The 56,672-nt window shown below is 72.8% G+C and carries 53 protein-coding genes (2 of these 53 cut by a window edge); 27 read left to right on the top strand and 26 right to left on the bottom strand.

Annotated features, from left to right (window positions below):
- The 4 genes in view from KBY47_RS14930 to KBY47_RS14915 are tightly spaced (at most 47 nt apart) and all read left to right on the top strand, a layout consistent with a single transcriptional unit that may run on beyond the window.
- Positions 1–506: the end of an ATP-binding protein gene (locus tag KBY47_RS14930; RefSeq protein WP_308405160.1), read on the top strand. Its footprint begins 2,383 nt before the window's first position; 506 of the gene's 2,889 nt are visible here — the last part of the coding sequence; the start codon falls outside the window, past its left edge; the stop codon is at positions 504–506.
- Positions 503–982, top strand: coding sequence for a roadblock/LC7 domain-containing protein (locus KBY47_RS14925; protein WP_210921578.1), 480 nt, complete (start codon positions 503–505; stop codon positions 980–982). The genes KBY47_RS14930 and KBY47_RS14925 overlap by 4 nt, the downstream gene beginning before the upstream one ends.
- Before the next feature lie 47 nt (positions 983–1,029).
- Entirely contained in the window at positions 1,030–1,479 is a 450-nt protein-coding gene (locus KBY47_RS14920; protein WP_210921577.1) for a DUF742 domain-containing protein, read from the top strand.
- A complete protein-coding gene (locus KBY47_RS14915) occupies positions 1,466–2,065 on the top strand; it encodes an ATP/GTP-binding protein (RefSeq protein WP_210921576.1) in 600 nt (199 codons plus the stop codon). The genes KBY47_RS14920 and KBY47_RS14915 overlap by 14 nt, the downstream gene beginning before the upstream one ends.
- Before the next feature lie 6 nt (positions 2,066–2,071).
- Here the strand turns inward: KBY47_RS14915 and KBY47_RS14910 are convergent, their stop codons facing one another.
- From KBY47_RS14910 to KBY47_RS14885, 6 genes are all read right to left on the bottom strand, one after another.
- Positions 2,072–2,740 (bottom strand): ABC transporter permease, encoded by a 669-nt coding sequence (locus KBY47_RS14910; protein WP_210921575.1) that lies wholly within the window; start codon positions 2,738–2,740, stop codon positions 2,072–2,074.
- Positions 2,737–3,414, bottom strand: coding sequence for an ABC transporter permease (locus KBY47_RS14905; protein WP_210921574.1), 678 nt, complete (start codon positions 3,412–3,414; stop codon positions 2,737–2,739). Before KBY47_RS14905 ends, KBY47_RS14910 begins: the two co-directional genes overlap by 4 nt.
- Positions 3,411–4,547 carry an ABC transporter ATP-binding protein gene (locus tag KBY47_RS14900; protein WP_210921573.1) on the bottom strand — a complete coding sequence of 379 codons (1,137 nt, stop codon included), beginning with the start codon at positions 4,545–4,547 and terminating at the stop codon, positions 3,411–3,413. The genes KBY47_RS14905 and KBY47_RS14900 overlap by 4 nt, the downstream gene beginning before the upstream one ends.
- A gap of 74 nt (positions 4,548–4,621) precedes the next feature.
- Complete coding sequence (locus tag KBY47_RS14895; RefSeq protein ID WP_210921612.1) at positions 4,622–5,323, bottom strand: FAD:protein FMN transferase; 702 nt, start codon at positions 5,321–5,323, stop codon at positions 4,622–4,624.
- A gap of 25 nt (positions 5,324–5,348) precedes the next feature.
- Positions 5,349–5,750, bottom strand: coding sequence for an FMN-binding protein (locus tag KBY47_RS14890; RefSeq protein WP_210921572.1), 402 nt, complete (start codon positions 5,748–5,750; stop codon positions 5,349–5,351).
- A gap of 18 nt (positions 5,751–5,768) precedes the next feature.
- On the bottom strand, positions 5,769–7,109 hold the full coding sequence (locus KBY47_RS14885; RefSeq protein ID WP_210921571.1) for a ferric reductase-like transmembrane domain-containing protein: 1,341 nt from the start codon (positions 7,107–7,109) through the stop codon (positions 5,769–5,771).
- Positions 7,110–7,260: 151 nt separating this feature from the next.
- On the opposite strand from KBY47_RS14885, the gene KBY47_RS14880 reads away from it, so the two are divergent.
- On the top strand, positions 7,261–7,950 hold the full coding sequence (locus KBY47_RS14880) for a response regulator transcription factor (protein ID WP_210921570.1): 690 nt from the start codon (positions 7,261–7,263) through the stop codon (positions 7,948–7,950).
- Positions 7,947–9,374: a cell wall metabolism sensor histidine kinase WalK gene (locus KBY47_RS14875; RefSeq protein ID WP_210921569.1), complete on the top strand. Its 1,428-nt coding sequence runs from the start codon at positions 7,947–7,949 to the stop codon at positions 9,372–9,374. Before KBY47_RS14880 ends, KBY47_RS14875 begins: the two co-directional genes overlap by 4 nt.
- A gap of 2 nt (positions 9,375–9,376) precedes the next feature.
- Here the strand turns inward: KBY47_RS14875 and KBY47_RS14870 are convergent, their stop codons facing one another.
- The 3 genes from KBY47_RS14870 to KBY47_RS14860 form a co-directional block, all read right to left on the bottom strand.
- Positions 9,377–10,489 (bottom strand): sensor histidine kinase KdpD, encoded by a 1,113-nt coding sequence (locus tag KBY47_RS14870; protein ID WP_210921568.1) that lies wholly within the window; start codon positions 10,487–10,489, stop codon positions 9,377–9,379.
- Positions 10,486–11,223, bottom strand: a complete 738-nt coding sequence (locus KBY47_RS14865; protein WP_210921567.1) for a response regulator transcription factor — start codon at positions 11,221–11,223, stop codon at positions 10,486–10,488. Before KBY47_RS14865 ends, KBY47_RS14870 begins: the two co-directional genes overlap by 4 nt.
- A gap of 124 nt (positions 11,224–11,347) precedes the next feature.
- Positions 11,348–13,291 (bottom strand): BTAD domain-containing putative transcriptional regulator, encoded by a 1,944-nt coding sequence (locus tag KBY47_RS14860; protein WP_210921566.1) that lies wholly within the window; start codon positions 13,289–13,291, stop codon positions 11,348–11,350.
- 117 nt (positions 13,292–13,408) lie between these two features.
- Here KBY47_RS14860 and KBY47_RS14855 point away from each other — a divergent pair, with 117 nt between their 5' ends.
- The gene (locus KBY47_RS14855; RefSeq protein WP_210921565.1) at positions 13,409–14,311 is read left to right on the top strand and encodes an alpha/beta fold hydrolase; all 903 of its coding nucleotides are present in this window, start codon (positions 13,409–13,411) and stop codon (positions 14,309–14,311) included.
- A 204-nt stretch (positions 14,312–14,515) separates the two neighbouring features.
- Positions 14,516–15,514: a lysylphosphatidylglycerol synthase transmembrane domain-containing protein gene (locus tag KBY47_RS14850; protein WP_308405159.1), complete on the top strand. Its 999-nt coding sequence runs from the start codon at positions 14,516–14,518 to the stop codon at positions 15,512–15,514.
- A gap of 30 nt (positions 15,515–15,544) precedes the next feature.
- Here the strand turns inward: KBY47_RS14850 and msrB are convergent, their stop codons facing one another.
- The 4 genes from msrB to KBY47_RS14830 form a co-directional block, all read right to left on the bottom strand.
- On the bottom strand, positions 15,545–15,949 hold the full coding sequence (gene msrB, locus KBY47_RS14845; RefSeq protein WP_210921564.1) for a peptide-methionine (R)-S-oxide reductase MsrB: 405 nt from the start codon (positions 15,947–15,949) through the stop codon (positions 15,545–15,547).
- 13 nt (positions 15,950–15,962) lie between these two features.
- Positions 15,963–17,351, bottom strand: coding sequence for a UDP-N-acetylmuramate--L-alanine ligase (gene murC, locus KBY47_RS14840; RefSeq protein ID WP_210921563.1), 1,389 nt, complete (start codon positions 17,349–17,351; stop codon positions 15,963–15,965).
- 133 nt (positions 17,352–17,484) lie between these two features.
- Positions 17,485–17,958 (bottom strand): indole-3-glycerol phosphate synthase, encoded by a 474-nt coding sequence (locus KBY47_RS14835; RefSeq protein ID WP_210921562.1) that lies wholly within the window; start codon positions 17,956–17,958, stop codon positions 17,485–17,487.
- A gap of 167 nt (positions 17,959–18,125) precedes the next feature.
- On the bottom strand, positions 18,126–18,944 hold the full coding sequence (locus tag KBY47_RS14830; protein ID WP_210921561.1) for a pyrimidine reductase family protein: 819 nt from the start codon (positions 18,942–18,944) through the stop codon (positions 18,126–18,128).
- 37 nt (positions 18,945–18,981) lie between these two features.
- Between KBY47_RS14830 and zapE the strand changes: the two genes are divergently transcribed.
- The 8 genes from zapE to KBY47_RS14790 all read left to right on the top strand — a co-directional run bounded on the left by zapE (position 18,982) and on the right by KBY47_RS14790 (position 28,322).
- Entirely contained in the window at positions 18,982–20,094 is a 1,113-nt protein-coding gene (zapE, locus tag KBY47_RS14825) for a cell division protein ZapE (protein WP_210921560.1), read from the top strand.
- Between the two features lie 169 nt (positions 20,095–20,263).
- Positions 20,264–21,061: a slipin family protein gene (locus KBY47_RS14820; protein ID WP_210921559.1), complete on the top strand. Its 798-nt coding sequence runs from the start codon at positions 20,264–20,266 to the stop codon at positions 21,059–21,061.
- A gap of 88 nt (positions 21,062–21,149) precedes the next feature.
- On the top strand, positions 21,150–22,544 hold the full coding sequence (locus KBY47_RS14815; protein WP_210921558.1) for an alkaline phosphatase PhoX: 1,395 nt from the start codon (positions 21,150–21,152) through the stop codon (positions 22,542–22,544).
- Positions 22,545–22,597: 53 nt separating this feature from the next.
- On the top strand, positions 22,598–23,434 hold the full coding sequence (locus KBY47_RS14810) for a polysaccharide deacetylase family protein (protein WP_210921557.1): 837 nt from the start codon (positions 22,598–22,600) through the stop codon (positions 23,432–23,434).
- A 79-nt stretch (positions 23,435–23,513) separates the two neighbouring features.
- Complete coding sequence (locus KBY47_RS14805) at positions 23,514–24,263, top strand: peptidyl-tRNA hydrolase (RefSeq protein ID WP_210921556.1); 750 nt, start codon at positions 23,514–23,516, stop codon at positions 24,261–24,263.
- Positions 24,264–24,389: 126 nt separating this feature from the next.
- A complete protein-coding gene (locus KBY47_RS14800; RefSeq protein WP_210921555.1) occupies positions 24,390–25,682 on the top strand; it encodes a DUF692 domain-containing protein in 1,293 nt (430 codons plus the stop codon).
- 57 nt (positions 25,683–25,739) lie between these two features.
- A complete protein-coding gene (locus KBY47_RS14795) occupies positions 25,740–26,540 on the top strand; it encodes a TIGR04222 domain-containing membrane protein (RefSeq protein WP_210921554.1) in 801 nt (266 codons plus the stop codon).
- 123 nt (positions 26,541–26,663) lie between these two features.
- A complete protein-coding gene (locus tag KBY47_RS14790) occupies positions 26,664–28,322 on the top strand; it encodes an alpha/beta hydrolase (protein WP_210921553.1) in 1,659 nt (552 codons plus the stop codon).
- 24 nt (positions 28,323–28,346) lie between these two features.
- Here the strand turns inward: KBY47_RS14790 and hemQ are convergent, their stop codons facing one another.
- Together hemQ and hemG are read right to left on the bottom strand one after the other, a co-directional pair.
- Positions 28,347–29,078: a hydrogen peroxide-dependent heme synthase gene (gene hemQ, locus KBY47_RS14785; protein ID WP_210921552.1), complete on the bottom strand. Its 732-nt coding sequence runs from the start codon at positions 29,076–29,078 to the stop codon at positions 28,347–28,349.
- 5 nt (positions 29,079–29,083) lie between these two features.
- Positions 29,084–30,544 (bottom strand): protoporphyrinogen oxidase, encoded by a 1,461-nt coding sequence (gene hemG, locus KBY47_RS14780; protein ID WP_210921551.1) that lies wholly within the window; start codon positions 30,542–30,544, stop codon positions 29,084–29,086.
- 158 nt (positions 30,545–30,702) lie between these two features.
- Here hemG and KBY47_RS14775 point away from each other — a divergent pair, with 158 nt between their 5' ends.
- Together KBY47_RS14775 and KBY47_RS14770 are read left to right on the top strand one after the other, a co-directional pair.
- Entirely contained in the window at positions 30,703–31,698 is a 996-nt protein-coding gene (locus tag KBY47_RS14775; RefSeq protein ID WP_210921550.1) for a DUF4349 domain-containing protein, read from the top strand.
- A 27-nt stretch (positions 31,699–31,725) separates the two neighbouring features.
- Positions 31,726–33,123 (top strand): FAD-dependent oxidoreductase, encoded by a 1,398-nt coding sequence (locus tag KBY47_RS14770; RefSeq protein WP_210921549.1) that lies wholly within the window; start codon positions 31,726–31,728, stop codon positions 33,121–33,123.
- Between the two features lie 77 nt (positions 33,124–33,200).
- On the opposite strand, the gene KBY47_RS14765 is transcribed toward KBY47_RS14770, so the two are convergent.
- Entirely contained in the window at positions 33,201–33,494 is a 294-nt protein-coding gene (locus KBY47_RS14765) for a hypothetical protein (RefSeq protein WP_210921548.1), read from the bottom strand.
- Positions 33,495–33,602: 108 nt separating this feature from the next.
- On the opposite strand from KBY47_RS14765, the gene KBY47_RS14760 reads away from it, so the two are divergent.
- A complete protein-coding gene (locus KBY47_RS14760; RefSeq protein WP_210921547.1) occupies positions 33,603–34,427 on the top strand; it encodes a rhomboid family intramembrane serine protease in 825 nt (274 codons plus the stop codon).
- A 3-nt stretch (positions 34,428–34,430) separates the two neighbouring features.
- Here the strand turns inward: KBY47_RS14760 and hemE are convergent, their stop codons facing one another.
- Positions 34,431–35,498, bottom strand: coding sequence for a uroporphyrinogen decarboxylase (hemE, locus tag KBY47_RS14755; RefSeq protein WP_210921546.1), 1,068 nt, complete (start codon positions 35,496–35,498; stop codon positions 34,431–34,433).
- 117 nt (positions 35,499–35,615) lie between these two features.
- Here hemE and KBY47_RS14750 point away from each other — a divergent pair, with 117 nt between their 5' ends.
- The 3 genes from KBY47_RS14750 (at position 35,616) to KBY47_RS14740 (ending at position 38,761) form a co-directional block, all read left to right on the top strand.
- Positions 35,616–36,293 carry a DUF3000 domain-containing protein gene (locus KBY47_RS14750; RefSeq protein WP_210921545.1) on the top strand — a complete coding sequence of 226 codons (678 nt, stop codon included), beginning with the start codon at positions 35,616–35,618 and terminating at the stop codon, positions 36,291–36,293.
- Positions 36,294–36,563: 270 nt separating this feature from the next.
- A complete protein-coding gene (locus KBY47_RS14745) occupies positions 36,564–37,226 on the top strand; it encodes a response regulator transcription factor (protein ID WP_030249151.1) in 663 nt (220 codons plus the stop codon).
- A gap of 245 nt (positions 37,227–37,471) precedes the next feature.
- Complete coding sequence (locus KBY47_RS14740; RefSeq protein ID WP_210921544.1) at positions 37,472–38,761, top strand: ribonuclease D; 1,290 nt, start codon at positions 37,472–37,474, stop codon at positions 38,759–38,761.
- Positions 38,762–38,764: 3 nt separating this feature from the next.
- Here the strand turns inward: KBY47_RS14740 and KBY47_RS14735 are convergent, their stop codons facing one another.
- From KBY47_RS14735 to KBY47_RS14725, 3 genes are read right to left on the bottom strand one after another with little or no spacing between them, the layout of a single operon-like run.
- Positions 38,765–39,595, bottom strand: coding sequence for a carbohydrate ABC transporter permease (locus tag KBY47_RS14735; protein WP_210921543.1), 831 nt, complete (start codon positions 39,593–39,595; stop codon positions 38,765–38,767).
- Positions 39,592–40,548, bottom strand: coding sequence for a carbohydrate ABC transporter permease (locus tag KBY47_RS14730; RefSeq protein ID WP_210921542.1), 957 nt, complete (start codon positions 40,546–40,548; stop codon positions 39,592–39,594). The genes KBY47_RS14735 and KBY47_RS14730 overlap by 4 nt, the downstream gene beginning before the upstream one ends.
- Complete coding sequence (locus KBY47_RS14725; protein WP_210921541.1) at positions 40,548–41,870, bottom strand: ABC transporter substrate-binding protein; 1,323 nt, start codon at positions 41,868–41,870, stop codon at positions 40,548–40,550. Before KBY47_RS14725 ends, KBY47_RS14730 begins: the two co-directional genes overlap by 1 nt.
- Before the next feature lie 146 nt (positions 41,871–42,016).
- Here KBY47_RS14725 and KBY47_RS14720 point away from each other — a divergent pair, with 146 nt between their 5' ends.
- From KBY47_RS14720 to KBY47_RS14705, 4 genes are all read left to right on the top strand, one after another.
- On the top strand, positions 42,017–44,395 hold the full coding sequence (locus KBY47_RS14720; RefSeq protein ID WP_210921540.1) for a glycoside hydrolase family 2 protein: 2,379 nt from the start codon (positions 42,017–42,019) through the stop codon (positions 44,393–44,395).
- Positions 44,392–45,429: a LacI family DNA-binding transcriptional regulator gene (locus KBY47_RS14715; RefSeq protein ID WP_210921539.1), complete on the top strand. Its 1,038-nt coding sequence runs from the start codon at positions 44,392–44,394 to the stop codon at positions 45,427–45,429. The genes KBY47_RS14720 and KBY47_RS14715 overlap by 4 nt, the downstream gene beginning before the upstream one ends.
- Positions 45,430–45,547: 118 nt before the next feature.
- Positions 45,548–46,765 carry an acetyl-CoA C-acyltransferase gene (locus KBY47_RS14710; RefSeq protein ID WP_210921538.1) on the top strand — a complete coding sequence of 406 codons (1,218 nt, stop codon included), beginning with the start codon at positions 45,548–45,550 and terminating at the stop codon, positions 46,763–46,765.
- Positions 46,762–48,891 carry a 3-hydroxyacyl-CoA dehydrogenase NAD-binding domain-containing protein gene (locus tag KBY47_RS14705; RefSeq protein WP_210921537.1) on the top strand — a complete coding sequence of 710 codons (2,130 nt, stop codon included), beginning with the start codon at positions 46,762–46,764 and terminating at the stop codon, positions 48,889–48,891. Before KBY47_RS14710 ends, KBY47_RS14705 begins: the two co-directional genes overlap by 4 nt.
- A 79-nt stretch (positions 48,892–48,970) precedes the next feature.
- On the opposite strand, the gene KBY47_RS14700 is transcribed toward KBY47_RS14705, so the two are convergent.
- On the bottom strand, positions 48,971–49,984 hold the full coding sequence (locus tag KBY47_RS14700) for a hypothetical protein (RefSeq protein WP_210921610.1): 1,014 nt from the start codon (positions 49,982–49,984) through the stop codon (positions 48,971–48,973).
- 82 nt (positions 49,985–50,066) lie between these two features.
- On the opposite strand from KBY47_RS14700, the gene KBY47_RS14695 reads away from it, so the two are divergent.
- Entirely contained in the window at positions 50,067–50,432 is a 366-nt protein-coding gene (locus tag KBY47_RS14695) for an NTP pyrophosphohydrolase (protein WP_210921536.1), read from the top strand.
- 103 nt (positions 50,433–50,535) lie between these two features.
- Here the strand turns inward: KBY47_RS14695 and dxs are convergent, their stop codons facing one another.
- From dxs to KBY47_RS14670, 5 genes are all read right to left on the bottom strand, one after another.
- Positions 50,536–52,494, bottom strand: a complete 1,959-nt coding sequence (gene dxs / locus KBY47_RS14690; RefSeq protein ID WP_210921535.1) for a 1-deoxy-D-xylulose-5-phosphate synthase — start codon at positions 52,492–52,494, stop codon at positions 50,536–50,538.
- Positions 52,495–52,698: 204 nt separating this feature from the next.
- Complete coding sequence (locus KBY47_RS14685) at positions 52,699–53,997, bottom strand: sugar ABC transporter permease (protein ID WP_210921534.1); 1,299 nt, start codon at positions 53,995–53,997, stop codon at positions 52,699–52,701.
- Positions 53,994–54,785: an ATP-binding cassette domain-containing protein gene (locus tag KBY47_RS14680; protein ID WP_210921533.1), complete on the bottom strand. Its 792-nt coding sequence runs from the start codon at positions 54,783–54,785 to the stop codon at positions 53,994–53,996. The genes KBY47_RS14685 and KBY47_RS14680 overlap by 4 nt, the downstream gene beginning before the upstream one ends.
- Positions 54,786–54,995: 210 nt before the next feature.
- On the bottom strand, positions 54,996–56,099 hold the full coding sequence (locus KBY47_RS14675; RefSeq protein ID WP_210921609.1) for a sugar ABC transporter substrate-binding protein: 1,104 nt from the start codon (positions 56,097–56,099) through the stop codon (positions 54,996–54,998).
- A 133-nt stretch (positions 56,100–56,232) separates the two neighbouring features.
- A protein-coding gene (locus KBY47_RS14670) for an ROK family transcriptional regulator (protein ID WP_210921532.1) crosses the window boundary here: on the bottom strand, positions 56,233–56,672 show its final stretch. The gene runs 772 nt beyond the window's last position; only the last 440 of its 1,212 coding nucleotides appear in the window; its start codon lies beyond the right edge, outside the window; it ends in the stop codon at positions 56,233–56,235.

Here is a 56,672-nt window from a genome sequence, read left to right as displayed (position 1 = left end):
GCGGGTACGCCGCGGAGAGCGGGTCGGCCCCGGGCGGCGGGTCCGCGTCGGCGAGGGGGTCGGCGCCGGGAGCCGGGGCAGGGTCCGACGACGCCCCCGGTCCGCTCCCCCGGCGGGTTCCGCGGCACGACCCGGCACCGGCGGACGACGCGGCGTTCATCCCGAAGGCGAGGAACGGCGAGGCCGACGCCGACCCCGGTGCCGGTGGCGCGCGTCCGTTGCGCCGTCGGGTGCGGGGGGCCACGCTGCGTACGACGTCGGTCTCCGAGGCCGAGCGGCAGGCGCTGCTCAAGTCCGCCCCGCCCGCCGACGCCGCGGCCGTCCGCGACGCGCTGGAGGAGTTCGAGGCGGCGGTGGCGCGGGCGCATCTCGACAGCGACACCGGAAGCCACGCCGCGCCCCAGCGGCCCGACACCCCCGACGTCCGTGCGGCGGCGGAGCGCGCGCAGGAACCGCGCACGCCGGACCACGGCAGGAACAACCTCCCGGAAGGAGCGGAGCAGTGAGCACGTCGACAGGTGACACTTCCACGGGAGGCGGCACCACACCGGAGGAGCTGCGGGCCGCCGCGGCCGACTTCACCTGGCTGCTGAACCGTTTCGCGACGGAGACCGCCGGTGTCGTGGACGCCATCGCCGTGTCCTCCGACGGTCTGCTCATCGCGGTGGCGCAGCTGCGTGAGCGGGCGCACTCCGAGCGGCTGGCCGCGATCGTCTCGGGTCTGACCAGCCTGGCCGCCGGTGCCTCCGGCAACTACGGCCTGGGCGCCCTCAACAAGGTCATCATCGATCTGGAGGGCGGCCACGTCCTGGTCTCCGCGATCGGCAGCGGCGCCGTGCTCGGCGTGGTCGCCGACAAGGAGGCCAAGCTGGGCAACATCGCCTACGAGATGACCCTGTTCGCCAACCGCGCCGGTGCCGCGCTCAGCCCGCAGCTGGTACTGGAGCTGAAGAACACCGTCGGCGTCCCGTCGACGGGCTGACGCGAGGCACTGGGCCGAGCGCCGAGAGAGAAAGAGAAGAACGAGTCATGGCGGACGACCGTATCCCGGGCGGCGCCGGAAGGGACGGTCTGCCGTCGTCCCCCGGCGCCGAGCCGGTCGCTCCGGTCCCCGCCGTACGGCCGTTCCTGCTCACCGCCGGGCGGGTGGCGGGCACCGCGACCGGTCCACCGATCCCCGTCGAGACCCAGGTGGTCGCCACCGCCGCGGGTCTGGTCGCGCTGGACCGGCTCGCCTTCGAACGGCACGACATCGTTGCCGCTTGCAGGCAGCCGCAGTCCATCGCGGAACTGGCCGCCCGGCTGCGGCTGCACCTGAACGTGGTGCGGGTCCTCGCCGAGGACCTGCGTGCCGCGGGGCAGTTGGCGGTCCATGTGCCCGACACCGCCGACACCCATGACGCGTCCGTCCTGCGAAGGGTTATCGATGGCCTCCGCGCCATCCCCGACTCCCGGGGGGTACTCCGTGACACCGACTGAACCACTGGCCCGCGGCACGGCCGCCGGAACGGCCGTACGACCGCCGCTGCCGGTGAAGCTGGTGATCGCGGGCGGCTTCGGGGTCGGCAAGACCACGGCCGTCGGGGCGATCTCCGAGATCGAGCCGCTGACCACCGAGGCCGCCATCACCGAGGTCGCGGCGGGCGTGGACGACCTGTCGCTCACCCCGCGCAAGTCCACCACCACGGTGGCGATGGACTTCGGCTGCATCACCATCGACCCGACGCTGAAGCTGTACCTGTTCGGCACGCCCGGCCAGGAGCGGTTCGGGTTCATGTGGGACGACATCGTCGAGGGCGCGGTGGGCGCGCTGGTCATCGTCGACACCCGGCGCCTGGACGACTGTTACGCCGCCGTGGACTACTTCGAGCACAAGGGCGTCCCGTTCGCCGTGGCGATCAACGCCTTCGACGGGAAGGTCGAGCACCAGCTGGAGGAGGTCCGCTGGGCGCTCGACGTGTCCGAGGGCGTCCCGGTGCTGGTCTTCGACGCCCGGGAACGCGGCTCGGTGCGGGACGCGCTGCTCGTCGTACTCGAACAGGCGCTGGCCCGCACCGAAGGCTGAGAACCGTCAGCCGCCGCGGCGCACCCCGGGGGAGACCGTCAGCCGAGCCACCGCCCAGAAGACGCCGAGGGTGGCCAGGGCCATCACGGCGACCAGGGTGGCGCCGCCGACGGTCTTCTCGTAGTCGCGCTGGTAGAGGCCGTCGATGATGTAGCGGCCGAGGCCGCCGAAGCTGACGTACGCGGCGATGGTGGCCGTGGAGACGATCTGGATGGCCGCCGTGCGCAGTCCGCTCAGGATGAGCGGCAGCGCCATCGGCACCTCGACCCGGAACAGCACCTCGGCCTCGGCCATGCCCATGCCGCGGGCGGCGTCCACCGGGGCGGGGTCGACGGAGCGCATCGCCTCGTAGGTGGTGACCAGGATGGGCGGGACGGCGAGCACCACCAGGGGGATCATCACCGGTGCCATGCCGAGCCCGATCAGGATGAACATCAGCACCATCAGGCCGAAGCTGGGCAGCGCGCGGGCGGCGGTGGCGACGAGGGCGAGGGTGTTGCCGCCGCGTCCGGTGTGCCCCGTGACCAGGCCGATGGGCAGTCCCACGGCGGCGGCCATGCCGAGCGCCATCAGCGTGTACTGGATGTGTTCCAGGACGCGGGTGGGGATGCCGTCGTAGCCCTCCCAGTGGGCGCTGTCGCTGAAGAAGGCGTCGATGTGGTTGAGGAGGTTCACCGGGAGGCCGCCTTCACCAGGGTGTTCTTGCGGCCACCGCGCGGCATCCACGGGGTGAGAAGCACCCGCAGGCCGATGAGCAGGGCGTCCACGAGGATGGCGAGGACGGCGGTGCCGATGACGGAGAGCCAGATCAGGCGGGGCTGGTTGTAGATCAGGCCGCTGTTGAGCATGTTGCCGAGGGCGCCCGCGTTGCCGATCAGCATGCCGACGCTGACCAGGGAGATGCTGGAGACGGACGCGACCCGCAGCCCGGCGATGATGGCGGGCGCCGCGATCGGCAGCTGGACCTGGAGGTAGCGCCGTACGGGTCCGAAGCCCATGGCGGTGGCGGCGGCCAGGGTCTCCTGCGGCACCGACCGCACGCCGTCCACGATCGCCGGGATCAGTACGACGAGGCTGTACACGGCGAGCGGGATCATCACCGTCAGTTCGCTCAGGCCGGTGTAGTCGATGAGGACGACGAAGAAGGCGAGCGACGGGATGGCGTAGAGCACGGTCGTCACCCACAGCACGGGCGGGTAGAGCCAGCGCAGCCGTACGCACAGCTGGGCGAGCGGCAGCGACAGCAGCAGCCCGGCCAGCACCGGGAGCAGGGCTTCCCGCAGGTGCACCGCGACCAGTCCCCAGTAACTGTTCTGGAGATCGCTGGGCATGTCGAACAGGCCGTTCACCGGACGGCCTGCTCGCGCTGGACGGCGGAGGTGTCGGCGTGGGCGCCGCGGATGGCCTCGCCGATGGCCTGCTGGGAGACGACTCCGGCGGCGCGGCCCTCGGTGTCGACGGCGACGGCCCAGCCGGTCGGGGAGAGTACGGCGCAGTCGAGGGCGGAGCGCAGCGAGTCGGTGCCCGCCGTGAAGGGCCGTCCGCACGGCAGCAGCCGCTTCGGGTCGATGTTCCCGGCGGTCAGCCGGCCGGGTTCACTCCAGCCGAGGGGGCGGCCGTCGAGGCCGGTCACCAGCAGGTAGGGCACGTCCGGCGCGGTACGGGCGGCGATCTGCTCGGCGGTGGCGTCGACGGCGACGATCGGCCCGGTCAGCAGGTCGAGTCCGGCGGCGGGGAAGAAGGACAGCCGCCGGATGCCGCGGTCGGCGCCGAGGAAGTCCTCGACGAAGGCGTCGGCGGGGTCGGACAGCAGCTCGGCGGGGGGCGCGAACTGGGCGAGGTGGCCGCCGGTGCGCATCACGGCGACCATGGTGCCGAGCTTGACGGCCTCGTCGATGTCGTGGGTGACGAAGACGATGGTCTTGCCCAGCTCGTCCTGGATGCGCAGGAGTTCGTCCTGGAGGCCCTTGCGGACGACGGGGTCGACGGCGGAGAAGGGTTCGTCCATCAGCAGCACCGGCGGGTCGGCGGCGAGCGCCCGGGCCACGCCGACGCGTTGCTGCTGGCCGCCGGAGAGCTGGTAGGGGTAGCGCCGGGCCAGGGAGGCGTCGAGGCCGACGCGTTCCATGAGTTCGCGGGCCCGGCCGCGGGCCTTCTGCTTGCTCCAGCCGAGCAGGCGGGGCACGGTGGCGATGTTGTCGAGGATGGTGCGGTGCTGGAAGAGACCGGCGTTCTGGATGACGTAACCCATGGACCGGCGCAGGGTGTTGACCGGTTGCTGCTGGATGTCGGTGCCGTCCAGGAGGATCGTGCCCTCGCTGGGCTCGACCATCCGGTTGATCATGCGCAGGGTGGTCGTCTTGCCGCAGCCGGACGGGCCGACGAGGACCGTGATGGCACGGTCCGGTATCTCCAGGGAGAGCCGGTCGACCGCCACCGTGCCGTCCGGGTACCGCTTGGTGACTGAATCTATCCGTATCAAAACGCCGAATACCCTTCGGGTTTGGCCGTCGCTGCCCACTTTCACCGCACTCCGTGGGCCGTTGCGGGGAGAGTCTAGACCGGTACCGGCAGCCCGGGTGTACGCAGCACCCGCCGCCCCGCGTCGACTGCGTACACCTCGCAGCCGGGCCGAGCGGCCGCCCAGGCCACGCCCTCCTCCCCCATCGCGTACGCCGCGGTGGCGGTGGTGTCGGCCTCGGTGAGGGTCGGGGCGAGGACGGTGACGCTGAGCAGCCCGGTCGCCGGGCGTCCGGTGCGGCCGTCGACGATGTGGTCGCCGCGCTCGTAGCGGGCGGAGGTCGCCACCGCCCCGTCGGTGACCTGGAGGACCTGGCACAGCCGGCCGGCGTGTTCGGGGTGCCGTACCCCCACCCGCCAGGGCCCGCCCGCGACGACCACGTCTCCCCCGGCGTTGAGGCAGAAACGCGCCACCCCGGCGCCGGTGAGCAGTTCGGCGGCCCGCTGCACCGCCCAGCCCTTGACGACCGCGCAGGGGTCGAAGGCGCGGCCGGGCAGCCAGGCGTCGAAGGCGCCGCCGGTCGCCGCCCGGTACTCCTCGCACAGCCCGAGCACCTCGGCGAGGTCACCGCTCACCTCCGCGCGGCCGATCTCACCGCGGCCCAGGCGGGACACCTCGCTGTCCGGCTTGAAGGGGCTGAACCGCTCGTCCGCCTCGCGCAGCCAGGCGAACACGGCGTCACCGAGCGAGGCGGGGGCGCCGGGGCCGTCGACGCGCAGGGAGACCGGGAGGCCCATGACGTGTTCGACGCGGTGGGGCACGTCAGGAGCCCTTGGCGTCGAGGGCGGCCTGGAGGGACTCCCGGTAGCCGTCGCTGGTGACGGTGGCGCCGGAGACGGTGTCGACGTCGGCGCTCTGTGCCGCCAGCGTCTCTTCGATCAGGACGGGCACGGCGTCGGTGGTCTGCGGGTGGTTGGGCTGCTGGAGCATCCGGACGGCGCTGATGGTGTCGCCGTCGAAGGTCACCTCGACCTGGACGGGGCCCTTCTCGGTGTTCACGGTGGAGCCCGCGACGACCTCGGTGCCGGGCTCCGCGGGGGCGCTGGGGCTGGGCGCGGGCGCGGACGCGGTGGGCTGGGCGCCGACGTCGGTCGACGGGACGTACCGCCACACGGGGACCAGCCCCGCGACGGTCAGGACCAGGACGGGCAGTGCTCGCTTCATGTTCCTCTGTCCCCCTGTTCAACCGGCCAGGCTGAAGCGCTCGAAGTGGATCTGCGCCTTGGGCACGCCCAGTTCGCGCAGGCCGCGCCGGACGGCGCTGGTCATGCCGGGCGGGCCGCAGACGTAGACGTCGCGGTCGGTCACGTCGGGTACCAGGCGGGCCAGTTCGGCGGGGGTGAGCCGGTCGGGGGTCGCGGGTCCGGTGACGAGGTGGAGTTCGGCGCCCTTGGCGTGGGCGAGGTCGCGCAGTTCGTCGTGGAGGACGGCGTCCCCTTCGGTGGCCACCCGGTAGATGAGGACCGTGGGTCCGTCCAGTTCCTCCAGCAGGGCGCGGATCGGGGTGACGCCGACGCCGCCCGCGATGAGCAGGGTGCCGGGGCGGGTGCGGTGCAGGGTGGTGAAGGCGCCGTAGGGGCCCTCGGCGAAGACGCGGGTGCCGGGCCTGAGGTGGCGCAGGGCGGCGGAGCCGTCCCCGGCGGCCTTCGCGGTCAGCCTCAGGGTGCGGCCGTCGGGGGCGGCGGACAGGGAGTAGGGGTTCGCCTGCCACCAGCGGTCCTTCGTCAGGAACCGCCACAGGAAGAACTGGCCCGCCCGCGCGGGCAGCCGGTCGAGGTCGCGGCCGGTGATGTGGACGGAGACCACGTTGTCGTTCTCGGGTATGACGGCCGTGACCCGCAGTTGGTGGCGCCGGTTGCGCCACAGCGGCAGCAGCAGCCGTCCCAGGCACACCGCGCCGAGCGCGACGCCCCACAGGGTCCACCAGTAGGCCCGCGCGGCGGCCGAGGAGACGAACGTCGAACCGGTGGCCATCTGGTGGGAGAAGGCGAGGACGACGACGAGGTAGGTGTACAGGTGGGTGAAGTGCCAGGTCTCGTAGGCGAGTCGGCGCCGCGCCCAGCGCGCGGAGACCGTGCCGATGACGAGGAGGAGGCCCAGCGCGACGACCGCGCGGAGCACGCCCTCGGTGGTCTCGGCGAGATCGACCAGCTGGCTGACGGGGTCCATGCCGGTGCCCTCGGCGTAGCCGAAGGTGATGAACACGGCGTGGGTGAGGAGCGTCCACACCAGGGCGAAGCCGGTCCAGCGGTGCCAGAGGGTGAGCCGGTCCATGCCGATGCGGCGGTCCAGCCAGGGCAGCCGGGCCACCAGCAGCAGCTGGAACGCCATCAGCAGGGCGCCGTAGAGCCCGGCGAGGCGGCCGAGCACGATCAGGGCGTTGCCCGCGAAGCCCGCCTGGACGAAGAGGTACGTCACCACGGCCACGTTCGCGGCGAGCACGGCGTACAGGCCGGCGCGGGCGACCACCTTGGGGCGTATCGCGGCGGTCGGCGGCGCGGGGGGCGGGGAAAGGGTCGTCACGTGGGGCAGCTCCTCGGCAGGGGGTGTACTCCCGAGCTTGGCTGGCCGACCCTGTCGATCAGCTGTCATTCAACTTTCAAGTGGATATCGATGTGGTCCCGGGGACGCCCCGCCCCTCATCAGCCGACGCCCGGTGGCGCACCATGAGGCGGTGGAGAAAGTACGACTGCTCGTCGTGGACGACGACCCTCCGATCGCCGATCTCGTCGCGACGGTCGCCCGCTACGAGGGCTGGGAGGCGGTCACCGCGGGCAGCGGTGAGGAGGCGCTGCGCCGGGCCGCCGAGTTCCGGCCGGACATCGTGGTGCTCGACCTGATGCTGCCGGACGTGGACGGCTTCGGCGTGCTCGACCGGCTGCGCGCCACGGGCACGATGGTGCCGGTGGTCTTCCTCACCGCCCGCGACGGCGTCGCCGACCGGGTCGCGGGGCTGACCCGGGGTGGCGACGACTACCTGGTCAAGCCGTTCGCCGTGGAGGAGCTGATGGCGCGGCTGCGGACCGTGCTGCGGCGCAGCTCCGGTCCCGGCTTCCAGCGGTCCGTGCTGCGGGTCGGCGATCTGACGATGGACGAGGACACCCGCGAGGTGCGGCGCGGCGGCCGGGCGCTGACGCTCACCCCCACCGAGTACGAGGTGCTGCGCTATCTGCTGCGCAAGTCACCGACCGTGCTCACCAAGGCGCAGATCCTCGACCATGTGTGGGAGTACGGCTTCGGCGGGCGCTCCAACGTCGTCGAACTCGTCGTCAGCCGACTGCGCCGCAAGCTCGACGCCACCGGCCCGCCGCTGATCCACACCGTGCGCGGCTTCGGGTACGTCGTCCGGGAGGCCGGGGAGTGATCGCCCGGCTGCGGCGGACGTACCGGCGACTGCGTCTGGGCACCCGCCTCGCCCTCGGCCTCGGGGTGCTGTCGCTGCTGGTGTTCGCGGTCGTCGGGACCGCGCTGACGACGTACATGCGGGACTATCTGGAGCGCCAGCTCGGCGAACAGATGAAGCTGGTCCAGGTGGTGCAGTCCAAGGACGCCGCCACCCACGGCACGGTCACCAGGGAGCCGTACTACGGCTGGTACACCGCCGTCTACGACGTCACCGACGGCACCGCCGCACTGCGCAGGCCCGCCGACGTGCCGTCCGACACGGTCGCGCTGACCGCGCTCGCCACCGAGCGGGCGGGCACCGACGAGGAACTGGTGCGCACCGCGCACATCGACGGCGAGGGGACCTACCGGCTGCGCGCCTGCGAGGTCGACCCGGGAGTCGTCCTGGTCACGGCCGCGCCCATGGAGGGCGTCGAGGAGACCGTGGAGCAGCTGGTCACCGTGCAGGTGGTGGCGTTCGTGGCGGCGCTGGTGGCGCTGGTCGTGATCGGCCGGAAGATGCTGCGGCGGGGGCTGAAGCCGCTCAGCGACATCGCGCACACCGCGCACGGCATCGCCTCCCACGACCTGACCGAGTCGGCGGCCCGGCTGCCGCTGCGCGCGGCCGGACCGGGCGGCGGGCCCGAGGTGGAGGAGCTGCGGACCGCGTTCAACACCATGCTGGAGCACATCGACGACTCGCTCGCCGTCCGCGCCGAGGCCGAGCAGCGGCTGCGCCGGTTCGTCGCCGACGCCTCGCACGAGCTGCGCACCCCACTGATGTCGGTACGCGGCTACGCGGACCTGTTCCAGTACGCGGCCGCCAACGCGCCCGACGAACGCGACCGGCACCTGGCGCGGCTGCGCGGGGAGGCCGCGCGGATGGGCTTCCTCCTCGACGACCTGCTGCTGCTCGCCCGGCTCGACGCCGACGAGGTGGCGGCCCCGCTGCGGCTCACGGAGGCCGACCTGGTGGAGCTGGTGCGGGAGGCCGCCGACGCCTTCCGGGCCGCCCACCCCGGCCGCCCGCTGACGGTGCGGCTGCCGGAGGGGCCGGTACGGCTGTGCCTCGACGGCCCGCGCGTGCGACAGGTGCTCGACAACCTGCTGACCAACGCGGCCGTGCACACCCCGGCCGGGACCGAGGTGTGCGTGGCGGCCTCGGTCACGTCCGGGGCGGCACTGGTACGGGTCACCGACACCGGGCCGGGTATTCCGCCCGGGGACCGGGAACGGGTCTTCGACCGCTTCTACCGCGTCGACAAGGCCCGCAGCCGCGACCGGGGCGGCAGCGGGCTCGGCCTGTCGGTCGCCGCGTCCCTGGTCCGCGCGCACGGCGGCGACATCACCCTGACCTCCGAGCCGGGCGCCACGGAGTTCACCGTACGGCTCCCCCGCCGCTGACCTCAGCCGTCGGAGGCCGGCAGGGTGACCTCGAAGCGGCAGCCGCCGATGACGTTGCGTACGGCGGCCCGGCCCTGGTGGGCCTCGACGATGCCGCGCACGATGGCGAGGCCCAGACCGGCACCGGCGGGCGGGGTGCGGGCGTCGCTGCCGCGCCAGCCGGTGTCGAAGACGCGCGGCAGGTCCGCCTCCGGGATGCCGCCGCAGCCGTCGGTGACGGAGACCACGACACCGTCGGGACCGCGCTCGGCGGTCACCGCCACCGTGCCGTCGGCGGGGGTCCGGCGGATGGCGTTGACCAGCAGGTTGCCCAGGACCCGGCTCATCTCCTTGCCGTCGACCTCGACGGGGACCGCGTCGACCCGCTCGCCGACCAGGCGCACCCCGTGCTCCCGGGCGAGCGGGGCCGCGCCCGCGAGGGCGTCGCCTATCAGGTCGTACACCGAGATCCGGGCGGGGCTGAGGGCGAGGGCGCCCGCGTGGATGCGGGAGAGTTCGAACAGGTCGCCCACCATCACGTCGAGCCGCTCCACCTCGGCGCGCATCTGCCGCAGATAGCGCTGCGGGTCGGCGGCGACCCCGTCCTCCAGCGCCTCCGACATCGCGCGCAGCCCGGCGAGCGGGGTGCGCAGATCGTGGGAGATCCAGGCGACGAGTTCCCGCCGTGAGGTCTCCAGGGCCCGTTCGCGGTCCCGGGACTCGGCGAGGCGGCGGCTGGTGTCCTCCAGCTCCCGGCTGAGCGCGGCCAGTTCGGCGGTGGCCGGGCCGACGGGGGAGGTGAAGTCGCCGCCGTCGCCGAAGGAGCGGGCGGCGAGGGCGAGGTCGCGGCTGCGGGCGACGACCCAGCGGCCGAGCAGCAGGGCCGTGCCCAGGGACACCACCGCGGCCATCGCGACCACGGTGGTCACCACGGTCAGGTCGTGCGAGGACAGGAACATGGCCTGGGCGACCGCGAGCGTCCCGGCGAGCATCGCGCCGACGGCCACCCCGACCACCACGGACAGGTGCGCGATCAGCGAACGACGCCGGATCAGCATCAGCACGCAGGCACCGAGAATCCCGGCGGCGGCGGCACCGAGAAAGGCGAAGAAGGCGATGAGGAGGGTGTCGTTCACGGCTGCCGCTCCCCCGCCGCCCCCGGCACCTCAACGGCGTCGAACCGGTAACCGACCCCCCAGACCGTCTGGATGAACCGCGGCCGGGCCGGATCGTCCTCCACCTTGCCGCGCAGCCGACGGACGTGCACGGTCACCGTCGACAGATCACCGAAGTCCCAGCCCCACACCTCGCTCATCAGCTCCTCCCGGCTGAACGCCCGCCCGGGATGCCGCAGGAAGAACGCCAGCAGATCGAACTCCCGCGTCGTCAAGGAGAGTTCGGTGCCGCCCTTCAGCGCCCGCCGGGCGGCCGGGTCGACGGTGAGCCCGGCTCTGCTCAGCGTGTCCGAGGGCTGCCCCGCCGGACGGGCCCTGCGCAGCACGGAACCGACCCGCAGGACCAGCTCGCGCGGGCTGAACGGCTTGGTGACGTAGTCGTCGGCACCGACCTCCAGACCGAGGATGCGGTCGTCCTCGTCACCGCGCGCGGTGAGCATGATCACCGGCACGGGGCCGCGTCCCCGCATCCGACGGCACACCTCCAGGCCGTCCATGCCGGGCAGCATCAGGTCGAGGACGACCAGATCCGGCCAGTGCGCCGACGCCCGCGCGAGGGCGTCCGGCCCGTCCACGGCAAGATCCACGACATACCCGGCCCGGTCCAGATACCCGGACACGACCTCGGCGACGGTGGGATCGTCATCGACGACCAGCACCCGCGCCCCCGACCCCCCACTCAACTGCTGCTCCATCCGGCCAGCCTCGCATCCCAGCCCTCGCACCGCGGCCCCCGGCCCCGGATGTCCCGGATTCGTAAGGAAGCCCCCCGCCCGGCTACCGCATCCGCCCTAGCTGCGTCGCGCAACGCCCTCACGGTCACCGCACGCCGCTCCCCATCCCCGCCAACCAGTCGTCCACCGGTCCCAGGGTCACCATCCCGCTCCCCGCGCCCGCCAGTTCCCCCGAGGCGGGACGAAGCCAGCCGTACGCCCGCGGCAACGCCGCCCGGTCACCGAGGCGCCGCGCCGCAGCGATCTGGAGACAGCACAATGCCTCGTACATCAGATCCGGCGGCGGCTCAGGAAGCGCCCGCACCACCTCGCCGTCCCGCCCCACAAGCGCCTCCGCCCAGGCCCGGTACGGCCCCCAGTCCGCCTCGACATCGACCTCCGGATCGGCGCCCGCCACCAGCCGCAGGCACAGAAGCGCCAACGGCAACAACCCCCGCTCCACGCCGGGCATACCCGCACCGTCCAGCCGACCGGCAGCCGCCCGATACGCGGACTCCGCCCGCTCCGGCGCCCCCGTCGCGGCGGTCCGCAGCGCCCGGTACCACTCCGTGAAGACCCCGACCAACGAGAGTTCATGCCGATCCGCAAGCCGATCCGCCGCCTCGGCATGCGCGTCGGCACCCCCGAAGTCACCCCGAGCCGACAGCGCCTGGACCCGCACGAGATGCCCGAGCACCTCGTACGTCACCAGCCCGGTACGCGCCCCCAGCCCCACCAGCTCCGCCCCGATGCGATCACGCCGCCCGGCGAGCCCCGCCCGCGTGCAGGACTGCATGAACACACCGTTGAGGGCGAAGGCGAGCAGGCCCGGGTCGTCGAGCCGCCGCGCGAGCGCCTCCGCCTCGGCGGCGGCACGCGGCCCCCGGGCCGAACGCACACCGCGCGTCTCCACGGCGACCGTGGCGAGCAGACGGCACCGCACGGCGTCCCGGGCGGAACCCGACGGCAACGCCGCGAGGGTGCGTTCGGCGGCCGCGACCAGCCGCGCGGACGCCTCCGGGTCATCGGACCGGGTCCAGATCGCGGGCACGTCGTACGCGCCGATGATGCGCGCGGTGAGTTCGGCGTCGCCGTACTCCTCCGCTGCGGCGACGGCCGCGAGCCGGGTCTCCTGGGCGGCCCGCAGCCCGCTGCCGCCGGTCACCGCCAGACTGCGGATCAGACCGACCGTGGACTCCAGCCGGGCCCGGGCACCGGTGGCCACCGTGCGGTCGTACGCCGCCGCCGTCCGCTCCCACAGCCGCGCCGCCGTGCCGGCGGGCCCGCCGGGCGCGTCCAGGCGCGGATGCCGGGCGAGGATGTCGGCCTCCAGACGGCTCAGCTCGGGCCCGGGGTCAAGGCCGAGCCGCCCGGCGAGTTCCCCGCGCCCCCGGCGCAGCACGGCCAGCGCGTCCGGCTGCCGCCCGGTCCGGTACAGCGCGAGGGCCAGCAGCCGCAGCGCCTCCTCCCGCCACGGGTGCTCGGTGAGATGGGCCTGGAGGTCGGGCACCGCCTCGGCGGCCCGCCCCGCGCCGAGCCGGGCCGCCGCCAGCTGCTCCACCGCACCCAGCCGCAGCTCACCGAGGCGGGCCCGCTCCGCGCGGGTCCAGTCGGCGTCGGCGAAGTCGGCGTAGGCGGGGCCGCGCCACAGGGCGAGGGCGGCGCCGAGCCGTTCGGCGGCCCGCTCGGGCGGCAGCCCGGCGGCGGCGCCCACGGCCGCCTCGAAACGCCAGGCGTCCACGTCGTCCGGCTCGGCGCGCAGGGCGTACCCGGGGCCCTCGGTGACCAGCAGCCGGGCGGGCGCGCGGGGCGGCCGGTCCGGTTCCAGGACCCGGCGCAGATCACCGACGAAGGTCCGTACGGCTCCCACGGCGCCCGTCGGCGGCTCCGGCCACAGGTCGTCGATCAGCAGGCCGACGGGCACGGTCCGGCGGCGGGCCACCAGCAGCCGGGCCAGGACCGCCCGGTGCCGGGGGCCCTTCAGGGCGAGGGCGGTGCCGCCGCGCTCGGCCGTGACCGGCCCGAGCACCCCGAACGCGACTCGCCCCATGCCCCTGCCTCACCTTCCCGGCCGTCGCCGCACTGATCGTCGTACTGATTGTCCGCTGATCCGGCACCGGCAGGCTCGTCGTGTCCGTCACCGGCGCCCGAGAGGAAAGCGCACCCCATGACCACCGACCCCCTGTCCATCCCCGGTTTCGAGCAGCACCACGTCCCCGTCGCCGACGGCGTCGCGCTGCACGCCGCGGTCGGCGGCTCCGGCAGTCCCGTCGTCCTGCTGCACGGCTTCCCGCAGACGCACCTGATGTGGCGGCACGTCGCCGCCGACCTCGCGGCCGACCACACCGTCATCTGTCCCGACCTGCGCGGCTACGGCGCCAGCGACAAGCCCGCCGAAGCGGCGGAAGGGACGGCGGACGGGTCGGCGTACAGCAAGCGCACCATGGCGCGGGACGTCGTGGCGCTGGCCCGTGCCCTCGGCCACGACCGGTTCGCCCTGGCGGGCCACGACCGCGGCGCGCTGGTCGCCTTCCGCGCCGGGCTCGACCACCCGGAGACCGTCACCCACCTGGCGCTGCTGGACATCGTGCCCACGCTGGACATGTGGGACGTGCTGCACGGCACGAGCGCGGCGGTCGGCTTCCACCTGTATCTGATGGCGCAGCCGCCCGGCCTGCCCGAGGCGATGATCGGTGCCGCGCCGGACGTGTTCTTCGGCCACTTCCTCGACCTGTGGACCCGCGACCCCGGTGCGGTGCCCGCCGAGGTGCGCGCCGCCTACCTGCGGGCCTGCCGGGAGGCGGTGCCGTCGATCGTCGCGGACTACCGGGCCTCGGCGGGCATCGACGTCGAGCACGACGAGGCGGACCGCGCCGCCGGGACGACGCTGCGGATGCCGGTGACCGTGCTCCAGCAGGACTGGGGCGCCGCCCTCGGCTACGACGCCACCGCGCTGTGGCGGGCCTGGGCGCCTGACCTGGTGCACTCGACCGTCACCTGCGGCCACTTCATGGCCGAGGAGGACCCGGCGGAGGTGACCAGGGCCCTGCGCGCGCTGCTGGCGCGCTGAGCGCCACCGCCCGGTCGCCCCTCCAGGGGCTACCGGGCACCCACGTCGCCCTCCCGCTGACGCTGCCGCGTCGGCCACCGGACACCGAGGCGTCACACCGGCGGGGAACATTGCCGCCGTCCCCCTCGCCCCGCGCTCCCCCGCGCCCTGCGTCCGTCCGCCCCCGCACCCCGGCGGGCGACCCGTGGAAGGACGACGTACGCCGTGTCCCAGCTCCGGATCGACCACGCCCTGACCGCGCCGCTCCCCACCGCCGTCCGCTCCCCGAGGGCCGCCCGGCTGGTCCGCCGGACCCTGACCGTGGCCCCGCTGCTGCTCATCGGGGGGTGGGCGGTGGCCGACTGGCCCTCGATGCGGGGCGGCGCGGCCCGCCTCGCCGCCGCCGACCCGGGCTGGCTGCTGGCCGCCGCCCTGTTCACCTGCCTGGGCTGGGTGGTCGCCTCGCTGGTCCGGCAGGGCGCGCTTCCGGAGCGGCTGCCGCCGGGTCTCCTGCTCGCCTCGCAGTTCGCGGCGGGCGCCGCCAACCATGTGCTCCCGGCGAGCCTCGGCGCGCATGCCGTCACCTTGCGTTTCCTGACCCGCCAGGGCGTCCCGCCGGCCCGGGCCACCGCGTCGCTCGCCCTCTACGCGCTGGTCAGGCCGGTGGCGAAAATCCTGGTCCTGCTGGTCTTCCTGCTCGCCTTCCCGGAGCCGCTGCGGCTCGCCACGCCGGCCCCCGACACCCGGACGGTGGCCCTGGGCGCCGGGGGCGTGCTGGCCGCGCTCGCCACCGCCGTGCTGCTGTTCGTCCTGGTGCGCCCGCTGCGCCGCCCCGCCGTGGGCTTCCTGCGGACCGCCCTGACCGACGCGCGGCTGCTGCACACCCGCCCCAGCCGGGTCCTCGCCCTGTGGGGCGGGGCCGCGGCCACCCCGCTGGTCCAGGGCAGTGTGATCGCCACGGTCGGCTTCTCGCTGGGTCTGCCGCTGACCTGGGCGGAGGTGGTCCTCGCGCTGCTGCTGGCCAGCACCGCGGTGGGCGCCGTACCGGCTCCGGGCGGCATCGGGCCGGTGGACGCGGCGCTGGTGGTCACGATGGCCGCGTTCGGCGCCCCGGTCGGCCTCGCCACGGCGACCGTGATCGCCTACCGCGTCCTGACGGTGTGGGTTCCCCTGCTGCCGGGCGCCCTGGTGCTGTCGGCCCTGGTCCAGCGGAAGGTGCTGTGAGGGACGGCGGGGCCAGGGCGCTGGTCGGCGTCAGTCCCGCGGCGCCAGCCGCAGGGAGATGCTGTTGATGCAGTACCGCTGGTCGGTCGGGGTCGGGTAGCCCTCGCCCTCGAAGACGTGCCCGAGGTGCGAACCGCAGCGCGCGCAGCGCACCTCGGTGCGGACCATGCCGTGGGAGCGGTCCTCCAGCAGTTCCACGGCGTCGCTGTCCTTCGGGTCGAAGAACGACGGCCAGCCGCAGTGCGACTCGAACTTGGTGTCCGAGGTGAACAGTTCGGCGCCGCAGGCCCGGCAGGAGTAGACGCCCTCGGTCTTGGTGTCGGTGTACTCACCGGTGAAGGCGGGCTCCGTCCCGGCCTGCCGCAGTACGGCGTACTCGGCCGGGGACAGCTCCGCCCGCCACTGCTCGTCCGGCTTCTCGACGTCGTACGACATGTGCCTCAGCCCCTTACTCAGACAGGCGGTCCAGGATGCGCGGTCCGAGGTCGGTGACGTCGCCCGCGCCCATGGTCAGAACCAGATCACCGGCCCCGGCCATTCCCGCCACCACGTCGGGCACCTCGGCCTTGTCGTGGACGGCGGTCACGTCGGCGCCCGCCGCGCGGGCCGCGTCGATGATCAGGGCGCTGGTGACGCCGGGGACCGGGTCCTCGCGGGCCGGGTAGATGTCCAGGACGACGGAGGCGTCGGCGAGGGCCAGCGCCTGCCCCATCTCCTTGCCCAGCTCCTGGGTGCGGGAGAAGAGGTGGGGCTGGAAGACCACCAGGATGCGGGCGTCCCCGGCGGCGGCGCGCATCGCCTCCAGGTCGGCGGTCATCTCGGTCGGGTGGTGCGCGTAGGAGTCGATGACCTGCACCCCGGCGGCCTCGCCCTTGAGCTGGAGCCGCCGCTTGACGCCCGTGTACGCGGCCAGGGCGGGGGCCAGCTCGGTGGCCGGGATGCCGAGGGCGGCGCCCGCGGCGAGCGCGGCGACCGCGTTGTGCGCGTAGTGGCGGCCGGGCACGGAGACGGTGAAGGTCAGCTCGGCGCCGTCCAGCACCACGGTGACCTCGCTCCTGAGGCCCTGCGGTACGACGGACAGGACGCGTACGTCGGCGTCGTCGGCCTCTCCGTACGTCACCGTCCGCACCGCTCCGGCCAGCCGCCGGGTCAGTTCGCGCGCGCCCTCGTGGTCGGCGGAGATCACCAGGGTGCCGCCGGGGACGATCCGGCCCGCGAAGGTCTCGAAGGACTCGTAGATCTCGTCCATGGACGCGTAGTTGGCGTGGTGGTCGAGTTCGACGTTGAGGACGATGGCGACCTCGGGGGCGTACTTGTGGAAGCTCCGGTCGCTTTCGTCCGCCTCGGCCACGAAGATCTCGCCCTGGCCGTGCAGGGCGTTGGAGCCGGGGGCGTCGAGGTCGCCGCCGATGGCGTACGACGGCTTCAGGCCCAGTTCGCCGAGGGAGACCGCCAGCATCGAGGTGGTGGTGGTCTTGCCGTGGGTGCCCGCGACGGCGATCGGGCGCAGGCCGTCCATCAGCGCGGCCAGCGCGTCGGAGCGGTGCACCACCGGGATGCCCAGCTCGGCGGCGCGGGCCAGCTCGGGGTTGTCGGCGCGGATCGCGGAGGAGACGACGACACAGCTGGCGTCGTCGGCGAGGTGCGCGGCGGCGTGCCCGATGTGCACGGTGACGCCCAGCGCGCGCAGCGCCTCGGCGGTCTCGGAGTCCTTGGCGTCGCTGCCCGCGACCGCGGCCCCGCGCTGGGCGAGGATCTTGGCGATCCCCGACATTCCGGCGCCGCCGATGCCGATGAAGTGCGGTCGGTCCATGGCGGTAGGAAGGCCGGGTGCCATGCGTGTATCTCCCAGGATGCGGTACATGCGGTACGGGCGTGCGGTCGAAGCGTACGAGACGGCGTAAGAGACGAAGCGTAGAAGACCGGGCCCCAGCCTAGGGGGTGGGGCCCGTCGCGCTGGGCGCCGTACGTCACGCCTTGCTGTGCGAGAACAGCTTCAGCACCGGCACCCCCACCTTGTGGCGGGCCCGCGAGGCCCAGTCGCGGTGGAAGAACTCCTCCACGTAGTGCGGGTCGGTGAGCACGATCACCTCGTCGGCGCCGGTCTCCTCGACGAGCTTCTTCAGCGCGTCCAGGGGGTGGTCCTCGACCAGCCGTCCCTCCGCCGCGCTCCCGGAGGCGCGCAGGGCGGTGAGGGACACCTCCAGGGCCTGCTGTCCGACGCTCTTCGCCTCCTCGCCCTCGGGGGTCTCCCCCTCGCGCACGGCCTCGTCGAGTTCGCCGAGCGCCACGTCGTCGATGGCCCGCAGCAGCCGGTCGGCCTGCTCGCCGCGTGGTTGGAGCAGCACGTGGAAGGCGACCGACTCATCACCGTGCAAGGTGGTGACGAATTCCACGTCAGCGGATGTCAGGGCCTTCTCGATCATCAGAACGCTTGTGAACACCAGACGCCCTTCTCCTTCGAGGACCCACGGGCCCTCATCTCCTGCGTGGGCCGCTGCCGGGCCCTGCGGAAACCATCCTGCCCCGAGTTCGCACGGGGCGTGCGAGTCCTAGTCTGCCCACCGGAAGCTAACCGGAACGACACATTCCGCCGATTTGGCACCGTCCGTCAGACCCGGTGGTAGCGACTGAACAGGAACCCGCGCTCCTCCAGCAGGGACGCCAGCTCGAAGCGGTGCGGCACCGCCACCGACGGCCCCCCGGCGATCCGCTGCGCGTCACCCGCGGTCAGCATCGGCGAGACGGTCAGGCACAGCTCGTCCAGCACCTCGGCCGCCACCAGCTGTCCGAGCAGCCGGGGGCCGCCCTCGGTCAGCAGCCGGGTGTGCCCCAGCTCGGCGAGCGCGCGCACCGCCCGCGCGGGGTCCACGCCCATCCCGTCACCGGCGATCACCACCCTGGCCCCGGCCTTCTCGGCGGCCGCGATCCGGCCGGGGGCCGCCGCCGCGCCGGTGAGGACGACCGTGGGCACCAGGGGCGAGGTGAACAGCGGCAGCGACCAGTCCAGCGCCAGACTGGCACTGACCACCGCGATCGCCGCGGCCGGTGCCTGCCCCGCCGCCTCCCGCAGCGCCGCGAACTCCGCACGCGCGCGTGCCGGGCGGTAGCCCTCCTGGCGTACCGTTTCGGCGCCGACCAGGACCACGTCGGCCAGCGCCCGCAGGGTGCCGAAGATCCGCATGTCGGTCGCGTCGGAGATGGGCTGCGAACGGCCGTCGTGCTGCGCCGCCCCGTCCAGCGTGGAGACCATGTTGGCCCGCAGCCACACCCGGGGACCACCCGGCCCCGGTTCGGCCTCCGGATAGGCGTAGGCGGCGGCCAGCTCGTCGAGGCTCCACTCACGGTCGACGGAGGCCGGGGGCACTGTCTGGTCGGTCGCCGGCCGGTCGGTCGCTGTCTGGTCGGTCACAGGGAACAGGCGTCGCATGACGTGCAGTGTTCCACGCGGCTTAGCATGGGGAACCGTGTCGTCCTCCACTCCCGGTCCCACCGCCCCCGGCATCGGCCCCGCCGCCGATACCGCCCCGCTGTCCCTGTGCGCGCGAGAGCCGCACGTCCCCGCGGACCGGCTCGTCGCCGAGATGGTGCCGCCGCCGCGGTTCGACTCGGTGCGGTTCGGCACCTACATACCGGACCCGAACCAGCCCAGCCAGAGCGAGGCCGTGAGGGTCCTGGAGGGCTTCGCCGCCGGGCTCGGCGGGGCGGGCGCGACCGGCACCGGCAGGCGCGGCCTCTTCGGCCTCGGCAGGGCGAAGGCCAAGCCCGCCACCGGCCCCCGCGGCGTCTACCTCGACGGCGGCTACGGCGTCGGCAAGACCCATCTGCTGGCCTCCCTGTGGCACGCCACCCCGGCCGAACCCGCGCTCAAGGCGTTCGGCACCTTCGTGGAGCTGACCAACCTGGTCGGCGCCCTCGGCTTCCAGCAGACCGTGCGCACCCTGTCCGGCCACCGCCTGCTGTGCATCGACGAGTTCGAGCTGGACGACCCCGGCGACACGGTCCTGGTCTCGACCCTCCTCGGCAAGCTGGTGGACGCGGGTGTCGCGCTCGCCGCCACCTCCAACACCCTGCCCGGCAAGCTCGGCGAGGGCCGCTTCGCCGCCGCCGACTTCCTGCGCGAGATCCAGGGCCTGTCCGCGCACTTCCGCGCGCTGCGCATCGACGGCGAGGACTACCGCCACCGCGGTCTGCCCGAGGCCCCGCCGCCGTTCACCGACGAGCAGGTGACCAAGGCGGCCTACGCCACCGAGGGCGCCGCCCTCGACGACTTCCCGCGGCTGCTCGACCACCTCGCCAAGGTCCACCCCAGCCGGTACGGCGCCCTCACCGACGGCCTGCGGGCGGTCTGCCTCACCGATGTCCGCCCGGTCCCGGACCAGTCGACGGCCCTGCGCCTGGTGGTCCTCGCGGACCGGCTCTACGACCGTGAGGTCCCGGTGCTGGCCTCCGGACTGCCGTTCGACCAGCTGTTCAGCGAGGAGATGCTGAAGGGCGGGTACCGCAAGAAGTACTTCCGCGCGATCTCCCGCCTGACCGCGCTGGCCCGGGACGCGGGCCGCCTCGTCCAGCACGGGTAGGCAGGGCGGGGCAGGCAGGGCGGGGCAGGCAGGGCCGTGGGCAGGCAGGGCCGTGGGCAGGCAGGGCCGTGGGCAGGCCCGGCCGGACCATGGCCCTGGGGCCGGGCCGGGCATATCGTTGCAGCAGTAGCAAAACCCTCGCTACGGACCTCTGGGCAAGGAGGCCGTCATGCTGGAGGAACTGCTGACGGTGGCCGTGGTGACCGGTTCCGCGGGCGCGGTGTACTTCGCCGCGGCGGCCCGGGTCGTCAAGCAGTACGAGCGCGGGGTGGTGCTCCGCCTCGGACGGCTGCGGGGCGCCGTGCGCCCGCCCGGCCTCACGCTGATCGTCCCGGCGGTGGACCACCTCCACAAGGTCAACATGCAGATCGTGACGATGCCCGTGCCCGCCCAGGAGGGCATCACCCGCGACAACGTCACGGTCAAGGTGGACGCGGTCGTGTACTTCAAGGTCGTGGACGCGGCGGCGGCGATCATCAACGTCGAGGACTACCGCTTCGCGGTCTCCCAGATGGCGCAGACCTCGCTGCGGTCGATCATCGGCAAGAGCGACCTCGACGACCTGCTGTCCAACCGCGAGAAGCTCAACCAGGGCCTGGAGCTGATGATCGACTCCCCGGCGGTCGGCTGGGGCGTGCAGATCGACCGCGTGGAGATCAAGGACGTGTCCCTGCCGGACACCATGAAGCGCTCCATGGCCCGGCAGGCGGAGGCCGACCGGGAGCGGCGGGCGCGGGTCATCAACGCCGACGCGGAACTCCAGGCGTCGAAGAAGCTCGCCGAGGCGGCGCAGCAGATGTCGGAGCAGCCCGCCGCCCTCCAGCTGCGGCTGCTCCAGACGGTGGTGGCGGTGGCCGCCGAGAAGAACTCGACGCTGGTGCTGCCCTTCCCGGTGGAGCTGCTGCGCTTCCTGGAGAAGGCCCACCAGCAGCCGTCCCAGGGGCAGCTGACCCCGCGTCAGGAGTGACCCGCGCTACGCGCGTGGTTCCCGTGGCCCACGGCAGGTGGTAGACCGGGCGGCGACACAGTCCTGTCCGCCAGCAGGAAGGTTCGCCATGTCCGAGACGCCAGCCTCCGTGAGCCGCCGTCGGCTGCTCGCCCGTTCCGGCGCCGTGGGCGCCGGTATCGCGTTCTCCGGGGCCCTCACGGAGGTCTTCGCCGGTACCGCCGCCGCGCGGGGCCTGGGCGAGCGGGGCTACGGCCCGCTCGTCCCCGACCCGAGCGGGCTGCTCGACCTGCCGAAAGGTTTCCGTTACCGGGTGCTCTCCCGCGAGGGCGACCCGCTGCGCTCCGGCGAGGGCCGGGTCCCCTCGAACCACGACGGCATGGCGGCCTTCGGCGGCCGTCACGGCCGGGTCCACCTCGTCCGCAACCACGAGAACCGCCCCACCGCCGCGATCCGGGTCCCGCCCGTCGAGGGCCTGACCTACGACCCGGCGGGCGCGGGCGGCTGTACGGCGCTGACGCTGGACGCCGGCGGGGCCGTACGCTCCGAACGGGTCGCGATCGCCGGTACCGCCGTCAACTGCGCGGGCGGCCCGACCCCTTGGGGCACCTGGCTGACCTGCGAGGAGACCGAGGACAAGGCGGGCACGAACGGCTACACCAAGGACCACGGCTTCATCTTCGAGACCGACCCGGTGGACCCGCGCCGCACCGGCGCCGTCCCGCTGACCTCGATGGGCCGCTTCCAGCACGAGGCGATCGCGGTCGATCCGCGCAGCGGTGTCGTCTACGAGACCGAGGACGCCTTCCAGCGCCCCTTCGGCCTGTTCTACCGCTTCCTGCCCGACCGCCCGCTCGGCGGCACCGGCTCGCTGCGCGCGGGCGGGCGCCTCCAGGCGATGCGGGTCCCCGGCCTGCCCGACCTGTCCTCCGTCCAGGAGCCGGGCGCCCGCTTCGGCGGCGTCGAGTGGGTGGACGTACCGGACCCGCTGGCCGTCGGGACGCCGATCCGCCTCCAGGACTTCGGCCCGCGCGGCATCACCCACGCGCAGAAGCTGGAGGGCTGCTACTGGGGCGGGCGCAGCGTGTACTTCGTGTCGTCGTACGCGCGCAGCGCCGAGGGCTCGGCCGCCGACCACTTCGGCCAGATCTGGCGCTACGACCCGGCGGGCCGCCGGCTCACCCTGGTCGTCGTCTTCGGCCCGGACACCGGCGTCCAGCTGCCCGGGGAGTCGCCCGACAACATCTGCCTCGCCCCCAGTGGCGGCCTGATGGTCTGCGAGGACGGCGGCGGCGCCCAGCACGTCTACGGCGTCACCCGGCGCGGCGAGGTCTACGCCCTGGCCCGCAACCGCCAGAACCTGGGGACCGAGGAGGAACCGGAGTGGGGCGAGTTCGCGGGCGTCACCTTCTCCCCCGACGGCTCGACGATGTACGTCAACTGCTACACCCCCGGCACGACCTTCGCGGTCACCGGCCCCTGGGCGGGACAGCCAGGCAGGTGACCCGACCGCCGCGTCACCCCCAACCGGAAGACTGATCATCGTACTTTCATACGGTGATCAGTCAGGTACGCAAGGTCATCACCGTCGCTCTCCTGGGCGCCGCCGCCCTCACCGCCTGCGGCACCCAGGAGGCACCCCGCTCGGCCCCGCCGCCCCCGTCCGCCCCGGTGTCCCGGCCGCCCACGCTGGCCCCGGGCCCCGCCGGGCTGACCCCGGTCTTCTCCCACGGCCCCCGCACCCGCGACAAGGTCGTCGCCCTCACCTTCGACGCCGACATGACCGCGGACCAGGGGCCGCGGGCGGCGGCCGGGGAACGGTTCGACCACCCGGAGCTGATCGCGGCGCTGCGGACGCTGAAGGTCCCGGCCACCGTGTTCATGACCGGCCGCTGGGCCGAGGAGTACCCGGTCCAGGCCCGCGCCATCGGCCGCGAACCGCTCTTCGAGATCGCCAACCACTCCTACAGCCACCACGCCTTCACCGCCGACTGCCACGGCCTGCCCACCCTCCCCGCGGACCGGATGCGGGCGGACGTGGAGCGTGCGTTCGCCGCCTTCCGCACGGTGGGCGTGCCCGACGCGATGCCCTACTTCCGCTTCCCCGGCGGCTGCTACGACCGCCAGGCGCTGCGGGCGGTGAGCGCCACCGGGCTCACCGCCGTGCAGTGGGACGTGGTGGGCGGCGACGCGTTCGCCACGGACGCGGACGCGGTGGCCCGCCAGGTGCTGGACGGCGTGCGCCCCGGCTCCGTCGTCGTCCTGCACTGCACCCGCAGCGCCGCCCCCACGACCGAACGCGCCCTGCGCCGGATCGTGCCGGAGCTGCGCGCCGAGGGCTACCGCTTCGTGAAGGTGTCGGAGCTGATCGGGGCCGCGGGGGAACAGGGCTGAACGGCTTGCGCCCGGGCCTGCGGTACAGGTGGGGTCCCTCCGCACGAGACAGGACCCGGCGGACCGCCTGCTCGGGGTGATGTCCGTCCTCCCTGGCACACTGGGGTGCGTGAGCCAGGACAGTCCGCCCGTGAACGACAGCCCCTTCCGCCATGAGTCCACCGACCGCGACCAGGCACCGCAGTTCGTGCTGCCGCTGGTCGCGCGGATCGAGCGGGCCGCGCCGCCCGCGCGGACCGACGCGCTTCAGACGGCCGCCCGCGCGGTGCTGGTGATGCTGGCCGACGAGCGGTCGCTGGGCGAGGGCGAGTGGGCGCGGGCGATGCGGGACTGGCAGGACGCCCGGATCCGCAAGGTGGTGCGGCGGGCGCGCGGCGCCGAGTGGCGCCGGGCCGAGGCGCTGCCCGGCATCACGGTCACCGGGAAGTCCGCCGAGGTGCGTGTCTTCCCGCCGGTGCCGCTGGACGGCTGGCCCAGGGACCTGGCCCGGCTCCAGGTCTCCGGCACCGACCTGGACGACCCCGAGGCCCCGGCCCCCGCCGACCCCGGCACCCCAGTGCTGTGGCTCAGTCCCGAGGTGGAGATGTCGGCGGGCAAGGCGATGGCACAGGCCGGGCACGGCGCACAGCTCGCCTGGTGGGAGCTGTCCGGCGAGGAGCGCGCAGCCTGGCGGGACGCGGGCTTCCCGCTCGCCGTCCGCACCGCCGACCCGGCCGACTGGCCCGCGCTCACCACCGGCGGCCTGCCCGTGGTCCGCGACGCGGGCTTCACGGAGATCGCCCCCGGCAGCTGCACGGTCGTCGCCGACCACCCGGCGCTGCGGCGCTGAGCCCGCGGGGGCGCGGGGGCGCGGGCCAACCTCAAATGTTCCTCTGAAGGCGGCCGTCGCGGGATTCGGGCGCCGTCACGGTGGGCCATACCCCCGGGGAAGGTGCCACAGGAGGGGGGACGGGCCATGGAACGGCTGGGTACGGGGATCGGGTGGCGGCCGGAGATCGCGGACGCCGTGGCGGGCATGCCGGGCGTGGACTGGGTCGAGGTCGTCGCCGAGAACGTCTGCCCCGGTCATCTGCCGGAGCCCCTGCTGCGGCTGCGCGAGCGCGGGGTGACGGTCGTCCCGCACGGGGTCTCCCTCGGTCTCGGCGGCGCGGACCGGCCGGACGCGGGGCGGCTGGCCGCGCTGGCGCAGCGGGCCGGGGCGCTGGGGTCGCCGCTGGTCACCGAGCACATCGCGTTCGTCCGCGCGGGCGGGCCGCTCACCGCCTCGCCGCGTCTGGAGGCGGGCCACCTGCTGCCGGTGCCGCGCACCCGGGACGCCCTCGACGTGCTCTGCGAGAACATCCGCGTCGCCCAGGACGCGCTGCCCGTGCCGCTCGCCGTGGAGAACATCGCCGCGCTGTTCTCCTGGCCGGGCGAGGAGATGACACAGGGCCAGTTCCTCTACGACCTCGCCGACCGCACCGGCGTACGCCTCCTCATCGACGTGGCGAACCTCCACACCAACCACGTCAACCGCGGCGAGGACCCCGCCGAGGCGCTCGCCGAACTCCCGCTGGAGGCCATCGCGTACGTCCATGTCGCGGGCGGCTTCCAGCGCGACGGCGTCTGGCACGACAGCCACGCCCACCCGGTGCCGCGGCCGGTCCTCGACATCCTGACCGACCTCGCCTCCCGGGTCCGCCCGCCGGGCGTCCTGCTGGAACGCGACGAGAACTTCCCCGGACCGGCGGAGCTGGAGCGGGAGCTGACGGCGATCGGGGAGGCGGTGGCGAAGGGGGGCGCCCCGGCGCGCCCGGCACCGGAGCGGGACCGCGGGACCGCGCCGGCCGCCGGACCCGGGGACGCCGAGCGGGCCCGGGAACGCCTCGCCCTCCGCCAGACCGCCCTGCTGTCCGCGCTGGTCGCGGGCACCCCGGCACCCGAGGGCTTCGACGGGGCGCGGCTGCGCGTGCAGGCACGGGCCCTCGCCGCCAAGCGGGCGGACGTGGTGGCCAAGGTCGCGCCGGAGCTGCCGGGCATCCTCGGTGCCGACTACCGGGACGCCTTCCTCGCCTACGCCCACGCCCACCCCATGACCGGCGGCTACCGGCGCGACGCCCTCGACTTCGCCGAGGAACTGCTGGCGGCGGGACGGCCGCGGCCCGCGCGGGTGCGACGGGAGTTGCGGCAGTGGTGGCGGGAGCGCTCGGGACCGGCGCCGCGCCCCCGGTGGCGGGGCCGCCGGAACGTCACATACCGGCAACGCTGATGCCCGGATGGTGAGAGGGGTGTGGCCAATCCCAGGCCCTTGGCATAGAAACACGGCATGTTCTGGGTCCTGCTCCTGCTGCCCGCCTGGGTCGTCGCCGGTGTGGCGTGTACGCGGTTGTGCCTGGCCGCCGTGCGCGCGGCGGCGGTGGACACGGCACCGGGCCGGGCACACGAACTGACGCTCTACGAGGCCGCCTTCCTCTCCGGCGGTCCCGCGCGGGTCGCCGATCTGACCCTGGTGTCGATGGCCCGCCAGCGCCGGCTGCTGCTCGCCCGTACCGGCTGGGCCACGGTCGTCGACCCACGCGGGCGCGACGACATCGAACGGTCGGTGATAGGGGCGATCGGCCCGGACGGTCAGTCCCGCATCGCGCCGGTGCGCACCGCGACGGCCGCCGCCGACCCGGTGCGCGGCCTGGCCGACCGGCTGGTGCGCGCGGGCCTCGCCGTGCCCGACGGGGGGCGTACGACGGTCGCGTCCGGAATCCGCCAGGTGCGGCTGGCCGCGGCGGTCGTCCTGGCGCTGGGGGTGGTGGCGCTGCTGACGCCCCCGGGGCTGCTGCCGGGGGCCGCGGGGGCCGCCCATACGCCGCGCCCGCTGATCGCCCTGTGGTTCGCGCTGCCCCTCACCCTCACCCTGAGCTGTCTGGTCATCGCGCGCATCGAGGCGCACCCGTACTCGCGCTGGGCCTCGCCCGCCGGGCAGCGGCTGCTGGGCGCGCTGGCCCGGCACAGCGCCCGGGGCATCGACGACCGCTCCTACCTGGCCACGGTCGCCGTGCGCGGCGTCCGGGCGGTCGGCGAGCCGGACCTGCGGGCGGCCTTCGCCGACCGTGGGCAGTACGCACGCGACTGACCGTCAGGTCCGTCGGGGGCGCACGGGGAGCATTGGCGCCGACACCCGCGCTCGGTGCTTGCCTTCGCCGACACCCGAACGAAACATCCCTTTTGTCGCCGCCGTGCACCGAAGGGATACGCGATGAGAGCAGCCGCCCTCTACTCGGCCACCGGGTCCGCCCTGTTGCTGGCCACCCTCGTCGCCGCCCCCGCGGGCGGCGCCCCGGCGGTCGAGGCCCCGCAGCTGCCGGGGTTGTCGGCCGAGGCGCGCGGCACCGCGGTGGCCGCCGAGCGGGCCCGGGCGGCGGGCATCGAGTTCGGCCCCTGCTCCAAGGAGCAGGACATGCCGGGCAGCATGCGGTGCGGCACGGTCGGCGTCCCGCTCGACTACGCCCGCCCGCACGGCGAGCAGATCCGCCTCACCGTCAGCCGGGTGCGCGCCACCGGCCAGGACCCGCGCAACGGCAAGCGCAAGGTGCCCCGGCAGGGCGCCCTGGTCTACAACCCGGGCGGACCGGGCGGCTCCGGCCTGTACTTCCCGCTGGTCGGCCTGCTCCCCGAGTGGAAGCGCCTCGCGGGCGCCTACGACCTCGTCGGCTATGAACCACGCGGCGTCGGTTCCTCGGCGCCGCTGTCCTGCCAGGACCCCGGACGGTTCTTCAGGGGACCGTCCGAGGCGCCGACGCACCCCTCCGAGGCGTACAAGAAGGAGCGCGTCGCCGAGGCGAAGGCCTACGCGCGCGGCTGCGCCGAGCGGACGGGCGACGCGCTGCGGCACTACCACTCCCTGAACTACGCCCGTGACCTGGACGTGCTGCGCGCCGCGCTGGGCGAGCGGAAGCTGACCTTCATGGGCGCCTCGTACGGCACCTACTTCGGCGCGCTGTACGCCACGCTGTTCCCGTCCCACGTACGGCGGATGGTGTTCGACTCGGCGGTGAACCCGGACCCGTCCGGTGTCTGGTACGGCAACAACCTCGCCCAGTCGGCCGCGTTCGAGGACCGCTGGGAGGAACTGCGGGAGTGGATCGCCGGGCACGACGACGTGTACGGGCTGGGCGACACCGCCGAACTGGTGCTGCGCAGCTACGAGAAGGCGGCGGCGCGGCTCGCCGCCGAACCGGCGGGCGGGAAGGTGGGGCCGGGCCAGTTGCAGGGCGCGTTCCTCACGGCCGGGTACTACGACGACTACTGGCCCGCCCGCGCGCACGCCCTGTCGGCGTACCTGAAGGGCGATCCGCAGCCGCTCGTCGACATCGCCGGACCGGTGGAGGAGGCGGCGGCCGAGGCGGAGAACTCCCGCGCGGTCTACACGGCCGTGGAGTGCAACGACGCGCCCTGGCCGACGGACTTCGCGGTCTGGGACCGGGACAACACCCGGCTGGCGCGGGTGGCGCCCTTCGAGACCTGGGACAACGCCTGGATGAACCTGCCGTGCGCCTACTGGCAGGCGCCCCGGCAGCGGCCGCTGGACGTGCGCACCGGGCCCGGTGAGCTGCCACCCACGCTGATCCTCGCCGCCGAGCGGGACGCGGCCACCCCCTACGAGGGCGCCATCGAACTCCACCGGCGGCTGTCCGGCTCGTCGTTGGTGACCGAACGCGACGCCGGTACGCACGGCATCGCCTACGGCCCCAACGCCTGCGTCAACGCCCATGTGGACGCCTATCTGCTGGAGGGCCGCCTCCCGGCCCGGCGCGCCTCCTGCGCGGGCCATCCGCTGCCGGAGCCGACGGCCGACGACGAGCAGACCCAGGAGCGCGGGAGCGCCGAGGCACCGGTCGCCCGTCCGGCGGCCTGAGCCGCCGGACGGTCCCGGCCTCCGTCAGGCCAGGCCGGCCACCAGTTCCGCGACCGACTTGCGGCGGCCCGTGAAGAACGGCACCTCCTCGCGGACGTGCATCCGCGCCTCCGAACCGCGCAGGTGACGCATGAGGTCGACGATGCGGTACAGCTCGTCGGCCTCGAAGGCGAGCAGCCACTCGTAGTCCCCGAGGGAGAACGAGGCGACCGTGTTGGCGCGCACGTCGGGGTAGCCGCGGGCCATCTTGCCGTGGTCGGCGAGCATCCGGCGGCGGTCCTCCTCCGGCAGCAGGTACCAGTCGTAGGAGCGCACGAAGGGGTAGACGCTGACGTACTCGCGGGGGGTCTCGTCGGCGAGGAAGGCCGGGATGTGCGAGCGGTTGAACTCGGCGGGGCGGTGCAGCGCCATGTTCGACCAGACCGGCTTCAGCGCCCGGCCCAGCTTGGTGCGACGGAAGAGGTTGTAGGCCTCCTGGAGCTGGTCGCTGGTCTCGGCGTGCCACCAGATCATCAGGTCGGCGTCGGCCCGCAGCCCGGAGAGGTCGTAGGTGCCGCGGACGGTGACGTCCTTCGCGGCGAGCTGGTCGAACAGCTCCTGGACCTCGTCCGCGTAGCCCGCACGGTCCTCGGGCAGCACGTCCTTCAACTGGAAGACGGACCACAGGGTGTAGCGGATGACCTCGTTCAGGTCCTTGGCCAGCTTGCCCTTGTTGGGAATCCGGTCGGGGGCGGTGGTGGGGGCGTCGTCGCTCATGGTTCCTATTCTCCTGTTCCGCCCTGGGGACCCGGCACCGGGTGGGCGGTGACTTCCTCCACACCGCGCGGCTCGCCGAGGACGCGGTCGACGGCGGTGTGGGCGCTCGCGACGCAGGCGGGGATGCCGACGCCGTCGTAGGCGGCGCCGCACACGGCGAGGCCCGGGAGCTTGCCGATGTGGTCGCGGACGCGGGCCACGCGCGCGTGGTGGCCCACGGGGTACTGGGGCAGGCCGTCGTCCCAGCGGGTGACCCGGGTGGCGACGGGGGCGGCGTCCAGGCCGGTCGCCGCCCGCAGGTCCTCCCGGGAGACGGCGACCAGGGCGTCGTCGTCGCGCTGGAGGATCTCCGTCTCGCCGTACCGCCCGACGGAGGTGCGCAGCACCATCAGGCCGGGGTCCTCGTCGGCGATCCAGCCCCACTTGCGGGAGGCGAAGGTGGACGCCTTGATGGTGCGTCCGTCGACCGGCGGGACCAGGAACCCGCTGCCCTCGGGGAGCCGGTCGGCGTCGGCGCGGCGGTAGGCGAGGGTGATCAGCGCCATCGACGCGTACTCGACTTCGGTCAGTTCGGACGCGGCGGCGGGGGCCTCGGCGCGCAGCAGACCGGCGGCGACGGGGGCGGGGGCGGCGAGGACCACGGCGTCGGCGTGCAGCACCCGGTCGCCGGCGACGATCCGCCAGCCGGTGTCCGCCTCGCGGCGCAGCTCGGTCACCGGGGTGCCCGTGAGGACCTCGCCGCCGCCCGCCCGGACGGCCTCGGCGACCGCGAGCGGCAGGCTGCCGACGCCGCCCTGGATGCCCATGAACACCGGCCCGGTCTGCGGGGTGGCGGCGGCCGCCCTGGCCTGGATGTCGCGGACCGCCTCGGTGAGCGAGGCGTGGCCGCGGGCGGCCTCGAAGAGCTGGGGGACGGCCGCGCGCATCGAGATGCGGTACGCGTCGCCCGCGTAGACGCCGCCGAGCAGCGGTTCCACCAGGCGGTCGACGACCTCGCGGCCCAGCCGCGCCGCCACGTACTCCCCCACCGCCACGTCGTCGCCGACCTCCGTGCGGGGCAGTTCGGTGTCGCGCTCGATGCGGGCCAGCCCTTCGTCGGACAGCACACCGGAGAGCGCCGCCGCGGTGCCGGGGACGCCCATGACATGGCCCTTGGGCATGGGGCGCAGGGCGCCGCGGGTCCAGATCGCGGCCGTGGTGGTCGCGGGCGGCTGGAGGCGGTCGGCGAGGCCCGTCGCGCGCGCGAGGTCGACGGCCTCGGGGCGGCGGGCCAGCATCGCCTCGGCGCCGAGGTCGACGCGGACGCCCGCGATCTCGCCGGGCAGCAGCTTGCCGCCGACCCGGTCCGACGCCTCCAGCACGGTCACCCGTGCCCCGCGGCCGAGCGCCCGGTGCGCCGCGGCCAGTCCGGCGATCCCCGCTCCGATGACGACGACATGCCTGGTGTCCGTTGGTGCTGCGGTCATGGCTCCACCTTCTCAGACGGCACCGACACCTCCGCCAGGGCCATGTGGCCCCACCGAGTCCCGACCGTGACCGCTTCGGGACCGGATCCGGCCAACGTCCCGGTCCGCCCGGGCGTCGAAGGTACGTCAGTCGTCACGACCCTCGGGGGTGGACCCATATGCGCACACCAGTCTCCGCACGGCGGCGTTCCGTGCGGGCTCTGGCCGGATTCCTGCTCGTCACGGCGCTCGCCCTCACCGGGTGCAGCGGAGCCGACGACAGCTCCTCCGACGGCGGCGGGAGCGCCGAGAAGGCGGTCTCGGACGCCAGGGGCGCGGCCCCCCAGGAGGGCGCCGCGGCGGACAGCGGCACGGACGAGAAGGCCCGCGACTCCGCGCCGACCCGGCCCGCCGCGAACCGCATCATCCGCACCGCCTCGCTGACCGTGCAGGTCGAGGACGTGCCGAAGGCCCTCGACGCCGCCCGTACGGCGGCCGAGAACGCGGGCGGCTTCATCGGCAGCGAGACCACCACCCGGGACGAGGACAGCGCCGAGCACACGCGCGTGGTGCTGCGGGTGCCCACCGACGCCTACCAGGAGGTCCTCACCGACCTGGAGGGCACCGGCAAGCTCCTGGAGCGCACCTCGAAGGCGCAGGACGTCACCGACCAGGTGGTGGACGTCGAGAGCCGCATCAAGACGCAGCGGGCCAGCGTCGCCCGGATCCGGGAGCTGATGGACCAGGCCACCAGGCTCAGCGACGTGGTCACCCTGGAGGGCGAACTGAGCGCCCGGCAGGCCGACCTGGAGTCCCTCCTCGCCCAGCAGGCGTCCCTCGAGGACCGCACCAGCCTCGCCACCATCACCCTCACCCTGTCGGAGAAGCCGGTGAAGGCGGAGCCGAAGGAGGACGACGACCCCGGGTTCGTGGACGCCCTCGCGGGCGGCTGGGACGCGTTCGTGACGATGCTGCGCTGGCTGGCGGTCGCGTTCGGCGCGCTGCTGCCGTTCGCGGTGGCGCTGGCCCTGCTGGCGCTGCTGTGGCTGCGGGTGGTCCGGCCCCGGCTGCCGCGACGCCCGGCCCCGGAGCCGACGACCGCGCTGGGCCCGCTGCCGCAGGCCCGTCCCGTACCGGCGCCCGGACGCGGCGACGAGGAGGGCGAGCGGGACTGAGGCGCGCACTCCCCGTAGCGTGGCGCCATGGACACCAGTCAGGGGAGCCGCGCCAGCCGGATGGTCGTGATCGGCGGTGACGCCGCGGGGATGTCCGCGGCGTCACAGGCCCGCCGTCTCAAGGGCCCCGACGAACTGGAGATCGTGGCCTTCGAGCGCGGCCACTTCACCTCGTACTCGGCGTGTGGCATCCCGTACTGGGTGGGCGGCGAGGTCACCGGTCCGGACGAGCTGGTCGCCCGCACCCCCGAGGCGCACCGCGAGCGCGGCATCGACGTGCGCACGCGCACCGAGGTCGTGGAGATCGACGTGCGGGCACAGCGGGTACGCGCGCGTGACGTCGGTTCCGGGGCCGAGTCCTGGACGCCGTACGACCACCTGGTGATCGCGACCGGCGCCCGGCCGATCCGGCCCGACCTGCCGGGTGTCGACGCGTCCGGGGTGCACGGCGTGCAGACCCTCGACGACGGACAGGCCCTGCTGGACACCCTGGAACGGGCGCCCGGCCGCCGGGCGGTCGTCGTCGGCGCGGGCTACATCGGCGTGGAGATGGCCGAGGCGCTCATCAACCGCGGGTACGAGGTGACGGTCGTCAACCGGGGCGCGGAGCCGATGTCCACGCTCGATTCCGACATGGGCCGTCTGGTGCACGAGGCGATGGAGGGCATGGGCATCACCATGGTCAACGACGCCGAGGTCACCGCCCTGCGCGCCGACGCCGACGGCCGGGTCGCCGCGGTGCTCACGCGGGACGCCGAGTACCCGGCGGACGTGGTCGTCCTCGGCATCGGCGTACGCCCCGAGACGTCGCTCGCCGCCGCGGCGGGGCTGCCGCTCGGCGAGCACGGCGGGCTGCTGACGGACCTGGCGATGCGGGTGCGCGGGCAGGAGAACATCTGGGCGGGCGGCGACTGCGTCGAGGTGCTCGACCTGGTCGCCGGGCGCGAGCGGCACATCGCGCTGGGCACCCACGCCAACAAGCACGGCCAGATCATCGGCACCAACGTGGGCGGCGACTACGCCACGTTCCCCGGCGTCGTCGGCACCGCCGTCAGCAAGGTGTGCGACCTGGAGATCGCCCGCACCGGCCTGCGCGAGAAGGACGCCCGCCGCGTGGGCCTGCGCTTCGTGACGGTCACCGTCGAGTCCACCAGCCGCGCGGGCTACTACCCCGGCAGCGCCCCCATGACGGTGAAGATGCTCGCCGAACACCGCACCGGCCGCCTCCTCGGCGTACAGATCGTCGGCCGGGAGGGCGCGGGCAAACGCGTCGACATCGCGGCGGTGGCCCTCACCGCGGGCATGACGGTGGACCGGATGACCACCCTCGACCTGGGCTACGCCCCACCGTTCTCCCCGGTCTGGGACCCGGTACTGGTAGCGGCCCGCAAGGCATCAAAAGCGGTGCGGAACCCAACCTCATAGGGGCGCGGGGCTGTGTCGATGTGCGGCTCCGCCGCGTGGGCGCGACCGGCCACGACGGTCCACACCCCGCAACGGCGCTACGCCGACCCGCTCAGCCGCGGCAAGGACGCCACGGACCCACTCCCCGGCGCCGCCGACGGCTGCTCCCCCGCCCCCACCCCCGGCCGGGCATGCGCAGCCGCCGCCCGGGCCGACCGCAGCCGATGGCTCACCGCCTCGTCCAGCGTCACCGGCCGCTGCATCTGCGCCGCCAGCCGCCCCGCCTCCTGGCCCAGCCGGGCCACGTCCTCCCAGGGCAGCCGCACCACGAGGGCCAGTTCCGCCTCGCCGTCCGGCAGGGCCTGCATCGGGGGAACCGCTCGGTCGTTCATCGCCTGTGTCCTCACGTCGTCGGCCGACAAGACCTACGCGAAGACATACGCACGCCCGGACAGCCGTGTTCACCGATTCACGGCACGTATCGGGGGCACTACTTCTGTGTGGTCATCCCCGTCCATGACGTGAACCCGGTGCGCCGCACCCCGTACGTGACGTACGCGCTGATCGCCGCGAACGTGTTCGTCTTCCTCTTCATGCCCGGTCTGGCCGGTTCCGTGGCGGGCGACAGCAGCCTGGCGCAGTACTGCCACCTCCAGGCGTTCCTCGACCAGTACGCGGTCGTGCCACGCGAGTTGATCCACCATCAGATGCCCCGGCTGGTGCCCACCGGCGACGTCGGCGTGGGACCGCAGGGTCCGGGCTGTCTGGTGGGCCCGCCGGGCTACGACAAGTCGGCGGAGCTGAGCGTGCTCACCGCGATGTTCCTGCACGGCGGCTGGCTGCACCTGCTGGGCAACATGCTCTTCCTGCTGATCTTCGGCAACAACATCGAGGACCGCATGGGCCATGTGCGCTTCGCGCTCTTCTACGGCGCCTGCGGCTACGCGGCGACGTACGGCTTCGCGCTTCTCAACGACGGTTCGGCGGAACCGCTGATCGGCGCCTCCGGGGCGATCGCCGGGGTGCTGGGCGCCTATCTGGTGCTGTACCCGAAGGCCAGGGTGTGGGTGCTGGTGCCGTTCCTGGTCTTCCTGCCGCTCCGGCTCCCGGCCTGGCTGGTGCTGGGCTTCTGGTTCGTGCTCCAGGCGGTGTACTCCTCCGGCACGGGGGTCTCCGACGCGGGCACCGTGGCGTACGCGGCGCACATCGTCGGCTTCCTCGCCGGGATGCTCATCGCCTGGCCGCTCAGGCGGGGCACCCCACCGCCGCCGGAGCCGCGCGGCCTGCTGTTCGGCAGGCAGGCCCGGCCCCGGCACACCTGGTGAGGGTCAGCGCGCCGTCCGCGTGTGGACGTACTCCACCAGCCTGGTGAGCGCGTCCGGTTCGGTGGTCGGCAGGACGCCGTGGCCGAGGTTGAAGACATGGCCCTCCAGGCCCGCCGCCGCGTCCAGCACCTCGCGGGTCTTGGCCTCGACGGCCTGCTGGGGGGCGAAGAGGACGGCGGGGTCGAGGTTGCCCTGGAGCGCCTTGCCGGGGCCGACGCGGCGGGCGGCCTCGTCCAGCGGGACCCGCCAGTCGACGCCGACGACGTCCGCGCCCGCCTCGCCGAGCAGGCCGAGCAGCTCGCCGGTGCCGACGCCGAAGTGGATGCGCGGGACGCCGTACTCCTCGACGGCCCGGAACACCTTGGCGGAGGCGGGCATGACCGAGCTGCGGTAGTCGGCGGGGGCGAGGGCGCCGACCCAGGAGTCGAAGAGCTGTACGGCGCTGGCGCCGGCCTCGATCTGCACCTTCAGGAAGGCGGCCGTGATGTCGGCGAGCCGGTCGAGCAGGTCGGCCCACAGCTCGGGGTCGCCGTACATGAGCGCCTTGGTGTGCTCGTGGTTGCGGGACGGGCCGCCCTCGACGAGGTAGCTCGCGAGGGTGAACGGGGCGCCCGCGAAACCGATGAGCGGGGTCTCGCCCAGCTCGGCCGTGAGCAGGCCGATCGCCTCGGTGACGTAGGAGACGTCGTCGGGGGTGAGGTCGCGCAGCCGGGCCAGGTCGGCGCGGGTGCGGACGGGGCGCTCGACGACCGGGCCGACGCCGGGCTTGATGTCGAGGTCGATGCCGATGGCCTTGAGCGGGACGACGATGTCGCTGAAGTAGATCGCCGCGTCGACGCCGTGCCTGCGCACCGGCTGGAGGGTGATCTCGGTGACCAGCTCGGGCCGCATGCAGGACTCCAGCATGGGGATGCCCTCGCGGACCTTGCGGTACTCCGGCAGGGAGCGCCCGGCCTGCCGCATGAACCACACCGGTGTGTGCGGCACCGGCTCGCGCCTGCACGCCTTGAGGAAGGCGGACTCGTACGTGGCTGTCGGCTGCTTGCCCGTCGGGCTTCCGTTGGCACTCACGGGAAGAGTCTCCCACGCCCCGGGGACGCCTTCGCCCGTGGCCCGGCGACCGCCGCCCGGCGGCCGGGCGGGGTGTCCTCCCTGCGCTGGGCCCGCGTTCCGCTTAATCTTCCCCGCATGGCTGCGGCTCAGGGACGACTGTCGGACGGCGCTGGCGGAATGGACGAACAGAAGGAGAGCGAAGACGGGGTCCTGCATACCGGCGAGACGGTTCCGCCGCCCTTCCGGGCCGCCGTCGACGCGCTGCGGTCGGCGCGGCTGCGGCCGCAGGTGGAGGTCGAGGCGACCCGTGCGCCGCGACGGCTCGCGCCGTTCGCCTACGCGCTGGAGGCCACGGTGGTCGACGGTGAGCAGGACCTGGCCGACGGGCGGCTGGTGCTGCTGCACGACCCGGCCGGGCACGAGGCCTGGCGGGGGGCGTTCCGGCTGGTGACGCTGGTGCGGGCGGAGCTGGAGGCGGAGATGGCGGCGGATCCGCTGCTGCCGGAGGTGTGCTGGTCGTGGCTGACCGGGGCGCTCCAGGCGCGCGGGCTGGCGTACGGCGAGCCGAGCGGCACGGTGACGCGGGCGAGTTCCCACTACTTCGGCGGGCTGTCCGCGCGCCCGGCGGCCTCGCAGATCGAGATCCGGGCGTCCTGGACGCCTCGGGAGGGTCTGGGGGGCGTCCCGGACACGGGGGCGCATCTGGCGTCGTGGTGCGATCTGCTGGCGCAGGTCGCCGGTCTGCCCCCGGCCGGTCCGGGGGACGCGTCGGTGGTGACGCTGCCGCAGCGCAGGGGTCCGCAGTCACACTGAGTGCCGATTCATTCGACACGCTTTGTCGACACGACCACTTTTTGACACACACCGATACGCATCGATACCGGCGTGAGCGCGACCGATCCGACTCGATCTTCGGATGATCGATCACGTGTCCGAATTGCACGGATTGTTACTCACTGGATCGTGATCATTTCCTAAAGGCGGACGCCCGGGGTGCCGAAGACGACTGTGACCTTGAAAGCACGGTTCGTCCCGGCTCCACCCCCACGAGCCGACCCCGTCCCCGCACCTCCAGGAGGCCTGGTGTCCGTTCTTCTCGAGCAGCCCGCAAGCCTGGTCGCCTACCGTCCGAACAAGCCGACCGCCATGGTGGTCGTCGCCGACCCCCGCGTCCGTTCCACCGTCACCCGCCACCTGTGGGCCCTCGGCGTACGCGATGTCATCGAGGCCTCGTCCGTCGCGGAGGCCCGCCCCCGCATCGGCAACCCGCGCGACATCTGCGTCGCCGACGTCCATCTGCCGGACGGCTCCGGCCTCACCCTGCTCTCCGAGACCCGTGCCGCGGGCTGGCCCAACGGCCTCGCCCTGTCCGCCGCCGACGACATCGGCGCGGTGCGCAACGCCCTCGCGGGCGGCGTCAAGGGCTACGTCGTCACCGGGACCCGCACCAACATCGGGCTCCCCACCCGACCGGGCGCCGCCCCGATCGGCGCCGCCGCCGCCCGGCTGCACCGCCGCCCCCCGGGTGCCCCGAGTCACCCGGGTGGCTACCGCGAGCTGTCCGGCCGCGAGGTGGAGGTGCTCCGCCTGGTCGCCGAGGGCCAGTCCAACAAGGCCATCGGCGTCTCCATGGGCCTGTCCGCGCTGACCGTCAAGAGCCATCTCGCCCGTATCGCGCGCAAGCTGGGCACGGGCGACCGCGCGGGCATGGTGGCGGTCGCCCTGCGCACCGGCATCATCCACTGAAACCTCCTCCCCCACCCACACCCCCACTCCCTTCCGAGCCGCACACCACCGACTTCCCGACCCCCGCGCACCCGACAGGCGCGCGCCCCCGACGGGGCGCGCGCCTGTGCGCTTGCACCACCCTGTGCGCCCCTTCCCCGGCCGGGCCGGACCGATCATGGATTCCCGCCGCGTTTCGGCAGGTCAGACAGCCATTGGCCGGAACGTGCAGGTCAGGCCGTCGAACATCCGGATACCCTTGACAGGTGACCGACGCCCAAGAGACCGCAGCAGACACTTCACTGCGAACCACCGGGGGCGCCCCTCCGGACGACGGCGGATCTTCTGAGACGGAGGCGCCGATCCCCCTGCTGGAGCCCCGTGAGGGCATTCCACCGGTGGTCGCGGACGCGGAGACCCTCGCCCAGGTCGTCGCGGCCTTCGCCGCCGGCTCCGGCCCCGTCGCCGTGGACGCCGAACGCGCCTCCGGCTACCGCTACGGCCAGCGCGCCTATCTGGTGCAGCTGCGCCGGGAGGGCGCGGGCACCGCGCTGATCGACCCCGTGGCCTGCCCCGACCTGTCCGGGCTCGGCGAGGCGCTCGGCGGTGTGGAGTGGGTGCTGCACGCCGCCACCCAGGACCTGCCCTGTCTGCGCGAGATAGGCATGGTGCCCACGCTGCTCTTCGACACCGAGCTGGCCGGACGGCTCGCCGGGTTCCCCAGGGTCGGGCTCGGCGCCATGGTGGAGGGCGTGCTGGGCTTCGTACTGGAGAAGGGGCACTCCGCCGTCGACTGGTCGACCCGGCCGCTGCCCGAGCCCTGGCTGCGCTACGCCGCCCTCGACGTGGAACTCCTCGTCGACCTGCGGGACGCGCTGGAGAAGGAGCTGGACCGGCAGGGGAAGCTGGAGTGGGCCCGGCAGGAGTTCGACGCGATCGCCTCCGCCCCGCCGCCCGAGCCCCGCAAGGACCCCTGGCGGCGCACCTCCGGGATGCACAAGGTGCGGCGCCGCCGTCAGCTCGCCGTGGTGCGCGAGCTGTGGCAGACCCGCGACCGGATCGCACAGCGGCGGGACATCTCGCCGGGCAAGGTGCTCTCCGACGCGGCGATCGTCGAGGCCGCGCTCGCCCTGCCCTCGAATGTGCACGCGCTCGGCGCGCTGAACGGCTTCGGGCCGCGCACCGGACGGCGGCAGCTGGAGCAGTGGCAGGCCGCCGTGGACCGGGCCAGGGCCCTGACCGAGGCGCAGCTGCCGCAGCCCGGACAGCCGGTGGCGGGACCCCCGCCGCCCCGCGCCTGGGCCGACAAGGACCCCGTGGCGGCGGCCCGGCTCTCCGCGGCGCGCGCCGGGGTCTCCGCGCTGGCCGAGCGGATCGGCATGCCGCAGGAGAACCTGATCACCCCGGACACCGTGCGCCGGGTGTGCTGGGAGCCGCCGTCGGACATGACCGCCGAGTCGGTCGGTGCCGCGCTCACCGGGTACGGGGCCCGGCCCTGGCAGGTGGAGCTGGTGACGCCGGTGCTGGTGGAGGCGCTGTCCGCGAAGGGCGAGTGAGCGTCACCGCGTCGCGCCCCGGGTGAAGCCGTTGTAGATGAACCGCTGGAGGAACAGGAAGACGATCAGCGTCGGGAGGATCACCAGCACCGCTCCCGCCGAGATCGTCTCCCAGTGGGCGCCGAAGGGGCCCTTGAAGCGGAACAGGGACGTCGAGATCACTCCCAGCTCCTCGGACGGCATGTAGAGGAAGGGGATGTAGAAGTCGTTGTAGACGGTGATCCCCTTCACGATCACCACCGTCGCGATCGCCGGTTTCAGCAGCGGGAGGACGATCCTCCAGTAGATGGTGAAGGCGCCCGCGCCGTCCAGCCGGGCCGCCTCGTCCAGGGAGACCGGGATCGACCGGACGAACTGGAGGAAGATGTAGATCGAGACGATGTCGGTCCCCATGTAGAGGACGATCGGCGCCCAGAGGCTGTCGAACATGCCGAGGCTGTTGACGATCTGGAAGGTGGCCACCTGGGTGGTGACGCCGGGAACCAGGGCGGCGACCAGGAAGAGCGCGACCACCAGCTTGCGGAACCGGAAGGTGAAGCGGTCGATCGCGTAGGCCGTCATCGAGCCGATGAGGACCGTACCGCCGATGGCGACGACCAGGATGACGGCGGTGTTGACGAACGCCTGGAGCATCTCGCCGTCCCGGAACGCCGTGGCGTAGTTGTCCAGGTGGAACAGGTCGTCCGGGAGCGCCAGCGCTCCACTGCCGTCCGCCATCTCCCGCTCGGACTTCAGCGAGGTGAGGAGTACGGCGGTCAGCGGGAGCAGTACGACGACGGTCGCGGCGATCAGGGACAGGTACACGAGGGTGCGGGGCACCGCGCGGCGCGTCATGCGAGATCCACCTTGTCGTCGGGGACGAGACGCCGTTGCACCCAGGTCACGGCCAGCACGATGAGCAGCAGCACGACCGCCGCCGCGGAGGCGAGCCCGGTCTTGTTGAACTGGAAGGCCAGCTTCACGGTCTGGATCACGAAGGTCTCGGTGCCGGTCGCCCCGCCGGTCATGATGTACGGGATCTCGAAGACGGCGAGGGACCCGGAGACGGACAGGATCACGGCCAGGGACAGCACCGGCCTGATGCCCGGCGCGATGATGTACCGGAACTGGTGCCAGCGGCTGGCCCCGTCCAGTTCGGCCGCCTCGTACAGCTCCCCCGGGATGGACTGGATCGCGCCGAGGAAGAGCACGAAGTTCAGGCCCAGGTAGCGCCAGACGGAGACGGCGGCCAGTGAGGTGTTCGCCGACTCCGGGGTGCCGAGCCAGGCGCGGTCGGTCTCCACGCCGAGCAGGCCCAGTACGGAGTCGAGGGTGCCGCCGTCCTGGAAGAAGTAGAGGAAGACGAATCCGATCGCGACCCCGTTGATCAGGTACGGGAAGAACAGCACGCCCTTGAAGAAGTTCCGGAAGCGGACGTTGAAGCTGAGGATCGTCGCGAAGTAGAGCGCGGCCACGATCTGGACGACGGAGGCGGCCAGGTAGTAGCCGCTGACCCAGAAGACCTCGAACAGGTCGGGGCGGGTGAAGAGTTCGGTGTAGTTCTCGGTCCCGGTGTAGTGCAGCTCGGGGCTGACGCCGTCCCAGTCCGTGAAGCTGTACGCCACCATGTTGGCGATCGGCGCGTAGGTGAAGACGATCAGCAGGGTGAGCGGGGCCAGCAGGAACAGCCAGGGGGTGACCCCGCGCCTCAGACGGGCCGGGCGCGGGGCCGGTGCCGGTACGGGGGCGGGGTGTGCCGCCGCCTCCGCACCGGTCGCGACGGCCGCCTCGCGGGTCGTCTCCGTCATCAGGACCCCAGGGCCGCTTGGGTCTCGGTCCACTTCTCGCTGAGACGTCCGAGGAAGTCGTCCAGGCTGCCCTTGGTGGCGCCGCGGGCGAGGTCGACGAGGTCCTGGCGGTAGTCGGGCTTGTTGATGCCGACCTCGGACTGGTTGTCGATGGACTTCACCTCGGCGCCCTTGGTGTCATCGAGGTCGAGGAGCTTCACGCCGTTCTCCTCGTAGTCCTTGAGGACGTCGGGCAGCGGGGCGTCCTTGAGCGGGTTCAGCGCCAGGTTGTCCGCCGCGTAGCCGGACTCGTCGGTGAACCAGTCGATCCAGGCGCGGGCGGCGGCCTTGTGCTCGGAGTGGACGTTGACGGCCTGCTGGTAGTCGGGGAGCGTCACCGCGCAGAACGTGCCGTCGTGCTGGACGGGGAAGGGCATGAACCCGATGTCGTCGGGGTCGGTGCCCGCCTGCTCCGCGGCGCCCCGCATCTGGATGACCGCCCAGGAGCCGAGCCACATGGTGGCGATCTCACCCTTGGCCAGCCGGGGCTTGGACGCCTCCCAGTTGGTGGTCGTCGGGTCCTTCTCGACGAGCCCTTCGTGGACGATGTCGTGGAGCAGGGTGTCGGCGGTGCGCAGGTCGGCGCCCTCGGCCCAGGGGTCGCCCTCGGCGAGCCTGGTGGTGGCCTGCTCGTCGCAGCTGACCGAGCCGTTGACCTGGGTCCACTGGCTGAGCGGCCACATGTCCTTGAAGTTGGTGTAGTACGGGATCGCGTCGGTCCCGGACCTGATCGCCTTCAGGTCGTCGAGGAACTCGGTTGGTGTGGCGGGCCAGTCGGTGATCCCGGCCTCGCTCCACACCCGCTTGTTGTAGACGAAGCCGGGGACCGCTCCGAGCGGGCTCTGGCCGTACACCTTCCCGTCGACGGTGCTGTAGTCGGTGAAGCGGTACTTCGCGCCGCGCTCCTCCTGGGTGCCGAGGGAGGCGAAGAACTTCGGGTAGTCCTTCTTCTCGATCACGCCGGGGATCATGAGGACATCGCCGTAGTTCTCCGTGTTCATACGGATCTTGACTTCGCCCTCGTAGTCGGTGATGCCGTCGAACTTCACCTTCACCTTGGGATAGGTCCTGTTGAAGTCCGCGGCGTACTTCTCCAGCGTCCCGTCCTGCACCAGGTCGGTCCGGTGGGTGAGCACGGTGATGGTGCCGCTGACCTTCTTCGGGTCGTCGGGCGCCTCGGCGTCGGCGCCCTCCGAGTCGCCCGCTGTACCGGTACAGGCGGCGAGCAGCAGCGCGGCCGTGGTGGCGGCGGTGGCCAGGATCGTGCGGCGGTTCATGTGCATCAGCTCCGTTCGTGGGACGGACGAGCACGTGCTGAGTTGGCTGGTTCGGCACTCTGACAGGCCGTCACTGAACCGGTAAAGTCCCAATCCCGCCAAGGTTGCAGAAATGTTTCGAGGCTCGCCCATAGACCGGTTAAGGAGCGCTCATGCTTCAGGCCACACCGCTCACCGAGGGATGGATCCTGCGACACCCCGACGACGCGGGCGCGGTGCTCCCGGCCACCGTGCCGGGCTGTGTGCACACCGATCTGCTGGCGGCCGGGCTCATCCCGGACCCGTTCCTCGGCGCCGACGAGGCCGAGGTGGCCTGGGTGGGACGCCGGGAGTGGACGTACGAGCGGCGGCTGCGGGCCGGGGCCGGGCACGAACAGACCGACCTGGTCTTCGACGGCCTCGACACCGCCGCCGAGATCCTGCTGGACGGCCGGGTGCTGGGCCGGGTGCGGAACATGCACCGCTCGTACCGCTTCGACGTGACCGGTCTCGAGGGGCTGCTCACCGTGCGGTTCGCCTCCGCGTACGCCGAGGCGGAGGCGGTGCGCGGGCGGCTGGGCGAGCGGCCCGGCGCCTACGCCGAGCCCTACCAGTACATCCGCAAGATGGCCTGCTCCTTCGGCTGGGACTGGGGCCCGACCCTGGTGACGGCCGGGATCTGGCGGCCGGTGCGCCTGGAGCAGTGGTCGACGGCCCGGATCGCCCGGGTCCGCCCGCTGGTCACCGTCGAGGACGGCACCGGCCGCGTCGAGCTGCGCGTCGACGTCGAACGCAGCCGAGTGGAGGCCGAGCTGACCGTCGAGGCCCGGATCGGGGACGTCCGGGCGCGCGGACGGATCGACGGCACGGAGGGCGTCGTACGCCTGGACGTGCCCGGCGCCGAGCTGTGGTGGCCGCGCGGGTACGGCGAACAGGCGTTGTACGACGTCGAGGTGACGCTGGCGCACGGCACCGAGGCGCTCGATGGGTGGCGGCGCCGGATCGGGTTCCGCACCGTCGGGCTGGACACCTCCGCCGACGCGCACGGCACCGGGTTCACCCTGGTCGTCAACGGGGAGCGGCTGTTCGCGCGGGGCGTCAACTGGATCCCGGACGACGTCTTCCCCTCCCGGGTCACGGCCGAGCGGTACCGCCGCCGGCTCACCCAGGCGGCCGACGCGGGCGTGGACCTCGTCCGGGTGTGGGGCGGCGGGATCTACGAGAGCGAGGACTTCTACACCGCCTGCGACGAGCTGGGCCTGCTGGTCTGGCAGGACTTCCCGTTCGCCTGCGCCGCCTACCCGGAGGAGCAGCCGCTGCGCGGCGAGGTGGAGGCCGAGGCACGGGAGAACGTCGTACGGCTGATGCCGCACCCGTCGCTGGTGCTGTGGAACGGCAACAACGAGAACCTGTGGGGCTTCCGGGACTGGGGCTGGGAGCCGCGGCTGGCCGGGGACTCCTGGGGCGAGGGGTACTACCTGGGGCTGCTGCCGCGCGTGGTCGCCGAACTCGACCCGACCCGCCCCTACACGGCGGGCAGCCCCTGGTCCGGGTCCTGGCGGCACCACCCGAACGATCCGGCGCACGGCACGCACCACTCCTGGGAGGTGTGGAACCGCGTCGACTACGACGGCTACCGGCGCGACGTGCCCCGCTTCGTGGCCGAGTTCGGCTGGCAGGCGCCGCCCGCGTACGCCACCCTGCGGCGCGCGCTGCCGGGCGAGGCGCTGGCGCCGGACTCCCCCGGCATGCTGCACCACCAGAAGGCCGACGACGGCAACGGCAAGCTGCGGCGCGGTCTGGAGCGGCACTTCGCCTTCCCCGAGGGCGACTTCGACCGCTGGCACTACCTCACCCAGGTCAACCAGGCGCGGGCGGTCGCCGCCGGGATCGAGCACTGGCGGTCGCACTGGCCGGTGTGCGCGGGCACGATCGTCTGGCAGCTCAACGACTGCTGGCCGGTGACCTCGTGGGCCGCGATCGACGGCGACGGGCGGGAGAAGCCGCTCTACCACGAGCTGCGACGGCTGTACGCCGACCGGCTGCTGACGCTGCGGGAGGAGGACGGCGGGCTGACGCTGGTCGCCGTCAACCAGGCGGCGAGCGGCTGGAGCCAGGCGGTGCTGCTGCGCCGGGTGTCCGTGGCGGGCCCGGTGCTGGGCGCGGCGCGCGTGGAGTTCACGGCCGGGCGGCGGGCGGTGACGCGGGTGCCGGTGCCCGCGGAGGTGGTGCCCGACGGGGCCAAGGAGTTCCTGGTCGCGGACGCCGGGGAGCTGCGGGCGCTGCACTTCCCGGCGCCGGACCGGGAGATCCCGTACCCCCGGCCGGAGTTCGACGTGACGCTGGCGCCGGGCGGGGTCACGGTGCGGGCGCACACCCTCGTACGGGACCTGCTGCTCCAGGCGGACCGGCTGGAGCCGGGCGCGCGGGCCGATCGCGGGCTGGTGACGCTGCTTCCCGGCGAACGGGTGACCATCCAGGTCACCGGCTGGAAGACTCCGGACGCGGCCGCCGCCCGGTCGGCCCTGTACTGCGTGGAGCCCACTCGATGACATCGACGCCGTCCACCCGCGTCACCATCAAGGACGTCGCCGCGCGCGCCGGCGTGTCCAAGGGTGCCGTGTCGCTCGCCTTCAACCACAAGCCGGGGCTGTCCGAGGCGACCCGGGACCGGATCTTCCGGGCCGCGCGGGAGCTGGGCTGGGCGCCGAACCTCACCGCGCGGTCGCTGGCCGGGTCCCGGGTGGACGTGGTGGGCCTCACGGTGTGCCGTCCGGCGCGGATGCTGGGGCTCGAGCCCTTCTACATGGAGTTCGTGTCGGGCGTGGAGAGCGTGCTGATCGAGCACTCCTGCTCCCTGCTGCTGCGGCTGGTGAACAGCGTGGAGGAGGAGGCCGGGCTGCTGGAGTCGTGGTGGAAGGCGCGGCAGATCGGCGGCTCGATCCTGGTGGACTTCCGCGCGGACGACCCCCGGGTGGCGGTCGCCGGGCGGCTGGGGCTGCCGGTGGTGGCGGTCGGGCACCCGTCCCTCACCGGCGGGCTGACCTCGGTGTGGACCGACGACGCCACCGCCGTCACCGAGGCGGTGCGCTATCTGGCGGCGCTCGGGCACCGGCGGATCGCCCGGGTCGGCGGCGCGGCGGCCCTCGGGCACACCGCCATCCGCACCGCCGCCTTCGACACGGCGGCCCGGGAGCTGGGGCTGGCCGGGGCCTCGCAGGTCGCCACCGACTTCTCCGGTGCCGCGGGAGCGCGGGCGACGCGCTCCCTGCTGACGGCGGCCCCGCGGGACCGGCCGACCGCCATCGTCTACGACAACGACATCATGGCGGTGGCCGGTCTCTCGGTCGCCACCGAGATGGGGCTGCGGGTGCCCGCCGACGTCTCCCTGCTGGCCTGGGACGACTCTCAGCTGTGCCGCCTCACCCATCCGACGCTCTCCGCGATGAGCCATGACGTGCACGGGTTCGGCGCGGAGGTGGCCCGCACGCTGTTCGGTGCGATCATGGGCGGGGCGCACGGCTCCCATCCGGTGCCGACACCGGTACTGACGCCCCGGGGTTCGACGGCTCCCCCGAAAGTGTGACCTTCGCCGCTAAGAGCGGGGGGACTGGGCAGCTACGTTACCCACAAGTAGCATGGGCCTGAGCGCGCGCTCAGCGCATCGCAGCAGTGCCGTCCCGCACCTCTGGAGGAGAGCCATCGTGCCTCGTACCGTCAGGGACGTCGTCTTCGTAGACGGCGTCCGCACCCCGTTCGGCAAGGCGGGCCCGAAGGGCATCTACCACGAGACCCGCGCCGACGACCTCGTCGTGAAGGCGATCCGGGAGCTGCTGCGCCGCAACCCCGGCCTCGACCCGAAGCAGATCGACGAGGTCGCCATCGCCGCGACCACCCAGATCGGCGACCAGGGCCTCACCCTCGGCCGCACCGCGGGCATCCTCGCCGGACTGCCGCAGTCCGTCCCCGGCTACTCCATCGACCGGATGTGCGCGGGCGCCCTGACGGCCGTGACGACGACGGCCGGTTCCATCGCCTTCGGCGCCTACGACGCCGTCATCGCGGGCGGTGTCGAGCACATGGGCCGCCACCCGATGGGCGAGGGCGTCGACCCCAACCCGCGGTTCGTCAGCGAGAAGCTGGTCGACGAGTCCGCCCTGTTCATGGGCATGACCGCGGAGAACCTGCACGACCGCTACCCGCACATCACCAAGCTGCGCGCCGACGAGTACGCCGTGCGCTCCCAGGAGAAGGCCGCCAAGGCGTACGCCAACGGCAAGATCCAGGCCGACCTGGTGCCGATCTCCGTGCGCCGTACCAACCCGGAGGGCGGCGAGACCGGCTGGGGCCTGGTCACCGCCGACGAGCCGATGCGCCCGGGCACGACGCTGGAGAACCTGGCCGGGCTCAAGACGCCGTTCCGCGTGCACGGCCGGGTCACCGCCGGCAACGCGGCCGGTCTCAACGACGGCGCCACCGCCTCCATCATCGCCAGCGAGGACTTCGCCCGGGAGAACGACCTCCCGGTCAAGATGCGCCTGGTCTCCTACGCCTTCGCGGGCGTCGAGCCCGAGGTCATGGGCTACGGCCCGATCCCGGCCACCGAGAAGGCCCTCGCCAAGGCGGGCCTGGACATCTCCCAGATCGGCCTGTTCGAGATCAACGAGGCCTTCGCCGTGCAGGTGCTGGCTCTCCTCGACCACTACGGCATCGCCGACGACGACGAGCGCGTCAACCAGTACGGCGGCGCCATCGCCTTCGGCCACCCGCTGGCCTCCTCCGGTGTCCGGCTGATGACCCAGCTGGCCCGCCAGTTCGAGGAGCAGCCCCAGGTCCGTTACGGCCTGACCACCATGTGCGTCGGCTTCGGCATGGGCGCGACCGTCATCTGGGAGAACCCGCACTTCGAGGGGGACAAGTGAGCACCACCGCTGAGCTATTGAAGGGCGCGGCCGAGCTGTTCCCCGACGAGGTCGTCACCAGCGCGCACGTGCGCCACTTCGACCTGCCGTACGGCGCGGGCAAGTTCGCGCTGATCACCCTCGACAACGGGTTCGACCACACCAAGCCGACCACCTTCGGCCCCCAGTCGCTGGCGAACCTCAACGCCGCCATCGACCAGGTCGAGAAGGAGGCCGCGGACGGCGACATCGTCGGCGTCGGCGTCACCGGCAAGCCGTTCATCTTCGCCGTCGGCGCCGACCTCAAGGGCGTCGAGCTGCTGAAGCGGCACGAGGACGCGCTCGCCATCGGCAAGGGCGGCCACGAGGTCTTCAAGCGCCTCGCCTCCCTCGCCGTACCGACGTTCGCGTACTACAACGGCGCGGCGATGGGCGGCGGCGTCGAGGTCGGCCTGCACTGCACCTACCGCACGGTGTCCAAGGCCGTGCCCGCGTTCTCGCTGCCCGAGGTCTTCCTCGGCCTGGTGCCCGGCTGGGGCGGCTGCGCCCTGCTGCCGAACCTGATCGGCGCCGAGAACGCCGTCAAGGTCATCATCGAGAACAGCCTCAACCAGAACAAGCAGCTCAAGGGTCAGCAGGTCTTCGACCTCGGGATCGCCGACGCGATCTTCGAGGGCGCCGACTTCCTGGAGCAGTCGCTGCTGTGGACCGCGAGCGTCCTCAAGGGCGACATCAAGGTCGAGCGCCCGGTCATCGACCGCGGTCAGGCCTGGGACCAGGCCGTCGCCACCGGCCGCTTCATCGCCGACGGCAAGGTGCACGGCGCCGCCCCGGCCGCCTACCGCGCCCTGGACATCATCGCCGCCGCCAAGGACGGCGACCTCCAGGCGGGCTTCGACGCCGAGGACCAGGCGCTGGCCGACCTCATCATGGGCGGTGAACTGCGCGCCGGGCTCTACGCGTTCAACCTGGTGCAGAAGCGCGGCAAGCGTCCCGCGGGCGCCCCGGACAAGAACCTCGCCCGCCCGGTCACCAAGGTGGGCGTGGTCGGCGCGGGTCTGATGGCCTCGCAGCTCGCCCTGCTGTTCCTGCGCCGCCTCGAGGTGCCGGTCGTCCTCACGGACATCGACCAGGAGCGCATCGACAAGGGTGTGGGTTACGTCCACGCCGAGATCGACAAGCTGCTCGGCAAGGGCCGGATCAACCAGGACAAGGCCAACCGCCTCAAGGCGCTGGTGACCGGTGTCCTGGACAAGGCCGAGGGCTTCGCGGACGCGGACTTCGTCATCGAGGCCGTGTTCGAGGAGATGGGCGTCAAGCAGCAGGTCTTCGCGGAGGTCGAGGCGGTCGCCCCGGCGCACGCGATCCTCGCGACGAACACCTCGTCCCTGTCGGTGTCGGAGATGGCGGCGAAGCTGAAGCACCCCGAGCGGGTCGTCGGCTTCCACTTCTTCAACCCGGTCGCGGTGCTGCCGCTGCTGGAGATCGTCCGCGGCGAGCGGACCGACGACGCCTCCCTCGCGACCGCGTTCGCGGTGGCCAAGAAGCTGAAGAAGACCGCGGTCCTGGTGAAGGACGCCCCGGCGTTCGTCGTCAACCGCATCCTGACCCGCTTCATGGGCGAGATCCAGAACGTCATCGACGAGGGCACCCCGGTCGAGGTCGCCGAGAAGGCGGTCGAGCCGCTGGGCCTGCCGATGTCCCCGCTGGTGCTGCTGGAGCTGGTCGGCCCGGCGATCGGCCTGCACGTCTCCGAGACGCTCAACCGGGCGTTCCCGGACCGCTTCACGGTCTCCCCGAACCTGAAGGCGGTCGTCGAGGCGGGCAAGCGCGGCTTCTACGTCTACGACAGCGGCAAGCCCGAGCTGGACCCGGAGGTCGCCGCGCTGCTGAAGCAGGGCGACACCGTCCTGACCGAGGAGCAGGTGCGGGCGCGGGTCCTGGACGCGGTGGCGCAGGAGATCGGGCTGATGCTCGACGAGGGCGTCGTCGCCGAGGCCCAGGACATCGACCTCTGCCTGATCACCGGCGCGGGCTGGCCCTTCCACCTGGGCGGCATCACGCCGTACCTGGACCGTGAGGGCGTCGCCGAGCGGGTGAACGGGAAGCGGTTCCTTAAGCCGGGCGTGGCGAGCGTGCCCCAGTAGGCGGTTCGCCTTCCGTTCGTACGGTGCCCCGCACGCCTCCCGGTGTGCGGGGCACCGGCGTCCGTACCACTGGAGGGCGTCAGATCTCCTGCCACGCCGCCAGTGCCAGCCCCGGCTCGTCCTTCTGACGGGACAGCCGCAGGACTCCGTCCGGGGTCATCGACGCGGCGACAACGCGGCCCTCGGCGTCCTCCGTGAGGGAGACCCGGGTGTCGGCGGGGAGCTGCGGTCCCGACTCCGTCCACCACAGGCCCGCCGACTCCGCCTCGGTCGGGTAGGCGGCGAAGGCGACCCGGCCGGAGGCGGAGCGCTGGGCGAGCAGGGTGCAGTCGTGGCCGTCGAGGGCGCAGCGCAGCACGGACAGCGGGCCGGGCCCCGGGACCGGGGTGAGCGGGACCGGGTCGCCGTCCGGCCGCCAGGCGTGCAGCATGCCGTCCGGGTCGGCGTAGAACAGCGTCGTGGCCTCCTTGGAGGTGGGCAGGGCGCTCAGTGTCCCCGGCACCGCCCGCACGGGCAGCGGCTCGGCGGCGACGGGGCGGGCGCCGGGCTCCTCCTGGATCCAGCGCAGGATGCCCGCGGGGCTGGTGGCGTACAGCTCCACCAGGCCCGACTCGCCGGTGACGGCGACGAGTTCCTCGTCCACCCTGGAGCCCTTGAGGTCGTGCCAGGCGTTCCAGCCGCCGCGTGCCTTCTGGTTGATGGTGTGCACGCCGAGGCCGCGGTTGCGGACGAAGACGTACGCCCGGCCGCCGGAGTCGACGGCCACGGCTGGCCCGCCCGTGCGCTCGCCGCGCCGGTTGGGGTGGCCGATGGGCAGCCAGTCGAGGGCGGCGAGGTGCCCGCGGAAGTGGACGGAGTGCACCAGGCCCGACTCGCCGTCCTTGGTGGGCCGCCAGGCCACCAGGTGGGCGTAGCCGTCGGTGCCCTGCCCGACCGCGAAGCCCGGGTGCAGTCGCTGGTCGCCGCCCGCCCTGCGCGGGGGCAGGAGCGGGCCGCCGGGGTGCCGTTCCGCCCGGCACCACACCGCGTCGTCGCCGGGGGCGTAGGCGGCGAGCCGGCCGTCGCGGCCCCGTATCAGCCAGTCGCCGTTCACTGTGCGGACCTTTGACACGTGCCCCACTGTAATCCGCAGGCGGGCGGCGCCGGTCGCGTGGGCGCGTGGGACCCTGGGTGTCATGAGTGCCCCGCTGCTGGTGATCGTCGATGCCGCGAACGTCGTCGGATCGGTGCCCGACGGGTGGTGGCGGGACCGGCGGGGAGCGGCGGAGCGGCTGCGGGACCGGCTGGCCACGGAGGGTGTGCCCGGTCAGGAGGGGCCCGTGGAGATCGTCCTCGTGGTGGAGGGCGCGGCGCGGGGGGTGGCGTCCGCGCCCGGCGTCCACGTGGAGTCGGCGCCGGGCAGCGGGGATGACCACATGGTGGAGCTGGTCGCCCGAGCGGGTGAACGGCGGTGCCTCGTCGTGACGGCGGACCGGGAGTTGCGGCGGCGGGTCACGGCGCTCGGGGCGGGGGTGCTGGGGCCCCGAGCGGTACCTCGTTGACGGCCGGGCGCCGCGGGCGGTGCGGGTTGTTCGCCGTCCGCGGCGCCGTTGTGGCTTGTCGCGCAGTTCCCCGCGCCCCTGAGGGCGATGCCCCACCCCGTGTCTAGTCCCTCGCCGCCTCTACCTCGGTCGTCTCCGTGCGGTCGGTGGGGGTCCCCCCGCTCGAGCGAAGCCGAGAGTGGGGGAGGCCGTCCAGTTTCGAGACCAGGCCCGTCACCTGGCGGGCGATGTCGGGGGCCGTGAGGCCGATCTCCGTCATGACCTGGGCGCGGGAGGCGTGGTCGAGGAAGCGGGGCGGGATGCCGAAGTCGCGCAGGGGGACGTCGACGCCCGCGTCGCGCAGTGACTGGGAGACGGCCGAGCCGACGCCGCCGACGCGGGAGTTGTCCTCGACGGTGACGACGACGCGGTGGCGCTCGGCGAGCGGGGCCAGCGCCTCGTCGACCGGCTTGACCCAGCGCGGGTCGACGACGGTGGTGGAGATGCCCTGCTTGTCGAGGAGGGACGCGATCTCCAGGCACATCGGGGCGAGGGCGCCCACGGAGACGAGGAGCACGTCCGGCCGGTCGGTGCCCGGCTCGCGCAGCACGTCCATGCCGCCGATGCGGCGTACGGCGGGCACGGCGGGGCCGACGACGCCCTTGGAGTAGCGGACCACGGTCGGCGCGTCGTCGACCTCGACGGCCTCGCGGAGCTGGGCGCGCAGCTGTTCGGCGTCACGCGGCGCGGCCATCCGCAGCCCGGGGACCAGCTGGAGCATGGACATGTCCCACATGCCGTTGTGGGAGGCGCCGTCGTCGCCGGTGACCCCGGCGCGGTCGAGGACGAAGGTGACCCCGCACTTGTGCAGGGCGACGTCCATGAGGACCTGGTCGAAGGCGCGGTTCAGGAAGGTCGCGTAGACGGCGAAGACCGGGTGCAGGCCGCCGGTGGCGAGACCCGCCGCGGAGACCGCCGCGTGCTGCTCGGCGATGCCGACGTCGTAGATGCGCTCGGGGAACGCGTCGGCGAACTTCTTCAGGCCGACCGGCTGGAGCATGGCGGCCGTGATGGCGACGATGTCCTCGCGTTCGCGGCCGAGCTTGACCATCTCGTCGCCGAAGACGGAGGTCCAGCTGGCGGCGGCGGCCTTGATGGGCAGGCCGGTGTCGGGGTGGATGGGGCCGATGCCGTGGAAGCGGTCGGCCTCGTCCTGCTCGGCGGGCTCGTAGCCGCGGCCCTTCTCGGTGAGGCAGTGGACGATCACCGGGCCGCCGAACCGCTTGGCGCGGGCCAGCGCGGACTCCAGCGCCTCGACGTCGTGGCCGTCGATGGGGCCGACGTACTTCAGGCCCAGGTCCTCGAACATGCCCTGCGGGGCGATGAAGTCCTTCAGGCCCTTCTTGGCGCCGTGCAGGGTCTCGTAGAGCGGCTTGCCGACGACCGGGGTGCGGTCGAGGAGGTCCTTGGTGCGGGCCAGGAAGCGCTCGTAGCCGTCGGTGGTGCGCAGGGTCGCCAGGTGGTTGGCGAGGCCGCCGATGGTGGGGGCGTAGGAGCGCTCGTTGTCGTTGACGACGATGACCAGCGGGCGGTCCTTGGCCTCGGCGATGTTGTTCAGCGCCTCCCAGGCCATGCCGCCGGTGAGGGCGCCGTCACCGATCACGGCGACCACGTGCTGGTCGCGCTTGAGCAGCTGGTTGGCCTTGGCGAGGCCGTCGGCCCAGCCGAGGACGGTGGAGGCGTGGCTGTTCTCGATGACGTCGTGCTCGGACTCGGCGCGCGAGGGGTAGCCGGACAGGCCGCCCTTGCCGCGCAGCTTCGAGAAGTCCTGGCGGCCGGTGAGCAGCTTGTGGACGTAGGCCTGGTGGCCGGTGTCCCAGAGCACCCGGTCGGCCGGGGAGTCGAAGACGCGGTGCAGGGCGATGGTCAGCTCGACCACGCCCAGGTTGGGTCCGAGGTGGCCGCCGGTCTTGGAGACCGAGTCGACGAGGAAGGTGCGGATCTCCTCGGCCAGCTGGTCCAGCTCCTCGAGGGTGAGCCGGTCCAGATCGCGCGGTCCCCTGATGCGGGTCAGCAGCGGCACCCGTGCCTCCTTGCAGTAGAGCTGATCGAGCTGTTGCCGGGCCTGTCGAGTCTAATGTTCCGGTCGGGTGGACGTACCACAGGAGGTGCCTAGTACGTCACGTGTTCGGCTGCCCGGCCCAAGCGGTCGCACGCGTCGTACGGCATGACTGTGCCCGGCACCGCCATTGGTGCCGGGCACAGTGACCGTGGTGACGGCGTGCGGCTAGGCGCGTCCGGCCGTCCGCTGGGTCTTGCGGGTCACGGAGTCGATGACGACCGTGGTGAGCAGGACGCCCGCGGTGATCATGTACTTGACCGGCTCGGCGATGGACTCCAGCTGGAGGCCGTACTGGATGGAGACGATCACCAGGACACCGAGGAGGGCGTTCCAGGTGCGGCCCCGGCCGCCGAAGAGGCTGGTGCCACCGATCACCGCGGCGGCGATCGCGTTCATCAGCAGGTCACCGGTACCGGCGCTCTGGTTGGCCGAGGCGATCTTGGAGGCCAGGAAGAGGCCGCCCATCGCCGCGAAGCCGCCGGAGATGGCGAACACCGAGATGCGGACCGCGGTGACGTTGATACCGGCACGGCGGGACGCCTCGACGCTGCCGCCGAGCGCGAACACCTTGCGGCCGTAGGAGGTACGGCGCAGCAGGAAGTCCGTGGCGATCAGGAACACCAGGAAGATCACCGTGGCCAGCGGCAGGCCCTTGTACTGGTTGTACATGTACGCCGCGGCGAAGGAGATCACCGCGAGCAGCGCCGTGCGCAGGATGGTGTCGTTGAGCGGCCGGGAGGGCACGCCCACGGCCTCGCGGCGCCGGTTGCCGAGGAACGAGGTGACGAAGAAGACCCCGGTCACCACGGCGGCCAGCACGTAGGCGGCGGCGATGTCGGTGAAGAAGTACGTGGTCAGCTGGCCGATGAGGCCGTCGCTGTCCAGGTTGATGGTGCCGTTCTCGCCGAGTGTCTGGAGCATGAAGCCGAGCCAGAACAGCAGACCGGCGAGGGTGACGGCGAAGGCGGGTGCGCCGAGGACGGCGAAGAAGAAGCCGTGGGCCGCGCCGATGGCGGCGCCCGCCGCGATGGCGATGACCACGGCCAGCCACTCGGGCACGCCCTGGTTGACGGCGAGGACGGCCGCGATGGCGCTGGCCGCGCCGGAGACCGAGGCGACCGACAGGTCGATCTCGCCGAGCAGCAGCACGAAGACGATGCCGACGGAGATCATGCCGGTGCCGACCATCGTGACGGTGATGTCACTGATGTTCTGCGCGGACAGGAACGCCGAGTTCAGGCTCTGGAAGACGACGCAGATGATGATCAGACCGAGGACGACCGGGATGGAGCCCAGCTCACCGGCCTTCATCTTGCGCTTGAACTCGCCGAGGTAGCCCGCCAGGCCCTGCTCGCGGACCAGCAGCCGCGGGTCGACCGCGGTGACCGCGGCGGCCGCGGCCTCGGGGTTCTCGACGATGTGCTCGTCCTCGGGCGTGGTGGTGGAGGTCTTGTCGGTGCTCACTTGGAAACCTCCCCGGTCGTGCGCGCCGCACGGCGGGTCACGGCGTTGTCGGTGGCGCCGGTGATGGCGGAGATGATCTCCTCCTGGGAGGTCGTCTTGACCTCGAAGACGCCGTTGTTGCGGCCGAGGCGCAGCACGGCCACCTTGTCCGCGACGGCCTTCACATCGGCCATGTTGTGGCTGATGAGGATGACCGCGTGATCGCGCTCGCGCAGCCGCTCGACCAGGTCGAGGACCTGGGCGGTCTGCTCGACGCCGAGGGCGGCGGTGGGCTCGTCGAGGATCACCAGCTTGGGCTCGCCGAGCATGGAGCGGGCGATGGCCACGGTCTGGCGCTGACCGCCGGAGAGCGAGGCGATCGGGATGCGCACGCTGGGGATGCGGATCGACAGCGTCTGGAGCAGCTCGCGGGCGCGGCGCTCCATCTCGATCTCGTCGAGGACGCCGAACTTCTTCAGCTCACGGCCGAGGAAGAGGTTGCCGACGACGTCGATGTTGTCGCACAGCGCGAGGTCCTGGTAGACGGTCGCGATGCCCAGGGCCTGGGCGTCGTGCGGCTTGTTGATCGAGACGGCCTTGCCGTCCCATTCGATGACGCCCTCATCGATGGGGTGCACGCCGGCGATCGTCTTGACCAGCGTGGACTTTCCGGCGCCGTTGTCGCCCACCAGGGCGACCACTTCACCGGCGTGGACCTCAAGCTCTACGTCGGTGAGCGCCTGGACGGCACCGAACCGCTTGGAGACCCCGCGCAACGCCAGCACGGGCGTAGCGGACACGTGAACCATCTCCTTCGCCGCCTGACCCGGCGGGAGGTTGTGCAGAAGATTGGGGGGATGTTCCGTCCGGCGCCCCGCAGTAGCTTGCGGGGCTGTGTGACGCGGGGCGCCGGAAGGAGCCTATGGCGCGGCAGGGGTCCCGGGGCTCATTGCGTGGCCCTGTACGGGAGTCGTGTGTCGACTCCCGTACCGGCTCGGGACGTGCGGCGACCGGGGGTGTTACTTGATGCCGAGCTTGTCGCAGGCGGCCTTGTACTTGCCCGTGCAGATCTCGTCAGCGGTGTAGACGCCGTCCTTGATGACGGTGTCGTTGATGTTGTCCTGGGTCAGCGAGGTGACGTCGACCAGGACGGACGGGACGGCCTTGGCGCTGTCGCTGTCGACCGAGTCCTTGGCGATGGAGCTGAGGTCCTCGCCCTTGGCCAGGGCGACGGCCATCTCGGCGGCGGCGTCGGCCTCGGGGGCGTACGGCTTGTAGACGCTCATGAACTGCTCACCGGCGACGATGCGCTGCACGGCGGCGAGTTCGGCGTCCTGGCCGGTGACCGGGATGTCGGCGATGCCGGCGGCCTTCAGGGCGGTGATGATGCCGCCCGCCATGCCGTCGTTGGCGGAGTAGACGCCGACGATCTTGTCCTTGCCGATCGCCGAGATCGCCGCCTCCATGTTGGCGTTGGCGTTGTCCGGCGACCACTCCTTGGTGTCGTACTCCTTGCCGACCTTCACCTTGCCGTCCAGGGCGGAGTGCGCGCCCTCCTTGAACATGGCGGCGTTCGGGTCGGTGATGGAGCCGTTCATCATGACGATCTGGCCGTCGTCGGCCTTGTCGCCCAGCGCCTCCAGCAGGGCCTCGCCCTGCACCTTGCCGACCTGCACGTTGTCGAAGGACGTGTAGGCGCTGATCGGGCCCTCGGCGAGGCGGTCGTAGGCGACGACCTTGATGCCGGCGTCGACGGCCTTCTGCACGGAGTTCTTGATCGCCTTGGCGTCCACGGCGTCCAGGATCAGCACGTCCACCTTGTTGGTGATCATCGTGTCGACCTGCTGGGCCTGGAGGTTGGCGTCCTGGCGGGCGTTGTTGTACTGGATCTCCGCCTTGTTGTTCGTCAGCTCCTTGATCTTCTTCTCGATCAAGGGCCGGTCGAACTTCTCGTAGCGCGCCGTCTTGTTCTCCGGCAGGAGCAGCCCCACCTTGATGTTGTCGCCCTTGGCGGCGGACTTGGTGGAGTCGCTGCTGCCACCGTCCGCTTCCTCAGCGCTGCCACAGGCAGCGAGCGAGACGGCCATCGCACCGGCGGCGATGGCAACGGCAGCACGACGCATACGCGTGTTCACTTCAGAAACCTCCCTGACGAGGCCGCGTCGTTGCGGCCGAGGTGGCTGGAAGTCAACTCGGCCACACGTGCGACGTCAAGAAGTAAATCCTTAACGGGTTGGCAACGGTGCCATCCGTTCTCTAAGTGAAGGCAGGTGTGGCGGAGTGCAGGGCGCCCCCCACACTTCCATCCAGAAGGGTCGAATCACCCATCTCACTGAGGGCCAGGGCGAGTGCCCCGAGCACCTCCGCACGGCCACCAAGAGCCCCCGGGAGAACGGACAGTTGGCGCGCCGCGCTGGGAATGGCGTAGCGGCCGACGGACTCCCTGATCGGCCCGAGCACCAGCTCACCGGCCTCCGCGAGATCACCGCCGAGGACCACCCTGCTCGGGTTCAGAAGATTGCACAGGTTGGCGACTCCACTGCCGATGTGGCGGCCGACGTCGGCGATCACCCGACGGCAGCCCGGGTCCCCGTCCCGCGCCAGCCGCACCACGCCTTCCACCGTCAGATCGGTGCCGTGACTGGACTGGAGGAGCGGCAGCACATAGCGCGCGGCCGCGAAGGTCTCCAGGCAGC

This window comes from Streptomyces sp. B93 (assembly GCF_018070565.1).
In the GTDB taxonomy this organism is placed as follows: Bacteria; Actinomycetota; Actinomycetes; order Streptomycetales; family Streptomycetaceae; genus Streptomyces.
This window is presented reverse-complemented; position numbering and strand designations above follow the sequence as displayed.

Coding starts and splice junctions, on each gene's coding strand:
- KBY47_RS14895 (WP_210921612.1), bottom strand. CDS start 5,323: ATGGGCCTCCCGGTCTCCCTGCGCGTCGACGGCCCCGGCGCCCCCGCC.
- hemQ (WP_210921552.1), bottom strand. CDS start 29,078: ATGAGCGACGACGCCCCCACCACCGCCCCCGACCGGATTCCCAACAAG.
- hemG (WP_210921551.1), bottom strand. CDS start 30,544: ATGACCGCAGCACCAACGGACACCAGGCATGTCGTCGTCATCGGAGCG.
- KBY47_RS14735 (WP_210921543.1), bottom strand. CDS start 39,595: ATGACGCGCCGCGCGGTGCCCCGCACCCTCGTGTACCTGTCCCTGATC.
- KBY47_RS14800 (WP_210921555.1), top strand. CDS start 24,390: ATGGAACGGCTGGGTACGGGGATCGGGTGGCGGCCGGAGATCGCGGAC.
- murC (WP_210921563.1), bottom strand. CDS start 17,351: ATGGCACCCGGCCTTCCTACCGCCATGGACCGACCGCACTTCATCGGC.
- KBY47_RS14775 (WP_210921550.1), top strand. CDS start 30,703: ATGCGCACACCAGTCTCCGCACGGCGGCGTTCCGTGCGGGCTCTGGCC.
- KBY47_RS14790 (WP_210921553.1), top strand. CDS start 26,664: ATGAGAGCAGCCGCCCTCTACTCGGCCACCGGGTCCGCCCTGTTGCTG.
- KBY47_RS14725 (WP_210921541.1), bottom strand. CDS start 41,870: ATGCACATGAACCGCCGCACGATCCTGGCCACCGCCGCCACCACGGCC.
- KBY47_RS14730 (WP_210921542.1), bottom strand. CDS start 40,548: ATGACGGAGACGACCCGCGAGGCGGCCGTCGCGACCGGTGCGGAGGCG.
- KBY47_RS14720 (WP_210921540.1), top strand. CDS start 42,017: ATGCTTCAGGCCACACCGCTCACCGAGGGATGGATCCTGCGACACCCC.
- KBY47_RS14765 (WP_210921548.1), bottom strand. CDS start 33,494: ATGAACGACCGAGCGGTTCCCCCGATGCAGGCCCTGCCGGACGGCGAG.
- KBY47_RS14750 (WP_210921545.1), top strand. CDS start 35,616: ATGGCTGCGGCTCAGGGACGACTGTCGGACGGCGCTGGCGGAATGGAC.
- KBY47_RS14715 (WP_210921539.1), top strand. CDS start 44,392: ATGACATCGACGCCGTCCACCCGCGTCACCATCAAGGACGTCGCCGCG.
- KBY47_RS14675 (WP_210921609.1), bottom strand. CDS start 56,099: ATGCGTCGTGCTGCCGTTGCCATCGCCGCCGGTGCGATGGCCGTCTCG.
- msrB (WP_210921564.1), bottom strand. CDS start 15,949: ATGTCGTACGACGTCGAGAAGCCGGACGAGCAGTGGCGGGCGGAGCTG.
- KBY47_RS14680 (WP_210921533.1), bottom strand. CDS start 54,785: ATGGTTCACGTGTCCGCTACGCCCGTGCTGGCGTTGCGCGGGGTCTCC.
- KBY47_RS14865 (WP_210921567.1), bottom strand. CDS start 11,223: ATGGAGCAGCAGTTGAGTGGGGGGTCGGGGGCGCGGGTGCTGGTCGTC.
- KBY47_RS14805 (WP_210921556.1), top strand. CDS start 23,514: ATGTCCGTCCTCCCTGGCACACTGGGGTGCGTGAGCCAGGACAGTCCG.
- KBY47_RS14695 (WP_210921536.1), top strand. CDS start 50,067: ATGAGTGCCCCGCTGCTGGTGATCGTCGATGCCGCGAACGTCGTCGGA.
- KBY47_RS14820 (WP_210921559.1), top strand. CDS start 20,264: ATGCTGGAGGAACTGCTGACGGTGGCCGTGGTGACCGGTTCCGCGGGC.
- KBY47_RS14890 (WP_210921572.1), bottom strand. CDS start 5,750: ATGAAGCGAGCACTGCCCGTCCTGGTCCTGACCGTCGCGGGGCTGGTC.
- KBY47_RS14815 (WP_210921558.1), top strand. CDS start 21,150: ATGTCCGAGACGCCAGCCTCCGTGAGCCGCCGTCGGCTGCTCGCCCGT.
- KBY47_RS14770 (WP_210921549.1), top strand. CDS start 31,726: ATGGACACCAGTCAGGGGAGCCGCGCCAGCCGGATGGTCGTGATCGGC.
- KBY47_RS14795 (WP_210921554.1), top strand. CDS start 25,740: ATGTTCTGGGTCCTGCTCCTGCTGCCCGCCTGGGTCGTCGCCGGTGTG.
- KBY47_RS14830 (WP_210921561.1), bottom strand. CDS start 18,944: ATGCGACGCCTGTTCCCTGTGACCGACCAGACAGCGACCGACCGGCCG.
- KBY47_RS14855 (WP_210921565.1), top strand. CDS start 13,409: ATGACCACCGACCCCCTGTCCATCCCCGGTTTCGAGCAGCACCACGTC.
- KBY47_RS14860 (WP_210921566.1), bottom strand. CDS start 13,291: ATGGGGCGAGTCGCGTTCGGGGTGCTCGGGCCGGTCACGGCCGAGCGC.
- KBY47_RS14920 (WP_210921577.1), top strand. CDS start 1,030: ATGGCGGACGACCGTATCCCGGGCGGCGCCGGAAGGGACGGTCTGCCG.